Below are 56,103 nucleotides of genomic sequence, written 5' to 3'. Positions count from 1 at the left end.
GGCCACGAGGCGCTCTTCGCCGAGCCAGGTGTTGATCAGCGTCGACTTGCCCACGTTGGGCCGTCCGGCCACGGCCAGCTTGATCGGCTTGTTGACCTCGTCCTCGTCCGTCTCGTCGTCGGGATCGGGCAGGTTCAGCGGTTCCAGGGCGAGTTCGACGAGGTCGCGCATGCCCTGCCCGTGCGCAGCAGATACGCCATGCACATCGCCGAAGCCGAGTTCGTAGAAGTCGACCAGCTTGGTGCCGTCGTGCATGCCTTCGGCCTTGTTGGCCGCCAGCACGCAAGGCTTGCCGAGGCGGCGCAGTTCGTTGGCGATGTCATGGTCTTGCGCCGACAGGCCCTCGCGGGCGTCGACGACGAAGATCACCACATCGGCCTCGGCCACGGCCTGCCGCGTCTGCTTGGCCATTTCCTTGTAGATGCCGCTGCCCGCGTCGGGTTCGAAGCCACCGGTGTCGATGACGATGAACTCGTGCTTGCCCAGGCGGCCATTGCCGTAGTGGCGGTCGCGCGTGAGGCCGGCAAAGTCGGCGACGATGGCGTCGCGCGTCTGGGTCAGGCGGTTGAAGAGGGTCGACTTGCCAACGTTGGGCCGCCCGACCAGGGCCACGACCGGCTTCATGGCCGGCCTTTCGATGGCGCGGATTTCATGGTCGGGCCTTGGAAAGAGAAAGGGGAAAAGAAAGAGTTATTCAGGGCGATAACCAAACACGCCACCCTTGGCAGTCACGACCACGACCGTGTTGCCAGCCAGCACCGGCGTGACGGTGATGGCCGAGCCATCGGGCGTGACGCGATTGAGCAGCGCGCCATCTTCACGCGACACGAAGTGCAGCGTGCCGGTGTCTTCGCCGATGATCAGCGAGCGGCCCACGGCCAGCGGCGCGGTGAGGTTGCGGTTCTTCAAGCGGCTCATCTGCCAGGCGCGCTCGCCATCGGCACGGCGCCACGCGACGACGCTGCCGTCGGACTCGGTACCGTAGACAAAACCGCTGTCGCCGCTGACGCCGTCGGCGCCCGAGGCGGGCTTGCTCCAGACCAGCGAGCCGCGCACGGTCTCGACGCAGCCGACGCTGGCGTAGTACGCGCGGGCGCAGATGGTGTCGCCGAAGCGGCTCACGCTGCCGGTCAGATCGACCAGGCGCTCCACGTCGTTGGTGCCGCGCGGTGCCGCAATGGGCGATTCCCAGCGCGAAGTGCCATTGGCGGGGTTGATGCCCACCAGGCGGCCGCCGATGCCTGCGACCAGCGTGTCGCCCACGGCGATCAGCACGCCCGACTTGCGCAGCACGAGGTTTTCACCCGTGCGCTGCTGGATCCAGAGGCGGCGGCCGCTCTGGCCGTCCCAGGCGCTGATGCTGCGGTCGGCGGTCTGCACGAACACGCGGCGTCCCGCCACCAGCGGTGCGGTGAAGGCCTGGGCCGAGAGCTTCTGCTTCCACAGGACCTTGCCGTTCTCGATGGCGACGAGTTCGTTGCCGGTGGTCACGACCGCGGCCATCGACCCGTCGCTGCCTACACCGGCTGCCAGCGGCGCACCGGCGCTGGCGCGCCAGGTTTCACGGCCGGCGCGGGCGTCGATGGCAACCACCGTGCCGTCGCTGCCGGCCACGGTGACGGTGTCGCCGCTGATGTCGGTGGTGAGAGGGAACTTGACCTCGGGGATGCGCACCGTCCAGGCCTGGCGCACGCCCATCAGGGCCGGATTGGCGGGAAGTTCTGCCGGCTTCGGCTTGCCGCTGCCCGAACAGGCGGCGAGGAGCGCCACCAAAACAAGAGCTGATCCCGCGCGCAGGGCGGTCGATTCAGGCATGAAACGCTTGAAATTCATATGCGGTCAGGGAGTTTTGGGGGCTGCAGGTGTAACGGTGACGACTGGCGCCAGGCTCTTCGGATCGACACCGACCGCGTTGAGCTTGATTTCGACCAGGCGGCGATAGTCGGAGGTGGCGCCAAGGCCGGTCCAGGCCTTGCGGTATTCGGCCTGCGCCTCGGCGCGCTTGCCCTGGGCCAGGTAGATGTCGCCCTTGCGGTCGGCCACCAGCGGTTCGAATTCCTTGGGTACGCTGCCGTCGAGCTGCTTGATCGCATCGTCGTAGGACTTGCTGTCGAGCAGTTCGGCCGCCAGCCGCAGCCTGGCAATAGCCTTGTAGCCCGGATCGACGGCATTCTGCGCAACCCATTCGAGTTCGGCACGCGAGCCCGCGGCATTGCCCTTTTCGTACAGCGTCTTGGCGACCAGCAGGCCGGCCTGCTGCGCATAGGTAGTGCCCGAGAAGCGCTTCTTCATGTCGTCGAGCACGAGCGCGATGCGCGCCGGATCGCCGGCCTGCGCGGTCTTCTCGATTTCGTCGTAGAGCGACGAGGCCTGCGCCGCCTTGTTGCGTCCATACCATTGCCAGCCGTTCCAGGCCACGAAGGCGCCAGCGACGAGCAGCACGGCCCACGTGATCAGGGTGCCGTAGGTGTTCCAGAAATGCTTGAGCTGGTCGAGCTGTTCCTGTTCTTCGAGGTCGAGATGGGTTGCCATGCGCTGTCAGGTGTTGGGAGCCGGCGATTGTAGGGTGGCGGCCCAGGCGGCCACTTCGGCGAGTGGCCGGAAGGTCTGCGCACCGCTTCCGTCGCGCAGCGCCTTGAGAGTCACTTCGCCGCGTGCAAGTTCATCGGCGCCGAAGATCAGGGCGTAGGTGGCCCCGCTGTTGTCGGCCCGCTTGAACTGCGACTTGAAGCTGCCAAGACCGTCGGCCGTGGCGGCGTGCATCTGCACGCGAACACCGGCATCGCGCAATTGCTGCAGCGTGCGCAGCACCACCGGCATGGCGGCGGCATCGGGCACGACGGCATAGACGTCGGGCGCTCGGGCCGGGATCTGGGTGCCCTGCTCTTTCATCAGGTCGAGCACGCGCTCCACGCCGATCGCCCAGCCCACCGCGGGAGCCGGCTTGCCGCCCAGCTGCTCGAACAGGCCGTCGTAGCGGCCGCCGGCACACACCGTGCCCTGCGAGCCGAGCCGGTCGGTCACGAACTCGAACACGCTGAGGTTGTAGTAGTCGAGACCGCGCACCAACCGGGGGTTGATGGTGTAGGCCACGCCGTTGGCGTCCAGGATGGCCTTGAGGCCCTCGAAGTGCGCCAGCGATTCGGCGCCGAGGAAATCCATCAGCCGCGGCGCCGACTCGACCACGTCCTTCATCGCCGGATTCTTGGTGTCGAGGATGCGCAGCGGATTGCTGTGCAGGCGGCGCTTGCCGTCCTCGTCGAGCTTGTCGGCGTGCGCCTCGAAGTGTGCGATGAGCTGTGCGCGGTGCTGCGCGCGCTCGGCCGGCTGGCCAAGGCTGTTGAGCTCCAGCCGAACGTCGGTCAGGCCGATCGCCTTCCACAGCGCGCTCGCGAGCAGGATCAGCTCGGCGTCGATGTCGGGTCCGGCAAAGCCCAGCGCCTCAACGTCGATCTGGTGAAACTGCCGGAAGCGCCCGCGCTGCGGCTTCTCGCGCCGGAACATCGGGCCAATGGCCCACAGGCGCTTGCCGCCGTCGTAGAGCATGTTGTGCTCGATCGCGGCGCGCACGATGCCGGCGGTGTTCTCGGGTCGCAGCGTCAGGTGGTCGTTGTCGCCGTACTTGTCCGAGCGATCGTGGAAGGAGTACATCTCCTTCTCCACGATGTCGGTCACTTCGCCGATGCCGCGTACGAAGAGCGCGGTGTGCTCCAGTATCGGCGTGCGGACGTTGCGGTACGCATAGCGCCCCATCAGGTCGCGCACGGTGGCCTCGAGCCACTCCCAGCGCGCCGATTCGGGCGGCAATATGTCGTTCATGCCTTTGACGGCATTCAGTTTTTCAGCCATGAGTCTGCGGAGGTGTCAGGCCAGGGCAGCGTGTTCGCCGCCAAAGCGCTTTTCGATGTAGTTTTCGACGAGCTGATGGAACTCGTTGGCGATATTGTCGCCGCGCAGCGTGAGAGCCTTTTCGCCGTCGATGAAGACCGGCGCGGCAGGCGCCTCGCCGGTGCCGGGCAGGCTGATGCCGATGTCGGCGTGCTTGCTCTCGCCGGGGCCGTTGACGATGCAGCCCATGACGGCCACCTTCAGCGTCTCGACGCCCGGATATTTCTTGCGCCAGACCGGCATCTGCAGGCGCAGGTAGTCGTCGATCTGCTTAGCCAATTCCTGGAACGTGGTGCTGGTGGTGCGGCCGCAGCCCGGGCAGGCCGTGACGCTCGGCACGAACACGCGCAGGCCCAGGGCTTGCAGGATCTCGTTGGCAATCAGCACCTCTTGCGTGCGCGACTCGCCCGGCTGCGGCGTGAGCGACACGCGAATCGTGTCACCAATGCCCTCCTGCAGCAGGATCGACAGCGCCGTGGCCGAGGCCACCGTGCCCTTGGTGCCCATGCCGGCCTCGGTCAGGCCCAGGTGCAGCGGATAGTCGCAGCGCCTGGCCAGTTCGCGATAGACCGAGATCAGGTCCTGCACGCCGCTCACCTTGCACGACAGGATGACCTGGTTGCCGCTCATGCCCATCGACTCGGCCAGCCTGGCGGACTCGATCGCCGAAGTGATCAGCGCCTCGTACATCACCTGCTTGGCATCCCAGGGCTCGGCGCGCTGGCTGTTGGTGTCCATCAGGCTGGCGAGCAGTTCCTGGTCGAGGCTGCCCCAGTTGACGCCGATGCGCACAGGCTTGTTCCAGCGCATGGCCGCGTCGATCATCTGGCCGAACTGCCTGTCCTTCTTGTCGCCCTTGCCCACGTTGCCGGGGTTGATGCGGTATTTGCTCAGCGCCTCGGCGCAGGCCGGATAGTCGGTCAGCAGGCGGTGGCCGTTGTAGTGGAAGTCGCCGATCAGCGGCACGTCGATGCCCATGCGGTCTAGTTGCTCGCGGATGTAGGGCACCTGCGCGGCAGCCTCGGGCGTGTTGACCGTGATGCGGACCATCTCGGAGCCGGCAATCGCCAGTTCCTTCACCTGGATCGCGGTGCCGATGGCATCGACGGTGTCGGTGTTGGTCATGGACTGCACGCGCACCGGAGCATCGCCGCCCACCGTGACCACGCGCGGCCCCCAGACCACGCTGGCCTGGCGCGAGCGACGCGCCTTTGGCGCGGCCGACTCGATTGGAAGCGGGAGGCAATCGCCGGTCATGATTTCACCTCGAAACGCGCCACGCCACCGCCCTTGGTGACAGGCTTCAGGTCGTACGGCTGGCCGCGCACCTGCACGTCGACGCTCGACGCGCGACCGACCACGACGGACAGCGGCAGCGTGCCCGACAAACCCACCGTTTCACCAGCCTTCAGGCTGCGGCGCAGCAGCTGCTTGCCCCCTGCTTCGGTCACGGTGACCCAGCACTCTTCCCGTGCCACGAAGACAAGTTGCTGGCCACTGGCGGCTGCAGTGGCGGGCGCGGCAGGGGCAACGGGCACAGCGGCGACCGGTGCCACGGCAGCAGCAGGCGCGCCAGGGGTGGCGGCCGCGGGAGCCTCGCCCACTGGACCGCTCGGCGCCACGGCCTGCACGGGCACGTTTTCCGCGACAGCGCCGGTCCCGCTGGACGACACCGGTCCGCCGGCAGGCCCCGAACCCTCACCGGATTCGCCGCGGGCCGTCAGTCGCGACACGGAAGCCCCGATCTGGTCGAACACCGACTGCGGTAACCAGAACAGCGCACCCGCGGCCACCAGCAGGAGCCCCACCACGATCAGCAGCGCACGCGAAGGCAGCCCACTGGAGCGGCCGTTGTTGTTCCAGCGCGGCGTGTTGGAGGCGATGTTCCCTCGCAGCGTGCGATCGGCCTCGGCCAGCGACACCTTTTGCGTGCTGGGCAGCTTCGCGAGCACGGGCGCGGGATCGATGCGCAACGCGCGGCAGACGCTGCTCGCCAGGGCGCGAGCGAAGACCGGATCGGGCAGCGAGGCGATGTCGTCCGCTTCAAGCGCCATGAGCTTCTGCGGCGGCACCTTCAGCGCGGCAGCCACCATCTCGATGTGCAGGCCGTGGGCCTCGCGCGCCTCGCGCAGCAGGTCGCCGGCCGTCTTGTGCGTGATGTCGCCTTCTTCCGGCGGCTGTGCTGCGAAAGTGCCGAACTCCGAAACCCGATCAGTCATTGAAATTCCCGCGCTCGTACGCTGTTGCCTCCCGCGACTGGGGGAAGCGTCGTTGCAGTTGACCTCCCAACTGCGCGACTGCCTCGCGGTTGTTCAGCTTTCGTTCGACCCTGATGCCGAGCCAGAGCGTCTCGGCGCTGGCCGAAGGGCTGTTGTTGACGCGGCGAATGTAGAACTGCGCACGCGACCATTCTTCGCGCTGCGCCAGCAACGAAGCCAGGTTGAAGCCGACCACCGGATTGCCGGCGTCGATCTCGTAGGCCTGCATGAGGCTGCGCTCCGCCTGGACCCGCTGGCCGGCCTTGAGTTCGCACACGCCCTGCGTCATGAGCGTCTTGGCGCGGTCCGCATAGCTCGGCACGGCCAGGGCTTCCGTGAACTGCGCAGCCGCATCGCCGTAGCGGTTCTGCTGGCACAGCAGCCAGCCGTAGTTTTGCCGCGCGTTGGGGTCGCGCGGATTGATGGCGATGGCGCGGCGGAAGCTGTCTTCGGCCAGCGCGGCGTCGTCGAGCCGCATGTAGACCAGGCCGCGCAGGTTGTAGGCGTCGGCGTTGTTGGGATCGGCGGCCAGCGCTTGCTTGATTTCGTCGAGCGCGACGGTGGTCTGCCCATGCTCGAAATAGCCGGAGGCCAGTTCCATGCGCAGGCGCGCGCGGCGCTGCCGGCTGGTTTCGTCGGACTCGGTGACGATCTCGGCGCCCTTGCCCGAGCTGGTGTCGGCCAGGCTGGTGGTGGTTGTGCGCGTGTTCACGCAGCCCCCAAGCAGCAACGCCATGGCAACGCCCGCGAAACCCACAGTCAGCATTCGCTGCACGCTCGCGGTCGTCATCGGAATGGCCATGCTCATCGGTTCAGTGCTCCTGGGGGACGGTCTTGCGGACCGGATGCAAAACAATGGGGCGCTCCGCCGCGCGTCGCTGGGCCATGCGCTCGGCCGCACGGGTGCGGTCCTTGACGTCGCCGGCGAGCTGGCCGCAGGCGGCGTCGATGTCGTCGCCGCGCGTCTTGCGCACGGTGGTCACGAGGCCGGCTTCGCTCAGCGTCCTGGCGAATGCCAGTACGCGCGGCTGCGGCGAGCGCAGCAGGCCCGACGCCGGAAATGGGTTGAACGGGATCAGGTTGAACTTGCACGAGATGCCGTGCGTACGCACCAGCTCGATAAGCTGCCGCGCATGCTCGGGCTGATCGTTCACTCCGTCGAGCATGCAGTACTCGAAGGTGATGAAGTCGCGCGGCGCATGCACCAGGTAGCGCTTGCAGGCCTCGAGCAGTTCGGCGATCGGGTACTTGCGATTGAGCGGCACGAGGTCGTCGCGCAGCGCATCGTTGGGCGCGTGCAGCGAGACGGCCATGGCCACGGGGCAATCGGCGCCGAGGCGGTCGATCATGGGCACCACGCCGGAGGTCGACACCGTCACGCGACGGCGCGACAGCCCGTAGGCGTTGTCGTCGAGCATGGTGCGCAACGCGGGCACGAGCGCCGAGTAGTTCTGCAGCGGCTCGCCCATGCCCATCATCACCACGTTGGAGATGACGCGTTCGTCGCGCTTCAGGTGCTTGCGCAGGAAGTGTTCGGCAAACCAGAGCTGGGCGACGATTTCGCCCGTGCTCAGGTTGCGGCTGAAGCCCTGATGCCCTGTCGAGCAAAAGCGGCATCCGACCGCACAGCCGGCTTGGGACGACACGCACAGGGTGCCGCGGTCGTCCTCGGGAATGAATACGGCTTCGACGGCATTGCCGTCACCGACGTCGAACAGCCACTTGATCGTGCCGTCCTTGGATTCGTGCTGCGTGAGGACCTGCAAGGCCTCCACGCGCGCGGTGGTCGCGAGTTTCTCGCGCAGCGACTTCGCCAGATCGGTCATCTGGGTGAAGTCGCTGGCGCCACGCTGGTGGATCCAGCGGAACAGTTGCGTGGCGCGGAATTTCTTCTCGCCGAGTTTTTCGCAGAACGCAGCCAACCCCTCGAGATCGAATTCGAGCAGATTGGCCGTGGTCATGGAATCGATCGGCAGACAGCTTCAGCGTGCGTAGACGTTGAGGCCGGCGAAGAAGAAAGCGACTTCGTTCGCTGCGGTTTCGGCAGCGTCCGAACCGTGCACGGCGTTGGCGTCGATGCTGTCGGCGAAATCGGCGCGAATGGTGCCGGCAGCGGCCTTCTTCGGGTCGGTGGCGCCCATCAGGTCGCGGTTCTTGGCGATGGCGTTGTCGCCTTCGAGCACTTGCACGAACACGGGGCCCGAGATCATGAACTCGACCAGGTCCTTGAAGAAGGGACGTTCCTTGTGCACGGCGTAGAACTGTTCGGCTTCGTTGCGCGACAGGTGCACCAGCTTGGCGGCGACGACCTTGAGGCCGGCAGCTTCAAAACGGGAAACGATCTTGCCGATGACGTTCTTGGCAACTGCGTCGGGCTTGATGATGGAAAGGGTACGTTCGATAGCCATTGAAATGCTTCCTGGAGCTTTGATTTTGAAGTGTTTTGTCACAACTGCAACGCGCTTGTTGCATCACATGTCGACAAAGCCTCTGATTTTAACCGGCGCAGCCTTTCGGATTGGTGAAAACCCCGCGAAAGGCCGCGCGCCGACGGCTGGCTTTCAGCGCCCGCGGCGGCGCCCGCCACCTTGGCCGCCCTGGCCGCCGAAGCCGCCACCACCGCCGCCACCACGACGCGGGCCTCCGCGCTGCTCCTTGCGCTGGCGCGAGAAGCTGTCGGCGCCGATGTAGCCCAGCGAGGTCTTCATCGGATCGGGCTGGTTGGCGCCGCTCGGTTGACGGTCGTCGCCCTGCTGCGATTGCCGCCGCCCTGGCGGTTGCCGCTGTTGCCGCGGCGTCCCTGCCCTTGAGGCGGGCCGCCGTTGCCACCGCCACGATTGGGACGGCCACCCCGGTCGCCGCGCGGCGGACGTCCGTCGCCCAGCGGACTCGGGATCGGCGCTTCGCGGCTGCCGTCGTCGCGAGCATCGCGCATGTCGCGCGGCTGCTGGCCGCCACCACCATTGCGATTGCCTCGGCGCTTCTTGTTGCGCCCGTTTCGGCCATTGCCGCCACCGCCCTCCTGCCCCGGGCCACGCTGCTGCGGGCCGGGCCGGGCAACCGCGCCGCCGGAGGCCTGGAACAGCGCGCGGATATCGCGCTCGTCGAGTTCCATCCAGGCGCCACGCTTCAGGCCGCGCGGCAGCACCATGGCGCCGTAGCGGATGCGGATCAGCCGGCTGACCGCATGGCCCACCGACTCGAACAGGCGGCGCACCTCGCGATTGCGGCCTTCGGAAATGGTCACGCGATACCAGCAGTTCGAGCCTTCGCCGCCGCCGTCCTCGATGGTGCCGAACTGCGCCATGCCGTCGTCGAGGCGCACCCCGTCGAGCAGCTTCTGCTTTTCTTCGCTGGTGAGCGCGCCCAGCACACGGACCGCGTACTCGCGCTCCAGGCCGAAGCGCGGATGCATCAGTTGGTTGGCCAGGTCGCCGGAGCTGCTGAACAGCAGCAGCCCTTCGGTGTTCAGGTCGAGCCGGCCGACCGACTGCCACTTGCCCTGCTGCAGGCGCGGCAGCTTGCGGAACACGGTCGGGCGGTTCTGCGGATCGTCATGCGTGACCACTTCGCCCACAGGCTTGTGGTACGCGATCACGCGCGGCGGCGGGGGTGCGATGCGGTAGCGGATCGGCTTGCCGTTGATCTTGACCTGGTCGCCGTACTGAATGCGCTGGCCGATGTGGGCCGGCTCGTTGTTGACGGAAATGCGGCCCTGGAGAATCAGCTGCTCCATCTCGAGCCGCGAGCCCAGGCCGGCCTGGGCCAGCACCTTGTGCAGCTTGGGCGAATCCGCCTCGGGCAGCAGCACGCGCTTGAGCGGCGGGACTTCGGGGCTTTCTTCGTCGGCGTCGAACTGGCCGGAGATGACGTCCGAGAAACGGATCGGCTCAGGCGGCGGCGCGTTGCGCTGTTCGCGCTCGGCGGCGCGGCGGGCGCGGTCGAGGTCGTCTTCTTCCTCGTCGGGTTCTTCTTCGTCTTCGTCTTCGTCCCGCTCTTCTTCGCCGTCATCGCTGCTGCGGCGATCGGCTTCGACCGGTGCGGGATCGCGGGTCTCTTCAGCGGCGACGGCGACAACCGGAGCTTCCTCGGCGGCAACGACCGCCGGCGCGATCGCCTCGGGCGGCTGCGCAACAGGCAAAGCCACCGCCTCATCCGCCACGGACGGCTCGACCGGCTTCTTCTTGCGGGGCGCTCTCGGTTTCTTGGGCGCCTCGGCCTCCACCGGTGCAGCGACTTCCCGCGCCGCTGCCTCCGGCGCTACCGATTCAATAGCATCACCTGCAGCCTTCCTGGACGGAGCCGCCCTTTTCTTCTTTTTGACTTCGGGCTCGGCCGGCAGCATCGCCGCGTCTTCGGTGTCGGTTGTGCTCATGAGGTTTTTCCGGGAGAGGGAGCGTGAGGGTCGGCCTCGTCCTGGGACGGGGCATCGGGTTCTGGCGACGGTGCCTGAGCGGGCTCGGGCTCGGGTATGGATTCGGGTTCTGGCGCGGGTTCGGGTTCGGGCTCGACGGGAGATTCGGCGCCTGCGGCGTTCTCGGCAAACTGCGCCTCGGCGGCTTCGGCGGCGGAAGACTCCAGCTCTGCCATCCCCGATGCATCCGCATCGCCCTCTGCCAGCGCTTCGATCTCGGGCGCGGCATCGATGGGCAACCCCTGCTGCTCACCGGACGCCTGCTCGAGTGCATCGACCAGCGCTGCCTGCTGCGCGGGCGTTTCGATCAGTGGCAACTGGTCGAGCGAGGCCAGGCCCAGGTCGTCGAGGAACTGGCGCGTGGTTGCGTACAGCGCCGGACGGCCGACCGTTTCGCGATGGCCGATGACCTCGACCCAGCCGCGGTCTTCCAGCTGCTTGAGGATCAGCGAGTTGATCGTCACGCCACGGATGTCTTCCATGTCGCCGCGCGTGGCCGGCTGCCGGTAGGCAATGATGGCCAACGTCTCGAGTGCGGCGCGGGTGTAGCGCGGCGGCTTCTCGGGGTGCAGGCGATCGAGGTGGTCGCGCATCTCGGGCCGGCTCTGGAAACGCCAGCCGCTGCCGACGCTCACCAGCTCCAGGCCGCGCTGCGCCCAGTCTTCCTGCAATTCAAGCAACAGCACCTTGATGGTGTCCACGCCCAGCTCGTCGTCGAACAGCACGCGCATATCGCGCACCGGCAACGGCTGGCTCGAACAGATCAAGGCGGTTTCGAGAATGCGCTTGGCATCCGCCGTATTCATGGTTCGCGTTATCCGGGAAAAGGCGCCTCGGGGCGCTAGTTCAGAAGGATGAAAGGAGTAGGCGCTGCAGGCACGCGGCAAATGCAAACGCAAGGCCGGCCTCGGGTGACCGGCGCGGCCCTCGGGCCGTCAGGCGCGATTGTAATCCAGCCCCCAGGACTGCAAAGCCTGGACGAGGTCGGCGGGCGGCGGCGAGCGGAACTCGAGCGCCGCTTGTGTGACGGGATGCACGAAGGTCAGCCTGAATGCATGCAGCGCCTGGCGCGACAGCCCGGCAGCCGGCGCGCCGCCGTAGAGCGCATCGCCCACCAGCGGATGGCCGATCGACGCCATGTGCACGCGGATCTGGTGGGTGCGCCCGGTTTCGAGGGTGCAGCGTACGGCGCAGCCTTCGGTGTTGCTGTCGAGCCGCTCGATCAGCGTGCGCGCCGTCTTGCCCGCATGCCGCTCGAGATCGACCACGGCCATGCGCAGCCGGTTGCGCGGATCGCGCCCGATGGGGGCGTCGACCTGCCGGCCCGCGGCGCCCTCCCACGGCTTGTGGCCGATGGCAAGGTACTGCCGCTTGACCTCGCGGGCAGCGATCAGCGCCACCATCGCATCCATGGCGGCCCGGGTGCGCGCCACCACCATCAGGCCGCTGGTGTCGCGGTCGAGCCGGTGCACGATGCCGGCACGCGGCAGCAGCACGGCCTTCGGGTCCAGCGCCAGCAAGCCATTGAGCAGCGTGCCGCTCCAGTGTCCCGGCGCCGGGTGCACGACCAGGCCGGCGGGCTTGTCGACGATGCGCAGGTGTTCGTCCTCGTACACGGTGACGATGTCCATCGGCTCGGGCCGGAAGGCCTGGCTCTGGGGTGTGGGACGAAGCTCGATGCGGCCGGTCTGCCCCGCCTTGACGGTGGCCGAGACCTTGGTCAGCGTGCGGCCCTGCAGTTCGACAGCGCCAGCCTCGATCAGCTGCTGCAGGTAACTGCGGGAAAACTCGGGCACCAGCGCGGCGAGCGCGCGGTCGAGCCGCTGGCCGTGCTGGGCCGGGTCGATGACGAAGGGCCGCTGCTCGCTGGGTTCGATTGGATCGGCCCCCTCCTCGAACTCGGGAACCTCCAGCGCCTCAGGGGTATTGCCCAAAGGGTCGGTCGATATAATTGAGGGCAACTGTTTCACGAAAGCCGTATGTGATGTTTCGCGCCAAATTATCGGTCCCCGCCTGGATCGCGCTCAGCGCCGCGGCTGTGCTGGCTGCTGGCTGCTCGTCGACCTCCGTCGACAAGACCGCCAACTGGAGCCCCAACCGTATCTATTCGGAAGCCAAGGACGAGGCCGGATCGGGCGCCTACGACAAGGCCGTGCCGCTGTACGAGAAGCTCGAAGGCCGCGCCGCCGGCACGCCGCTCGCGCAGCAGGCGCAGCTCGAAAAGGCCTACGCCCAGTACAAGTCGGGCGAAAAGGCGAACGCCATCGCCACCGTCGACCGCTTCATGAAGCTGCACCCGGCGAGCCCCGCCATCGACTATGCGCTCTACCTCAAGGGCGTGATCAACTTCAACGACGACCTCGGCATGTTCGCGTTCATGACGCGCCAGGACCTGTCCGAGCGCGACCAGAAGGCCGCCAAGGAATCTTTCGAGTCGTTCAAGGACCTCGTCACGCGCTTCCCCGAGTCGCGTTACACCCCTGACGCGCGCCAGCGCATGAACTACATCGTGAACTCGCTCGCGCAGTACGAAGTTCACGTGGCGCGCTACTACTATTCGCGCGGCGCCTACCTGGCGGCCATCAACCGCGCCCAGGTCGCGCTGTCCGACTACCGCGAAGTACCGGCGCTCGAAGAAGCCCTGTACATCATGGTGAAGTCGTACGACGCCCTCGGCATGAAGGACCTGCGCGACGACACCCAACGCGTGCTGACCACCAACTATCCGAAGAGCACCTACCTCGCGAACGGCTTCAAGGGCAAGGACGATCCCTGGTGGAAGGTCTGGTAGCCCCTAACTAAGTCTTGAGTGCGGCCAGCGCGGCCTCGAAATCCGATTCGTTTTCGAGCCGCCGCATCGGTGGCAGCGCCGCCAGCAACCGGCGGCCGTAGCCCATGGCCACCAGCCGCGTATCGCAGATCGCCAGTACGCCACTGTCGGTTTCGCGCCGGATCAGGCGCCCCGCCCCCTGCTTGAGCGCCACGGCCGCCTCGGGCAGCGAATAGTCGGCAAACGAACTGCGCCCCTGCGCTTCAAGGCGCTGTGAGCGCGCCTCGACCAGCGGATCGTTCGGCGGCGGGAACGGCAGCTTGTCGATCACCACCAGTTGCAGCACATCGCCTGGTGCGTCGAAGCCCTCCCAGAACGAGGCCGATGCCACCAGCACGCAGCCTACGCGTCCGGCGCTCGCGCCTTCGCGGAAGCGATCCATCAGCACGCGCTTGGGCAGTTCGCCCTGCACCAGCACCTCAGGCCGCGCCTCTGCGTCGAGCAGTTCGAATTGCTGCCTCATCGCGTCGCCGATGGTGCGCAGCGCGCGAAGCGTGGTCGTCAGCACCAGCGTGCGGCCGCCCAGCTCGGTCGCGCCGCGCGCGGCCAGTTGCGCGACGCGCTGGCTGTGCGACGGATCGTTGGGCTTGGGAAACGCACGCGGCACATAGAGCGCTGCCTGCGAGGCATAGTCGAACGGGCTTTGCACGCGCAGCACTTCCGCGTCCTGCAGGCCGCAGGGCTCGGTGAACCAGCGCAGCGTGGGCTCGTCGCCCAGCGTTGCGGAGGTGAAGACCCAGGCGCGGCCGCCATCGTGCTGCTCCGCCGTCTCGCGCGCCGGCCGCTCGCCATAGCCGTCGAGATCCTCGTCGTCGCCATCGGCCGCATCGGGGTCTGCCTCGGCGATCTTGAGCACCCGCTTGCGCATGGCGTCGGCGATGTCCAGCGGCGATTCGATGAGCCGCAGCTGCGAGCCCACATCGACCCAGCGCACCGAATCGATCTCGCATGGCAGGGCGAAGCGCGCGATGCGCTTCGCGAGTTGGCGGGCCCGCTCGTGCAGCCGCACGAAGTCGAGCGAGATTTCGCTGACGGTGGCGAGCCCCTCGGCCGACAGCTCGAACGCTTGCAGCAGGTCGTCCAGCGCGCGCTGCCACGCATCGGGATCGACGCCCTCGGGCGAGGCCCCCAGCCAGCGCAGCTTGGCGCCGGGCCATTGCTTGCCGACCACGAGCCGCAGTTCGCGCGCGGCGCGCTCGACCGCCGCGACCAGCTGCTGCCAGTCGACCAGGCCGCGCGCATGCTGCAGGCCGGCACCCAGCATGTCGCGCGCGAAGTCGAGCGCCTGCCCGCTGCCGAGCTGCGCGCCGAGAAACTGCACGCCGGTTTCGTTGAGCTGGTGCGCTTCGTCGAACACCACCACGCTCACGGTCGGCAGAAGCTCCGCCATGCCGGTCTCGCGCACCGCGAGGTCGGCAAAGAACAGATGGTGGTTGATGACCACGATGTCGGCCGCCAGCGCCTCGCGCCGTGCCAGGTTGACATGGCAGGGCTTGAACTGCGGGCATTGCGCGCCCAGGCAGTTCTCTCGCGTGGAGGTGATCAGCGGGATCAGCGGCGAGCGCTCGTCCAGCCCCGGTAGCTCGGCCAGGTCGCCGGTGCGCGTGGCCTTCGACCACTGCTCGATCTTGGCGAGCGTGCGCAAGCTGCCGCGTTCAGGCAACGAAGCATCGTGGCGCGCCAGGTCGAGCCGGTGCAGGCACAGATAGCTGCCGCGCCCCTTGAGCAGCGCGGTGCGCACCGGCAGGCCGAAGGCTTCGACGAGACGCGGCAGGTCGCGGCCGAACAGTTGGTCCTGCAGCGTCTTGGTGGCGGTCGAGAGCAGTACGCGCTCGCCGCTCAGCAGGGCCGGCACGAGGTACGAAAAAGTCTTGCCCACCCCGGTGCCCGCCTCGACCACCAGCACGCCGCCCTGGTCGATGGTGCGGGCCACGGCTATCGCCATCTCGGTCTGTCCCGAGCGCTCGCGGAACTGCTCGGCGGCACGCGACAGCGCGCCGTCCTGCGCGAAGGCGTCGCGCACCTGGTCTTCGAGCGCCCCCGTCACGCCGGCTCTTTCGGGTCGAGGTCGTTTTCGAGGCGCGCGATCTGGTCGCGCAGTGCGAGGCGGCGCTTTTTCAGGCGCCGCAGCAGCAGCTCGTCTTGCGGCGAGCCCTCGGCCAGCCGATCGATGGTGGCGTCGAGATCGGCATGCTCGATGCGCAATTCGATCAGCTGGCGGGAAAGGGAGTGAAGATTGGAGTCCAACGGTGGGGAGCGGCCGCGAGGTTTTCGCGGCGCGTGTTCATTCGATAATACGTCCTGACACGAATCTCCGAGAAGACAGAAACACGCGCTTCGGCGCATATGCCTCATGACCCAAGGCTTTCGACTCGCCGCGGCCACCGGACTCCACAAGGGAGACCGCCCGTACCAACAAGACCAGGTGCTGATGATGAGCCATCCGCGCGTGCCTGGCTGCGTGCTGGGCATCGTGGCCGACGGCATGGGCGGGCGCAGCGGCGGGCGCAAGGCCTCCGATCAGGTGCTGATGACGGCACGCCAGCTCTTCGCCCGCTACCAGCCCAGCCGCGACGACCCCGAAGCCGTGCTGAAGCAGATCCTCGAAGACTCGCACACGGTCATCAAGCTCACCGCCGTTTCCAGCGAACAGGAGCCGCACAGCACGCTCGCGGCCTTCCTCATGACTCCCAAGGGCGACTGCGCCTGGATCCATGCCGGCGACTCGCGCATCTATCACTTCCACGACGGGCAGCTCATCAAGCGCACGCGCGACCATTCGTACGTGCAGGTGCTGATCGACCGCGGCCAGATCACCGAAGCCCAGGCCAACGTCCATCCGCAAGGCAACATCCTGCTCGGCTGCCTGGGCATGACGACCACGCCGCCGCCCATCGACCCCTACTACATTCCGAAGATGGAACCGGGCGACCTGCTGATGGCCTGCAGTGACGGGCTGTGGCATTACTTCAGCCCCGAAGAGCTGGCGAGCGTGCTGTACGCGCAGCCGCCGCGCGATGCGGTTGAAATCCTGGTGGGTGAAGCGCGCCGCCGAGCCCGGGGCACGGGCGACAACATCTCGATTGTTGTACTGAAGTTCGATCCGCTGCCGGCTGCTGCCGCCTGAGCGGCGCCCTGCCTTCTTGCCCCGCTCAGGGGGCGGCCGGCGGCGGCAGCGGCGCCGCGCGCGGCTTGCTGCGATTGGCGTTCTGCCGCTCGCGGCTGGCCCTGTGCTCTTCGGCCCGCTTCTGTTTGTCTTCGAAACGCTTGACGGCAGCTGGCGCCTCGGCCTGACGCTGGGCGGCCTTGGCCTGCTCGTCGGAATGGGCCTGCTGCTTGGACCGAAACTGGCGTTCGCGCTCGGCCGCATCGGCGGCCGTGGCGGCGCGGCTGGCCGCATGGTCGGCCGCGCGCTGCTCGCGGTCTTTCTGGCCCTGGATCGACTCCTCCTGCTTCTCGCGGGTGTCTTGCGGGCGCTGGGTGCCGGCCTTCTGGTCGAGCTTTTGCAGCTCGGCCGCGCCGCTGCGCTGGCGCTGGATGTCGTTGATCGCTGTTTCCTGCCGCTTGATGTTGTCGGTTTCCTTGCGACGCCGGCCCCGGCTCTCGCGCAGGCAGTCTTCCACCGCGAACTTCTTGTAGCAGGCGGCCCGCTCTTCGACAAAACGCTTCTCGATAACCTCACGCTCGCTGGAGAGCCGACGCTTCTCGGCCTCGAGGTCGGCACTGCCCGTGGCGGCATTGGACTGTGCCCACAGCGGAAGGCTGGCCAACGTCATCAGCAGGGCAAGAGCGATTTTTTTCATGTGAGTCGGGTGTCGACGATGCGGCGTTCAAGGGCGAGAAACTCGCTCGATTGCATTTCGGTGAGCCGGGAAACCGTGCGCGGGAACTCATGCGACAGCGGCCCTTCCGTGTACAACGCCTCGGGCGGAACCTCAGCCGACATGATGAGCTTGCAGCGCCGGTCGTACAAGACGTCGACCAGCCATGTGAAACGGCGTGCTTCCGAGGCCATGCGCACCGGCATGTGCGGCACGTCGGACAGCAGCACGGTATGGAACTGGCTGGCGATCTCGAGGTAGTCGTTCTGCGAGCGCGGACCGCCGCACAGCGTCTTGAAATCGAACCAGACCACGCCGCCGGCCTTGCGCAGTGCGCGGATCTCGCGCTGCTCAATGTGCAGGATCGGGTTTTCGTCGGCCGTCTCGGCCAGCTTGTCGAAGGCCTTGCGCATCTCCTTCTCGGCGGCGCCATCGTTCGGCGTGAGGTACATGCGCAGCTGTTCGAGCGTGCGGCGCCGGTAGTCCGTACCGTTGTCGACGCTCAGCACTTCGAGCTTCTCGTTCAGCAGCGCAATGGCCGGCAGGATGCGGTCGCGGTGCAAGCCACCGGGATACAGATCGTCGGGCTTGAAGTTCGAGGTGGTGACAAAGCCCACGCCGTTCTCGAACAGCGACACCAGCAGCCGATGAAGAATCATCGCGTCGGTGATGTCCGCCACATGGAATTCATCGAAGCAGATCAGCTTGTAGCGCTTCGATATGCGCAGCCCGAGCTCGTCGAGCGGGTTCACCGTGCCCTGCAACTCGCGCAGCTCGCGGTGCACCTCGCGCATGAACTCGTGAAAGTGCAGGCGCGTCTTGCGCCGCAGCGGCACCGCATTGAAGAACAGGTCCATCAGGAAGCTCTTGCCCCGCCCGACGCCACCGTACATGTAGACGCCGCGCGGAAGCTCCGGCCGGTTGATGAACTTCTTCAGCGCGTTGGAACGCTGGGCCTTGTAGTCGGCCCATTCCCTGGCGCAGCGATCCAGTGCCTCCACGGCACGCAGCTGCGCTGGATCGCTGTGGAACCCGCGCGCGGCGAGTTCCGCCTCATAGGCCTCTTTGACGCTGGTCAATGGATCAGAAATTCAGCGTGCGCTTGTCCACGGCGAGTGCCGCTTCCTTCGTGGCTTCCGACAGCGACGGGTGCGCATGGCAGATGCGCGCGATGTCTTCGGCACTGGCCTTGAACTCCATCGCCACCACGGCTTCGGAGATCAGCTCGCTGGCCTGCGGGCCGACGATGTGAACGCCCAGGATCTCGTCGGTCGCTGCGTCGGCCAGGAACTTGACCATGCCGGTCGTGTCGCCCAGCGCGCGCGCGCGGCCGTTCGCGAGGAACGGGAAGGTGCCGGCCTTGTAGGCGCGGCCCGCGGCCTTGAGCTGCTGCTCGGTCTGGCCGACCCATGCGATCTCGGGGCTGGTGTAGATCACCCACGGAACCGTATTGAAGTTCACGTGGCCATGCTGGCCCGCGATGCGCTCCGCCACGGCAACGCCCTCTTCCTCGGCCTTGTGCGCCAGCATCGGGCCGCGCACCACGTCGCCGATGGCCCAGACGTTGGGCAGGTTGGTCTTGCAGTCGTCATCGACGTTGATGGCGCCACGCTCGTCGAGCTTCAGGCCCACGGCTTCGGCGTTCAGGCCGATGGTGTTGGGCACGCGGCCGATCGACACGATCAGCTTATCGACTTCCAGCGTCTGGGCTTCGCCCTTGGCGTTGGTCCAGGCGACGCTCACGCCCTTCTTCGACGACTTGATCTCGCCGACCTTGACGCCGAGCTCGATCTTGAGCTTCTGCTTGTCGAAAGCCTTCTTGGCTTCCTTGGCGATCTGCTCGTCCACCGCGCCGAGGAAGGTCGGCAGCGCTTCGAGCACCGTGACTTCGGCACCGAGGCGGCGCCACACCGAGCCCATTTCGAGGCCGATGACGCCCGACCCAATCAGGCCCAGCTTCTTCGGCACCGCGCCGATGCGCAGCGCGCCGTCGTTCGAGAGGATGTTCTCCTCGTCGAACGGCGTGCCCGGCAGCGCGCGGGCGTTGGAGCCCGTGGCCACGATGATGTGCTTGCCGCTGATCGACTCCTCGGCGGCGCCCGCCACCTTGATCTCATAGCCGGTTTCATCGGTCTTCACGAACGAGCCGCGGCCATGGAAGAAGCTGATCTTGTTCTTCTTGAACAGGTACAGGATGCCGTCGTTGTTCTGCTTCACGACCTGGTCCTTGCGGGCCAGCATCTTGTCGATGTCGAGGCCCAGGCCTTCGACCTTGATGCCATGGTCCGCGAAGTGGTGGCCGGCCTGCTCGAAGTGCTCCGACGATTGCAGCAGCGCCTTCGAGGGGATGCAGCCGACGTTGGTGCAGGTGCCGCCCGGTGCGGGGCCGCCCTTGCCGTTCTTCCATTCGTCGATACAGGCCACGTTGAAGCCGAGCTGCGCGGCGCGGATCGCCGCGATGTAGCCGCCGGGGCCGCCGCCGATGACGACGACGTCGAATTGCTTGTTTGCCATCTGGTTCTTTCTCCCGGATCAGATGTCGAACAAGAGGCGCGACGGGTCTTCCAGCGCTTCCTTCATGGCGACCAGGCCCAGCACGGCTTCACGGCCGTCGATGATGCGGTGGTCGTAGCTCATGGCGAGGTAGTTCATCGGGCGAACGACGATCTGGCCGTTCTCGACCACGGCGCGGTCCTTGGTGGCGTGCACGCCGAGGATGGCCGACTGGGGCGGGTTGATGATCGGGGTCGAGAGCATCGAGCCGAAGGTGCCGCCATTCGAGATGGAGAACGTGCCGCCGGTCATGTCTTCGATGCCCAGCTTGCCGTCTTGTGCCTTCTTGCCGAACTCGGCGATCTTCTTCTCGATGTCGGCAAAGCTCATCTGGTCGGCATTGCGCAGGATCGGCACCACCAGGCCGCGCGGCGAACCGACGGCGATACCGATGTCGAAGTAGCCGTGGTACAGGATGTCGTTGCCGTCGACCGAGGCGTTGATCACCGGGTACTTCTTCAGTGCGTGCACTGCGGCCTTCACGAAGAAGCTCATGAAGCCGAGCTTCACGCCGTGTTCCTTGGTGAAGCTGTCCTGGAAGCGCTTGCGCAGCTCCATGACGGGCGCCATGTTCACTTCATTGAAGGTCGTCAGGATGGCGTTGGTCGATTGCGACTGCAGCAGGCGCTCGGCGATGCGGGCGCGCAGGCGGCTCATCGGCACGCGCTGCTCGGGGCGCTCGCCCAGGTCGGGCGCGCTGGTGGGCGCGGCGACTTGCGGCAGTGCGGGCTTGGCGGCCGGTGCGGGGATGGTAGCCGCGGGCTTGGCGCCCGAAGCGACCGCGCCGAGCACGTCGCCCTTGGTGACACGGCCGTCCTTGCCGGTGCCGGCCACGTCGCTGGTCTTCAGGTTGTTGTCGGCCAGCAGCTTGGCGGCGGCAGGCATGGCCACGTCGGCCTTCGAACCGCCGGTGGCGGCGGCAGCAGCTGCTGGTGCAGGCGCGGCGGCAGCCGGCGCTGCAGCAGGCGCAGCCGCCGGTGCGGCGGCCGAAGCCTTGCCATCGGTGTCGATCTTGGCGATCAGCTGATCGGCCACCACGGTGGCGCCATCAGGCTGCACGATTTCGGCCAGCACGCCAGCCGAGGGCGCGGGCACTTCGAGCACGACCTTGTCGGTCTCGATCTCGATCAGGATTTCATCGATGGCGACGGCTTCGCCGGCCTTCTTCTTCCAGGTGAGCATGGTGGCTTCGGCCACCGATTCGGAAAGCTGGGGGACTTTGACTTCTACGATAGACATTTGGAGTGAGCTCCGATTTTTTCTTCAGGGTGTTCGTGTGAAAAGAGGCTTTTGATTACTTGGTCAGCACGAAGCCCTTGAGCTTGCCAAACGCGCCATCGACGAGCGCCTTCTGCTGTTCCTGGTGCAGGTGCGAGTAGCCCACCGCCGGCGATGCCGAGGCGGCACGGCCGGAGTAGCCGAGCTTCTGGCCGTCCTGCATGTTTTCGTGGATGTAGTGCTGCACGAAGAACCAGGCGCCCTGGTTCTGCGGCTCGTCCTGGCACCACACCACGTCGACGAGGTTCGGGTACTTCTTGATCTCGGCAGCGAAAGCCTTGTGCGGGAAGGGGTAGAGCTGCTCGACGCGGATGATCGCCACGTCTTCGGTGCCCTGCTCTTCGCGCTTCTTGGCCAGGTCGTAGTAGACCTTGCCGGAGCAGGCGATCAGGCGCTTGACCTTCTCGGCCTTCAGGCCCTTGCTGTCGGGAATGACGGTCTGGAAGCTGCCCTTGGTGAACTCGGACAGCGGCGAGGTCGCGTCCTTGTTGCGCAGCAGCGACTTGGGCGTCAGGATGATCAGCGGCTTGCGCAGGTTGCGCACCATCTGGCGGCGCAGCACGTGGAAGATCTGGCTGGCCGTGGTCGGCTGCACCACCTGCATGTTGGTGTCCGCGCTCAGCTGCATGAAGCGCTCCAGGCGAGCCGAGCTGTGCTCGGGGCCCTGGCCTTCGTAGCCGTGCGGCAGCATCATCGTGAGGCCGTTGACGCGGCCCCACTTCACTTCGCCGGAGGCGATGAACTGGTCGATCACCACCTGCGCGCCGTTCACGAAGTCGCCGAACTGGGCTTCCCAGATCACGAGCGTGTTCGGGTCGTTCGAGGCGTAGCCGTATTCGAACGCGAGCACGGCCTCTTCCGACAGGATCGAGTCGATCACGACGAACGGTGCCTGGTTGTCGGCCACGTTCTGCAGCGGCGTGTAGGTGCCGGTGTCGAACTTCTCGCGGTTCTGGTCGTGCAGCACGGCGTGGCGGTGCGTGAACGTGCCGCGGCCCGAGTCTTCACCCGACAGGCGGATCGGGTAGCCGCTGGCCACCAGCGATGCGAAGGCCATGTGCTCGCCCATGCCCCAGTCGACGTTCACGTCGCCGCGGCCCATGGCGGCGCGGTCGTCCAGCACCTTCTTCACGAGCGGGTGCACGGTGAAGCCCTCGGGCACGAAGGTGATCTTCTCGGCCAGGCGCTTCCATTCGCTCGAGGGAATGGCGGTATCGCCGGCGTCGGTCCACTTCTTGTTGAGGTACGGGCTCCAGTCGACGGCGTACTTGCTCTTGAAGTTGGTCAGCACCGGGTCGACCGTGTTCTTGCCTTCGTCGAAGGCGGCACGCTGCGCCTTGACCATGTCGTCGCCGAGCGTGTCGCCCAGGCCTTGCGCGGCCAGCTTGTCGGCGTACAGCTTGCGCGTGCCGGGGTGGACTGCGATCTTCTTGTACATGAGCGGCTGGGTGAGCGAGGGGGTGTCCTGCTCGTTGTGGCCCAGCTTGCGGAAGCAGATGATGTCCACGACCACGTCCTTCTGGAATTCCATGCGGAAGTCCAGCGCGATCTGGGTGGCGAGCACCACGGCTTCGGGGTCGTCGCCGTTCACGTGCAGCACCGGCGCTTCGATCATCTTGACGATGTCCGAGCAGTACAGCGTCGAGCGGCTGTCGCGCGGGTCGCTGGTGGTGAAGCCGATCTGGTTGTTGATGACGATGTGCACCGTGCCGCCGGTGGAGTAGCCGCGGGTCTCGGCCAGCGCCAGCGTTTCCATCACGACGCCCTGGCCCGCGAAGGCGGCGTCGCCGTGCACGATCACGGGCAGCACCTGCTTGCCCAGTGGGTCGCCGCGGCGGTCCATACGGGCGCGCACCGAGCCTTCGACCACGGGGTTCACGATCTCGAGGTGCGAGGGATTGAACGCCAGGCTCAGGTGCACCGGGCCGCCGGGGGTGGTCACGTCCGAGCTGAAGCCCTGGTGGTACTTGACGTCACCGCTGGGCAGGTCTTCGGGGGCGGTGTGGTCGAACTCGGCGAACAGGTCGGCCGGCATCTTGCCGAGCGAGTTGACCAGCACGTTCAGGCGGCCGCGGTGGGCCATGCCGATCACGATTTCCTGCACGCCCTTGGCGCCGGCCTGGTTGATCAGTTCGTCCATCGCGACGATGAAGCTCTCGCCGCCTTCGAGCGAGAAGCGCTTCTGGCCGACGTACTTGGTGTGCAGGAAGCGCTCCAAGCCCTCGGCCGCGGTCAGGCGGTTCAGCACGTGCTTCTTCTGCTCGGCACTCAACTTGGGGTTGGTGCGGGCGCTTTCGAGCCGCTGCTGCCACCAGCGCTTGTGGTTCTGGTCGGTGGTGTACATGTACTCGGCGCCCATCGTGCCGCAGTACGTTTCGCGCAAGGCGTTGAGCAGGTCGCGCAGCGACATGGTCTCCTTGCCGAAGAAGGTGTTGCTGGTGTTGAACACCGTCTCGAGGTCGGCGTCGGTGAAGCCGTAGAACGAGGGTTCGAGTTCCGGGATCGAGGGACGCTCGGCGCGCTTGAGCGGGTCGAGGTCGGCCCAGCGGGCACCGACGTTGCGGTAGGCGGCGATCAGCTGCTGGACCGAGGTACGCTTGCGGCCGAGCTCGGAGTCGGCACCGCTGGCCTGCACGACCTTGGTCGTGCCCTGCTTCGCACGTTCGGCGAAAGCATTGATGACCGGCAGGTGCGGAACGTCGCGGGTGTTGGTGCCATCGGCGGCGGGAACGTTCTGCAACGCGTCGAAATACGAACGCCAGTTGTCGGGCACGCTGCCGGGGTTGGCGAGGTAGTTCTCGTACATCTCTTCGACATAGGGCGCATTGCCACCGAAGAGGTAGGTGTTGCCTTGATAGGCTGTGTACGCCGTGGGCGTAGAAGAATCGCTCATGATCCGCTGACCTTCGCTTCCCTGAAGGAAGCACTAGCTGGTTAAGAAACCTTCCGCGACACGGCTGAACCGATTGGCGGATGCGACTGTGGCTGGGGAAGGGCCTGAGTACCTTGGCATTGTGCCACGTCAACCATATGACGGCCCAAAGGAGCTTCGCAACCCCTCTCCTGCTCATTCAGGCGGAAGAGAGTAACTGTTTGATTTGCTGCAGCGTGGCGGGGTCGTCGATGGTGGTCAGGTCGCCCGGGTCGCGCTGCTCGCACACGGCCTGGATGGCACGGCGCAGCAGCTTGCCGCTGCGCGTCTTGGGCAGGCCGCTCACGAAACGCACGCGCGCTGGCCGCGCCAGTGCGCCGAGCTGGTCGGCCACCATCTTCATGATCTCGCCTTCGAGCTTGAGTGCCGCATCGGCGTCGCCCACGGCCTTGCCGCCCTTGGGAACGACGAAGGCCATCGCGACCTGGCCCTTGAGCGCGTCGGCCACGCCCACCACGGCGACCTCGGCCACGTTGGCGTGGCCCGAGATGCTCTCCTCGATCTCGCGCGTGCCGAGGCGGTGGCCCGCCACATTGATCACGTCGTCGGTGCGCCCGAGGATGTAGAAATAGCCGTCTTCGTCGCGAATGCCCCAGTCGAAGGTCGAATAGACCATCTTGCCGGGCACGCTCTTCCAGTACGTGTTGACGAAGCGCGCATCGTCCTTCCATACGGTCTGCATGAAGCCGGGCGGCGTCGGGCCTTCGACCACCACCACGCCCTTCTCGTTCGGGGCGGTCAGTTCCTCGCCGGTCGATTCATGCAGGATCTTGATGCGGTAGCCGTACATCGGCACGCCCGGGCTACCGAACTTGCTGGGCTTGGCCTCGACGCCGTTGGCGATGGTGATCATCGGCCAGCCCGATTCGGTCTGCCAGTAGTTGTCGATGATCGGCACGCCCAGGCCTTCGCTGATCCAGCGTGCGGTGGGCTCGTCGAGCGGCTCGCCCGCCAAAAACAGCGCGCGCAGGCTCGACAGGTCGTACTTCTTCAACAGCGACGGGTCCTGCTTCTTGAGCACGCGCACCGCGGTGGGGGCGCTGAACATCACCGTCACCTTGTATTTCTCGACCAGGCGCCACCAGATGCCGCCGTCGGGCTGCCGGTCGATGCCTTGCGTGGGCAGGCCCTCGTACATGATCGTCGCCATGCCCGCGATGAGCGGGCCGTAGACGATGTAGCTGTGGCCCACCACCCAGCCGATGTCGCTGGTGGAGAAGTAGGTTTCGCCGGGCCGGCCGTCGAAGATGTGCTTCATGCTGGCGGCCAGCGCGACCGCGTAGCCGCCCACATCGCGCTGCACGCCCTTGGGCTTGCCGGTCGTGCCGCTGGTGTAGATGGTGTAGCTGATGTCGGTGGAGGCAAGCCATGTGCAGGGCACCCTGGCGTCGAGGTGCTTGCGCCTGAGTTCGGCGGCCAGATGGTCACGGCCGGCAGTCAGGTCCATGGATGCAAGGCCGCGGTCCGTGAGCAGCACCGCCGAAGGCTTGTGTTTCGACAGGCGGATCGCCTCGTCGAGCAAGGGCTTGTACGCAATGACCTTGCCGCCGCGCGAGCCCGCGTCGGCGCTCACGATCACCTTGGGCTCGGCGTCCTCGATGCGCGTGGCCAGCGAGCCGCTGGCGAATCCGCCGAACACCACGCAGTGGATGGCGCCGATGCGCGCGCAGGCCAGCATCGCGAAGGCGGCCTCGGGAATCATCGGCATGTAGATGAGCACACGATCGCCCTTGCCCACGCCAAGTTCGATCAGGCTGGCGGCGGTGCGCTGCACCTCGGCATGCAACTCGTTGAAGCTGTAGCTCTTCTCGACGCCGGTTTCGGTGGAGACGAAGACCAGCGCGGGCTGATCGCCCCGCGCGGCCAGATGCCGGTCGACCGCGTTGTGGCACAGGTTGGTCGTGCCGCCGACGAACCAGCGCGCAAAAGGCGGCTGGCTGGCGTCCAGGATCTGTTGCGCGGGGTTTTGCCAGTCGATCAGCTTCGCCTGCTCGGACCAGAAGGCCTCGGGCGTGTCGACGGATTGGCGATAGAACTCTTCGTAGCGGCTCATCTGGGTATGTCTCCTGTCATTCATTCGGGTCTGGTGGCACCACCAAAACTGAATTCATAATTATGGAGACCGATCTTGCAGCAAGCTGACGGCCGGAACAATCCGGCCGAGCCCTGCCTCCCGCCGCAGATGCGCTACCGGACGAGCGAAAGCAACTCAGGAAATGCGGGGTGTTCCGCCGTGCGCAGCCACTCGAAGCCGACCATCTCGGTCGTCACGAGTTCGGCACCGGCACCGGCCAGCCGGTCGAAGGCCGCGTCGCGGTTGCGCTCGGTGCGCGAACTGCAGGCGTCCGTCACGACCCAGACCTCGAACTCGTCTTCGAGCAGGTCGAGCGCGGTCTGCAGCAGGCAGACGTGGGCTTCGCAGCCGGCGATCACGATGCTGTTGCGCTCCTCGGCCGCGGCGGCGGGCTTTTGCAGATGCTTGGGCAGGCTGCGCGCATTGCCCTGCGGTGCCTTGGCCGGCACGCGCAGCCACTCGCCCAGGCCTTCCTCCACGCCGCTGAAATGCATCTTCGACAGGGTGCGCTGGCACAGCGCGCGGATGTCGGGCAGGTTTTCGCCAAGGCTGGACGGGTTGTGCTCGGTGCCGAACACCGGCACCTGGAACAGGTGCGCCATCTTGCCGAGGCGCACCGCGTTCTGCGCAACGGCCTCGCCCTCGAAGATCGCCGGCATCAGCCGCGCCTGGTAGTCGACCAGAACGAGTTGGGAGAGCGAGGCGTCGAGCAGCATGAGCGGTGTCTTTCAGGTATCGGTTGAATTGGGCTGAACCGTACCACCGAAAGGACCGCCTCGGGCTCTCTCGACGTACGCCCGCCGGCACGCGCGTCTGCCGGCATCGCGGCACGCCTAAACTGCGGCGCATGAAGCTGTTCTCCAAGCGGGCGTGCCTCGCGGCGCTGGGCCTCGGCGCCGCGCTGCTCGCCGTGGCCTGCGGCGGCGTGCGCAAGGCCGCGGTGCCGATGGCGACTTCGCTCGAAAAAGCAGCTGCGCACGCGGCGAGGTCGACACGCTGCTGGTGATGCTTCCCGGCGCCTACTCGGCGCCCGGCGAGTTCGAGCGCGAGGGCTTCGTGCGCGCGGTCCGCGAGAACCGCATCGCGGCGGACGTGATGCTGGTCGACGCTCATCTCGGCTACTTCAACGACAAGAGCATCCTCGACCGCCTGAGCGCCGACGTGGTCGCGCCGGCGCGCGGCCAGGGCTACCGCCACATCTGGATCGTCGGCATTTCCCTCGGCGGTTTCGGCGGAATGCTCTATGCGCAGACGCACCCCGGCGAACTCGCGGGGCTGGTGACGCTCGCGCCCTATCTCGGCGAGCGCTCGCTCGGCACGGACATCGCCAACGCGGGCGGCCTCGCCAGGTGGAACGGGCCGCTGGTCGACCCGGCCGCGAGCCCCCGCGAACGCCCAACGAGACGCAGCTCTGGCAATGGCTGCGCGGTTACGCGGGCTTCACGAACACGACAGGCGCGCGGCCGCCGCTCTATCTGGGCTACGGCGTGGACGACCGCTTTGCCTTCAGCAACCGGCTACTGGCGAACGTGCTGCCGCCCGAGCGCGTCTTCACGACAGAAGGCGGCCATGACTGGCCTGAGTGGAACCACCTCTGGCGCCGGATGCTGCCGACCTTGCCGCTGCCAGGTTGCCCCGGCTGAAAATCCGCTCCGAACTCAGTTCAGCCGCAGGCGCAGCAGCTTGCCGTCGGCTTCGTCGGTGAGCACGTAGAGCAATCCATCCGGCCCCTGCTTCACGTCGCGGATGCGGGCGCGGCCCTCGGCCAGCAGCTTGTGCTCGGCGACCACCTTGCCGCCTTTCAGCTCGATGCGGTCGAGATAGCCGAACTTGAGCGAGCCCACGAACAGGTTGCCCTTGCAGCCCGCGCCATAGCGGTCGCTGGTCAGGAACGCCATGCCGGACGGCGCGATCGACGGCACCCAATAGTGCAGCGGCTGCTCCATGCCCTCCTTGGCCGTAATGCCGTCGCCGATCTTGCCGCCGCCGTAGTTCTCGCCGTAGGTGATGACGGGCCAGCCGTAGTTGCGGCCGGCCTGCGGAATGTTGATTTCGTCGCCGCCCTGCGGCCCGTGCTCGGTCATCCAGAGGCGGCCGTCGGGCGCGAGCGTGGCGCCCTGCCCGTTGCGGTGGCCGGAGCTCCAGATCTCCGGCAGCGCGCCCGCCTTGCCGACGAAGGGGTTGTCCTTGGGCACCGTGCCGTCCTTGCCGATGCGCACGATCTTGCCCAGGTGGTTGTCGAGCTTCTGCGCGTCTTCCTTGCGGCTGAAGCGCTCGCCCAGCGTAAGGAACAGCGTGCCATCGCGCGCCTCTACGATGCGGCAGCCGAAGTGGTTGCGGCTCGCGACCTTGGGCTGCTGGCTGAAGATGATCTTCAGCTCCTCGAGCTTCGTGCCGTCGGCCGACAGATTGGCGCGGGCCAGCGCGGTGCTGTTGGCCGAACCGCCGGCATCGGGTTCGGAGAAGCAGAAGTACAGCGTGCGGTTTTTCTCGAAGTCGGAGTCGGCCAGCACGTCGAGCAAGCCGCCCTGCCCGCCCGCCGCGATGGAAGGCAAGCCCGCGATGGGCGCCGCGATCTTCCCGTCGGCACCGATCAGCCGGAGACGGCCGGGCCGCTCCGTCACCACGAAACGGCCGCCCGGAAGGAAGGCGACGCCCCACGGGTTTTCAAGACCGGTAGCCACCGTTTCAGGCCTCATCTGCGCCGCGGCGGTAGCGCAGAAACCGATTACCGTGACAAATGCCCAGAGACGAAGGGAAGCCAAAAGTGATAAGCACGGCAAATTCATGGCTTTTCCGTGAAGTTGATGCGATCTTGACGGGAAATAACGACTGAATCCAGCAAGAGCACCGATCAACCCGAGGTCCGAGGGCCCTTTCGCGGTCAACCGCTTATGGGCCATAAACGTTCGCCGTTACATTTTTTCTTTGACCGGATTGAAATTTTTTATGTAAATCAATGACTTACAGATGGATTCGCTAATTCTGTTTAAATTGACATAACCACGCGTCATCAATATCCTACGCGCCATGCGTTTTTTCGTCCTTCCCGCGTCCCTTCTATTTGCCGTCGCTGTTCATGCGGCCCCCCAACAAGACAAGACCGATGACGAGTTGGCACGAATGCTCGCCGACAAGGGCATCATCGGACAGCTCAAGCAGGTTCGCCAGACCGTCACCGAACGCACTTCAGATCTGGTGGTGACCGCCATCGGCTTCCTCGGCGTTCCATACCGCCGCGGCGGCAACACCGCCGAATCGGGTTTCGATTGCAGCGGCTTCGTTCGCGCCATGTACAACCAGACCGTGGGCCACATGCTCCCGCGCCGCGCCGAAGAGCAAGCCGCCGCCACCGAGAAGATCGATCGCAGCCAGCTCAAGCCCGGCGATCTCGTGTTCTTCAACACCATGCGCCGCGCCTTCAGCCATGTCGGCATCTACGTCGGCGAAGGCAAGTTCATCCACTCGCCCCGCTCCGGCGCCCAGGTTCGCGTGGAAGACATGAACGGAAGCTATTGGCAACACCGCTTCGACGGCGCCCGCCGCGTACCCGGCGCACCGACGGACGAAGTAAAGGCTGCGGCTCTCGCCAACACCGGCAACTGAGCCCTCCGCAAGTCAGGACGAAAAAATCCCGCTTCAGCGGGATTTTTTTATGGGCGCTCGATTGCGCCCTGGGTCATGCTGCCTTCTTCGCGGGCGGCAGGTCCGTGCAGGTGCCATGCGCCACTTCCGCCGCCATGCCGATGCTTTCGCCGAGCGTCGGGTGCGGGTGGATGGTCTTGCCGATATCGATCTCGTCCGCGCCCATCTCGATGGCCAGCGCGATCTCGCCGATCATGTCGCCGGCATGCGTGCCGACGATGCCGCCGCCGAGGATGCGGTGCGTTTCGGCATCGAACAGCAGCTTGGTGAAGCCCTCGTCGCGGCCGTTGGCAATGGCGCGGCCCGAGGCCGTCCAGGGGAAGTGCCCCTTCTTGACCTTGATGCCTTCGGCCTTCGCCTGGTCCTCGGTGAGGCCGACCCACGCCACTTCGGGGTCGGTGTAGGCGACGCTGGGGATCACGCGGGCATTGAAGGCGGCGCTGGACAACTCCTTGTCACCCTTCTGCTCGCCGGCAATGACTTCGGCCGCCACGTGCGCCTCGTGCACCGCCTTGTGCGCCAGCATGGGCTGGCCCACGATGTCGCCGATGGCGAAGATGTGTGGCACGTTGGTGCGCATCTGGATGTCGACGTTGATGAAACCGCGATCGGTCACAGCGACGCCGGCCTTCTCGGCGCCGATCTTCTTGCCGTTCGGGCTGCGGCCCACGGCCTGCAGCACGAGGTCGTAGACCTGCGGTTCCTTCGGCGCGTTCTCGCCCTCGAAGGTGATCTTGATGCCCTCCTTCGTGGCTTCGGCACCGACCGTCTTGGTCTTGAGCATGATGTTGTCGAAGCGCGGCGTGTTCATCTTCTGCCAGACCTTCACGAGGTCGCGGTCGGCGCCCTGCATCAGGCCGTCGAGCATCTCGACCACGTCCAGGCGCGCGCCGAGCGTGGAATACACCGTGCCCATTTCGAGGCCGATGATGCCGCCGCCCAGGATCAGCATGCGCTTGGGGTCGGTGGCCATCTCGAGCGCGCCGGTCGAATCGACCACGCGCGGATCCTTCGGCATGAACGGCAGGCTCACCGACTGCGAACCGGCCGCGATGATCGCGTTGCGGAACTTGACGGTCTGCTTCTTGCCGGTGGTGTCCCAGCTCGTGCCGGAGGTTTCTTCCACCTCGAGATGGTACGAATCGATGAAGTTGCCGACGCCGCGCAGCACCGTCACCTTGCGCATCTTGGCCATGGCCGTGAGGCCGCCGGTGAGCTTGCCCACCACCTTGTTCTTGTGGCCGAGCAGCTTGGCGCGGTCGACCGTGGGCGCAGCGAAGCTCACGCCGAGGTCGGCGAAATGCTTGACCTCGTCCATCACGGAAGCCACGTGCAGCAGCGCCTTCGACGGGATGCAGCCGACGTTCAGGCACACGCCGCCGAGGGTGGCGTAGCGCTCGATCAGCACGACCTTCAGGCCGAGGTCGGCGGCACGGAAGGCGGCCGAGTAACCGCCGGGGCCGGCGCCGAGCACGATCACGTCGCATTCGACATCAACCTTGCCGCCATAGCTCGACACCGCCACCGCAGCCGCTGCGGGGGCCTGCGCGGGAGCAGCAGCCTTCGCCGCAGGAGCGGCAGCTGCCGGGGCAGGAGCCGCCGCTGCGGGTGCGGGCGCCGCGGCACCGTCGACTTCCAGCGTCAGCACGACCGAGCCTTCCTTGACCTTGTCGCCCACCTTCACGGCCAGCGACTTCACCACGCCGGCAGCGGACGACGGAATCTCCATCGAGGCCTTGTCCGATTCGACCGTGATCAGCGACTGCTCGGCCTTGACCGTGTCTCCTACATTGACCAGCACCTCGATCACTGCCACTTCGTCGAAGTCGCCGATGTCGGGCACCTTGATTTGTTGTTCGCTCATTTGGACACTTTCAGTTTGAGTGTGAGAACGTCGACCGGTGGGGCCGAATTGCGATCGAATTCGCAGGCGGCGGCAATGCCTGCCTCCGCCACGTCGCGCGAGTTGCGCGACTTGATGTCATAGGCCGCGTGCATGGCGCCGAGCGCAAAGCTGCGTCCCGAGCCGATGGCCCAGAACTCCTTGAACTCGAACACCTCGCGGTAGCTGTAGATGCCGTAGATGCCGCTCTGGTTGGCCATCAGCATCGTGAACTGGCTCGACTCGTAGGGCTCGTGCTCGTCTTCCTTGGTCTGCATGAAGAACGTGTCCTTCAGCACCGGATGCAGCATCGTGAAGGTGCGGAAGATCTCGTGCTTGCTGCCGAACAGCAACTGCTCGCGCGGCTGCGCGGCCAGCGCGTGCTGCAGCACCAGGAAGTGCGCGGCGGCGCCAGCCACCGCGAACAGGCTCTGCCCCGCCGCATCCTCGACGGTGAAGATCTTCTGATTCGCTTCGGCGCGGTGCGAAAGCCGCGTGTCGCCGAAGGTCACCAGAGAATCCGCTGCCATCGTGACCTGGCCGCCTTTGCGGACGGCCACTACGGTGGTCATAGCAGGATTCGACGGTAGTCCGCGAGCACTTGCCCCAGGTAGGCGTTGAAACGCGCAGCCAGGGCGCCGTCGATCACGCGGTGGTCGTACGACAGCGACATCGGCAGCGTCAGGCGCGGCACGAATTGCTTGCCGTCCCACACCGGCTTCATCTGGCCCTTCGAGAGGCCGAGGATGGCCACTTCGGGAGCGTTGATGATCGGCGTGAAGTGCGTGCCGCCGATGCCGCCCAGCGAGCTGATCGAGAAGCAGCCGCCCTGCATGTCGGCCGAGCCGAGCTTGCCGTCGCGCGCCTTCTTGGCGAGTTCACCCATCTCGGCGCTGATCTGCAGGATGCCCTTCTTGTCGGCATCCTTGAGCACCGGCACCACGAGGCCGTTGGGCGTGTCCGCCGCGAAGCCGATGTTGTAGTACTGCTTGTAGACGAGCTGATCGCCGTCCAGGCTGGTGTTGAACTCGGGGAATTTCTTCAGCGCCGCGACCACCGCCTTGATGACGAAGGCCAGCATCGTGACCTTCACGCCCGACTTCTCGTTCTCCTTGTTGGTGGAGACGCGGAAGGCCTCGAGCTCGGTGATGTCGGCTTCGTCGTTGTTGGTGACGTGCGGAATCATTACCCAGTTGCGATGCAGGTTCGCGCCGCTGAGCTTCTTGATGCGCGACAGGTCCTTGCGCTCGACCGTGCCGAACTTCGTGAAGTCGACCTTGGGCCATGGGATCAGGCCCAGCGCAGCGCCGTCGCCACCACCGGCCGGCGCCTTGGCCGCCGAGGCCTTGGTGCTGGCCTGACCGCTCATCACGGCCTTGGTGAAGCCCTGGATGTCTTCCTGCGTGATGCGGCCCTTGGGCCCGGAGCCCTTGACCTCTTCAAGCGGCACGCCGAGTTCGCGCGCGAACTTGCGCACCGAGGGCGAGGCATGCGGCAGGCTGGCGCTGGGGGCGACCGTCGGCTGATGAGCCGGAGCGGCGGCGGCTGCAGGCGCCGATGCGGCAGCCGGTGCGGGTGCACTGGCGGTTGCGGTTGCCGGTGCGGCAGCCGCTGCCTGGGTCGGCGCCGGAGCAGCAGCCCCTGCAGCGCCTTCGAGCACCGCGATCAGGTCACCGATGTTGACCGTGTCGCCCACCTTGACCTTGAGCTCCTTGAGCACCCCCGCAGCCGACGACGGAATTTCCATCGAGGCCTTGTCCGACTCCACCGTGATGAGCGACTGCTCGGCTTTGACCGAGTCGCCCACCTTCACGAGCACTTCGATGACGGCGACGTCCTTGAAGTCGCCGATGTCGGGCACCTTGACCTCGACCGGGCCGGAGGCCGCCGGGGCTGCCGCGGGAGCAGCCGGCGCGGGGGCCGCTGCGGCCGGCGCAGGAGCCGGTGCCGGAGCAGCCGCGGGCGCCGGGGCTGCTGCAGCACCCGCTCCCTCGGCTTCAAGCACGAGCACCACCGAGCCTTCCTTGACCTTGCTGCCGACCTCGACCTTCAGCTCCTTGACCACGCCGGCGGTCGACGACGGAATTTCCATCGATGCCTTGTCCGACTCCACCGTGATGAGCGATTGCTCGGCCTTGACCGTGTCGCCCACCTTCACGAGCACCTCGATCACCGCGACTTCATCGAAATCGCCGATGTCCGGCACCTTGACTTCCACTGCTGCCATATCGTTTGTCTCCCGCCCTGAGGCGCCGTTTCGTTCGTTGATTGTTGAGGGTCAGGCGTAGAGCGGGTTGACCTTGTCGACATTGATGCCGTACTTCTTGATCGCTTCCACCACCTTGGCCACCGGCACGGTGCCATCTTCGCTCAGCGCCTTGAGCGCAGCCACCACGATGTAGTGGCGGTTGATCTCGAAGTGCTCGCGCAGCTTGTTGCGGAAGTCGCTGCGGCCGAAGCCGTCGGTGCCCAGCACCTTGTAGTTGCGGCCCTTCGGGATGAAGGGGCGGATCTGCTCGGCGTAGGCCTTCATGTAGTCGGTCGAGGCGACCACCGGGCCGGTGGTGGGCGCAAGCTGCTCGGCCACGAAGGGCACGCGCGGCGTCTGGTCCGGGTGCAGCAGGTTCCAGCGGTCGGCGTCCTGGCCGTCACGCGTGAGCTCGTTGAAGCTCGGGCAGCTCCACACGGAAGCCGACACGCCCCAGTCCTTTTCGAGCAGCTCTTGCGCGGCAAAGCTTTCGCGCAGGATGGTGCCGCTGCCCAGCAGTTGCACGGTCGGTGCCTTGGCCTTGAGCGCGGGGCCCTGCTTCGACAGGTACATGCCCTTGATGATCTGCTCTTCGGTACCGGGCTGGAGGCCGGGCATCGCGTAGTTCTCGTTGAGCAGCGTCAGGTAGTAGTAGACGTTGTCCTGCTTCTCGACCATGCGCTTCAGGCCGTGATGCAGGATCACGCCGACTTCGTGCGCGAAAGTCGGGTCGTAGCTCACGCAGTTCGGGATGGTGTTGGCCAGGATGTGGCTGTGGCCGTCTTCGTGCTGCAGGCCTTCGCCGTTCAGCGTGGTGCGTCCCGAGGTGCCGCCCAGCAGGAAGCCGCGGGCCTGCATGTCGCCGGCCGCCCAGGCCAGGTCGCCAATGCGCTGGAAGCCGAACATCGAGTAGTACACGTAGAACGGCACCATGATGCGGTTGTTCGTGCTGTACGACGTGGCCGCCGCGATCCAGCTCGACATGCCGCCAGCTTCGTTGATGCCTTCCTGCAGGATCTGGCCGGCCTTGTCTTCCTTGTAGTACATGACCTGGTCTTTATCGACCGGGGTGTACTGCTGACCGTGCGGGTTGTAGATGCCGATCTGGCGGAACAGGCCTTCCATGCCGAAGGTGCGCGCCTCGTCCACCAGGATGGGCACGACGCGCGGGCCGAGCGCCTTGTCGCGCAGCAGCTGCGTGAGGAAGCGCACGTAGGCCTGCGTGGTCGAGATCTCGCGGCCTTCGGCCGTGGGCTCGATCACCGACTTGAAGGTGTCGAGCGAGGGCACCGTGAAGCTCTCGTCGGCCTTGGCGCGGCGATGCGGCAGGTAGCCGCCGAGCGCCTTGCGGCGCTCGTGCAGGTAGCGCATTTCCGGCGTGTCGTCGGCCGGCTTGTAGAACGGCAGCTCGGCGATCTGGCTGTCAGGAATCGGAATGTTGAAGCGGTCGCGGAAGGCCTTGATGTCTTCGTCGCCGAGCTTCTTGGTCTGGTGGACCGTGTTCTTTCCTTCGCCGATCTTGCCCATGCCGAAGCCCTTGACGGTCTTGACGAGCAGCACCGTGGGCTGGCCCTTGTGGTTCTGGGCGGCATGGAAGGCGGCGTACACCTTCTGCGAGTCGTGGCCGCCGCGCTGCAGGCTCCAGACCTCGTCGTCGGTCATGTGCTCGACCATCTTCAGCGTGCGCGGGTCGCGGCCGAAGAAGTTCTTGCGCACGTAGGCGCCGTCGTTGGCCTTCATGGCCTGGTAGTCGCCGTCGTTGCACTCCATCATGATCTTGCGCAGCGCGCCGTCATGGTCCTTTTCGAGCAGGGCGTCCCAGCCCTTGCCCCAGATCAGCTTGACGACGTTCCAGTTGGCACCGCGGAATTCGCCTTCGAGCTCCTGGATGATCTTGCCGTTGCCGCGCACCGGGCCGTCCAGGCGCTGCAGGTTGCAGTTGATGACGAAGATCAGGTTGTCGAGGTTCTCGCGCGCCGCCAGGCCGATGGCGCCCAGCGATTCCACCTCGTCCATTTCACCGTCGCCACAGAACACCCAGACCTTGCGGTTCTCGGTGTTGGCGATGCCGCGTGCATGCAGGTACTTGAGGAAGCGCGCCTGGTAGATCGCCATCAGCGGCCCCAGGCCCATCGAGACGGTCGGGAACTGCCAGAACTCCGGCATCAGCTTGGGGTGCGGGTAGCTCGACAGGCCCTTGCCGTCCACTTCCTGTCGGAAGTTGAGCAGTTGCTCTTCGGAGAGGCGGCCTTCGAGGTAGGCGCGGGCATAGATGCCGGGCGAGACGTGGCCCTGGATGTAGAGCAGGTCGCCGCCATGGCTCTCGCTCTCGGCGTGCCAGAAGTGGTTGAAACCGGCACCGAACATGCTGGCCAGCGAGGCGAAGGATCCGATGTGGCCGCCGAGGTCGCCGCCTTCGGGCGGGTGGATGCGGTTGGCCTTGACCACCATCGCCATGGCATTCCAGCGCATGTAGGCGCGCAGGCGTTGTTCGATCTCGAGGTTGCCGGGGCTGCGGGCCTCCTGCGAGGGCTCGATGGTGTTGACATAGCCGGTGTTGGCCGAGAACGGCATGTCGACCGTGTTCTGGCGGGCATGTTCGAGCAGTTGCTCGAGAAGGAAGTGGGCCCGCTCCGGACCCTCGCTCTGGATGACGGAGGACAGTGCATCCATCCATTCACGGGTCTCCTGGGCGTCCGCATCGTTTGCGGCCGAGCCGAACAGGTTCTCGGGATTTGCCGACATGCTTGTCTCTCCTTTTAGGGCTGTGGCTGTAATTTAAGTGCGCTGTGCAGCGAACGCGGCGGAGTTTCGCATAGAAACATCGAGATTTCAAATAGTGCGTTGCAATTTCTTAATGTGATATTTTCAGTTCGCGTTTGCCCTGCGCAAAACCGCGCAAGCCCAGGCCGACGCTGCTTTGCCGTCGTTTCCGAAGGGCTTCACCTAAACTCGGACCATGCCCTTTTCCTCTCCGCTGGCAGCTGCCCGCAGTGCCGTGAATGCCTCGCTCCTGTCCTGGTGGCGCAGGTGGTGGCGCCGGCAGACGCCGGTGCTGCAGGACGCGGTCGCCATGCTCGCGCCGATGGCGGCCGTGCTGTTGTTTCTTGCCGCCATCGTGTCCGCCTTCTGGTACCTGCGCACCGAAGAAGTCGAGCGCGAGCAGGAGTCGGTGCGCCGCGACGTCGAATACGCGCAGCAGCGCATGCGCCTGCGGCTTTTGGAACGGCAGGAGCAGTTGATGCGCATCGCGCGCGACGCTTCCAACCGCGAGATCGACCCGGTCGAATTCACCAGCCGCGCCGAGTCGCTGGTGAGCCAGTTCCCCGAGCTGCAGACCATCACCTGGATCGACGACCGCCGCCGCTTCAAGGCCGGCTATGCGGCGCCCAGCGTGCATCCGGCCCAGCAGCACCTGATCGGCGACGTGCTGCGTCCCGGCGACATCGAGAGCAACTATGCGCTGGCCCGCGAGCTGCGCCAGCCGGTGTATTCGCAGCCCGTGGCCGGGGGCGACCCCCCTGCGATGCTGCAGCTGCATATCCCCCTTTTCGATCAAGGCCTGTTCGCGGGCGTGGTGCTCGGCGAGTTCTCGGTCGACGGCCTGCTGCGCTACGGCATGCCGTCCGAAGTGCAGGCGCGCTATGCGGTGTCGCTGCTCGACGCCAAGGGCCGCGCGATCGCGGGCAACACCACCACCCTGAAGGAAGGCGGCACGCGCCTGCTGCCCTGGGGCGAGCGGACCAACGAATACGAAGTGCCGGTGTCCCCGGTGGGCAATGCGCTGGTGCTGCGGGCGCAGGCCTACCGCACCTCGCAGGGCGTGGTCGGCAACGGGCTGTTCTGGCTGGTCTGCGCGCTCAGCGTGCTCACGAGCTGGATGCTGATCGGCACGTGGCGGCACACGCGGCGGCGTCTGCAGGCGCAGCAGCGGCTGGTCGCGGAAACCAATTTCCGCCGCGCCATGGAAAACTCCATGCTGACCGGCATGCGCGTGCTCGACCTGCAAGGCCGCATCACCTACGTGAACGCCGCCTTCTGCGCGATGACCGGATGGAGCGAGGCCGAGCTCGTCGGCCAGTCGCCACCCTTCCCCTACTGGCTCGAATCCGACCGCGAAGTGATGAACGAGCGCCTGGAAGAAGAGCTGCATGGCCGCGCCCTGCCCGGCGGCTTCCAGGTGCGCGTCAAGCGCAAGAACGGCAGCGTGTTCAACGCCCGGCTCTACGTGTCGCCGCTGATCGACGCGCGCGGCCACCAGACCGGCTGGATGACGTCGATGACCGACATCACCGAGCCAACGCGCATCCGCGAGCAGTTGTCGGCTTCGTACGAACGATTCACCACCGTGCTGGAAGCGCTCGATGCGGCCGTGTCCGTCGCGCCCATCGGCAGCGAGGAGCTGCTGTTCGCCAACAAGCTGTACCGGCTCTGGTTCGGCTCCGACACCGTGGGCCACCTGGGCATGGTCGCGCAGGCAGGTGTGCCAGCCTCGAATGCGCACGACGAAGGCCTCGACGACGTCGATCCGTACGCGGGCCTGCCGATCGACACGCTCACCGCGGCGCAGGCGGCCAACAACGAAATCTTCGTGCCTCACCTCGGCAAATGGCTCGAAGTGCGTTCGCGCTACCTGACATGGGTCGACGGCCGCCTCGCGCAGCTGGTGATCGCCACCGACATCACGCCGCGCCGCGACGCCGAGGAGCAGGCCGCCGCGCAGGCCGACAAGGCCCAGGCCGCCAGCCGCCTCATCACGATGGGCGAGATGGCCTCCAGCGTGGCCCACGAGCTCAACCAGCCGCTGACCGCCATCACCAACTACTGCAACGGGATGATGTCGCGCATCAAGGGCCAATCGATCGACAACGACGCGCTGCTCGCCGCGCTCGAGAAGACGTCGAAGCAGGCCCAGCGCGCGGGCCAGATCATCCAGCGCATCCGCTCCTTCGTGAAGCGCAGCGAACCCAACCGCACCCCGGCCGACGTGGCCACCATGGTGAGCGAGGCGGTCGAGCTGGCGGGCATCGAGCTGCGCCGGCGCAACGTGCGCCTGAACCACTACGTGGCCGCACGGCTGCCGGTGGTGCGCGTCGACCCGATCCTCATCGAGCAGGTGATGGTCAACCTGCTGAAAAACGCGGCCGAATCCATCGACATCGCCGAACGCCCGCTGGCGCGCCGCAGCGTCGAGCTGCGCGTGCTGCCCAAGGTCATCGAAGGCCACAACGCCATCGAGTTCTCGGTGCAGGACACGGGCAAGGGCCTCGCACCGGAAGTGATGGACCGGCTCTACGAAGCCTTCTTCTCCACCAAGCCCGAGGGCATGGGCATCGGCCTCAATCTGTGCCGCACCATCGTCGAGTCGCACCGCGGCCGGATGCAGGCGGAGAACATCTACAATGGCCCGGATGTGATCGGATGCCGTTTTTCCTTCTGGATTCCGGTGTTGGACGCTATCAGTTCCGTAGCTAGCGACGAGGCAAAGGTACCTGCATGAGTTTGATTCCGAAGAAGGGCACGGTCTATGTCGTCGACGACGACGAAGCCGTACGCGATTCGCTGCAATGGCTGCTCGAGGGCAAGGACTACAGAGTCCGCTGCTTCGATTCCGCCGAATCCTTTCTCTCCCGATACGACCCGCGCGAAGTCGCCTGTTTGATCGTCGACATCCGCATGGCCGGCATGACCGGCCTCGAACTGCAGGATCGCCTGATCGAACGCCGCTCCCCGCTGCCGATCGTGGTCATCACCGGCCACGGCGACGTGCCGATGGCGGTCGACAGCATGAAGAAGGGCGCAATGGATTTCATCCAGAAGCCCTTCAACGACGAAGAGCTCGTCACGCTGGTCGAGCGCATGCTCGAACATGCGCGCGGCGCCTTCACCCAGCACCAGCAATCGGCCAGCCGCGATGCGCTGCTGTCCAAGCTCACGGGCCGCGAGGCGCAGGTGCTCGAACGCATCGTCGCCGGCCGCCTGAACAAGCAGATCGCCGACGACCTCGGCATCAGCATCAAGACGGTCGAGGCGCATCGCGCCAACATCATGGAAAAGCTCAACGCCAACACCGTGGCTGATCTGCTCAAGATAGCGCTCGGGCAAGCGGCCCCCACGGCCAAGGCCTCCTGAGCCGCAGCTATCCCGCCGATAGCCACACACCTTCCCCACGCCTGCGCAAGCGGGCGTTTTTACTTGGAAAATCAAAACCGATGACCGCCCAACTGATCGACGGCAACGCCCTCGCCAAAACCATTCGTGCCGAGGTGTCCGGCCGCACCGCCGCGCTGAAGGCGCGCGGCGTGAACCCGGCACTGTCCATCATCCTGGTGGGCAGCGATCCCGCGAGCCAGGTCTACACGAAGCACAAGGTCAACGACAGCACCGAGACCGGCCTGCAGGCCACGCTCGAAACCTACCCCGCCGACCTGAGCGAAGCTGACTTGCTGGCCCGCATCCGCGCCCTCAACGACGACCCGAAGGTGCACGGCATCCTGGTTCAGCTGCCGCTGCCCAAGCACATGGACAGCCAGAAAGTCATCGAGACCATCTCGCCGGCCAAGGACGTCGACGGCTTCCACGTCGCCAGCGCCGGCGCACTGATGACCGGCGCTCCCGGCTTCTGGCCCTGCACGCCGCACGGCTGCATGAAGATGCTCGAATCCATCGGCTACGACCTGCGCGGCAAGCACGCGGTGGTCATCGGCCGCAGCAACATCGTCGGCAAGCCGATGGCCATGATGCTGCTGGCCAAGAGCGCCACCGTGACCATCTGCCACAGCGCCACGCAAGACCTCGGCGCCATCACGCGGCAGGCCGACGTGATCGTGGCTGCCGTGGGCAAGCTCGACCTCCTGACGGCTGACATGGTGAAGCCCGGTGCGGTGGTCATCGACGTCGGCATGAACCGCAAGGCCGACGGCAAGCTGGCCGGCGACGTCGATTTCGACAGCGTGAAGGAAGTGGCTGGCTGGATCACCCCCGTGCCGGGCGGCGTCGGCCCGATGACCCGCGCCATGCTCCTCGTCAACACCCTTGAAGCTGCGGAACGCGCCGCCAAGTGATTTCCATGGCCACCACGAACAACCCCCTCCTCGACTTCACCGATCTCCCGCTGTTCGATCGCATCAGGCCCGAGCATGTGTCGCCCGCGGTCGACACCCTGCTGGCCGATGCCGAGACCGCGCTGCAGACGGTGACGGCGTCCGAATTCCCAGCCGACTGGAACGCGATATCCAGGGTGCTCGACGTGGCCTCCGAACGCTTCAGCCGCGCCTGGGGCGCCGTCGGCCACCTCAACGCCGTGGCCGACACGCCGGAGCTGCGCGCCGCCTACAACGAGGCCATGCCGCGCGTCACCGCGTTCTGGACCCGCCTGGGTTCCGACGAGCGCCTGTATGCCAAGTACAAGGCAATCGATCCGGCCACGCTCAACCCCGAGCAGCGCCAGGCGCACAAGAACGCCGTGCGCAACTTCGTGCTCGGCGGCGCTGAACTGCAGGGCGACGCCAAGAAGCGCTTCGCCGACATCCAGGAACGCCAGGCCGAGCTGAGCCAGAAGTTCAGCGAGAACGCACTCGATGCGACCGATGCCTTCGCCTACTACGCCGCGCTGGGCGAGCTCGCGGGCGTGCCCGAGGACGTCGTGAGCGCCGCTCGCGCAGCCGCCGAAGCCGAGGGCAAGGAAGGCTACAAGCTCACGCTCAAGATGCCGAGCTACCTGCCGGTGATGCAATTCGCCAGGAGCAGCGCACTGCGCGAGAAGCTCTACCGCGCCTACGTCACGCGCGCCAGCGAATTCGGCGATGCCGCCTTCGACAACACCGCGCTCATCACAGAGATCCTCGCGCTGCGCGAGGAAGAAGCGAAGCTGCTGGGCTACAGGAACTACGGCGAGCTTTCCGTCGTGCCGAAGATGGCCGAATCGCCCGAGCAGGTCGTCAAGTTCCTGCGCGATCTCGCCACCAAGGCCAAGCCCTATGGCGAGCGCGACCTAGCCGACCTACGGGTCTTCGCTTCGGAGCAACTGAGCATCACCGACCCGCAACCCTGGGACTGGAGCTACATCGGCGAAAAGCTCAAGGAAGCGCGCTATGCCTTCAGCGAGCAGGAGGTGAAGCAGTACTTCCCGGCGCCGAAGGTCATGGCCGGTCTGTTCAAGATCGTCGAGACGCTGTTCGAGGTGTCGATCCGTCGCGATTCGGCGCCCACGTGGCATCCGAGCGTCGAGTTCTATCGCATCGAACGCGCCGGCCAGAAGGTGGGCCAGTTCTACCTCGATCCCTCAGCCCGCGCCGCCAAGCGCGGCGGCGCCTGGATGGACGATGTGCGGGCCCGCTGGCTGCGCCCCGACAACGGCGTGCTGCAGACGCCGGTCGCACAGCTGGTGTGCAACTTCGCCAGCGGCGTCGACGGCAAGCCGCCGCTGCTCACGCACGACGACGTGACCACCCTCTTCCACGAGTTCGGCCACGGCCTGCACCACATGCTCACGCAGGTGAACGAGCGCGACGTCTCGGGCATCAGCGGTGTCGAGTGGGACGCGGTCGAGCTGCCGAGCCAGTTCATGGAAAACTTCTGCTGGGAGTGGGACGTGCTCAAGCACATGACCGCCCACGTCGACACCGGCGAGCCGCTGCCGCGCGCCCTCTTCGACAAGATGACGGCCGCCAAGAACTTCCAGAGCGGCCTGCAGACGCTGCGCCAGATCGAGTTCTCGCTGTTCGACATGCTGCTGCACACCGAGTACCACGCGGCCACGGCCAAGCCCGGCGACGTGATGGCGCTGCTCGGCAAGGTGCGCGCCGAGGTGGCCGTGATGCCCTCGCCGCCGTTCAGCCGCACGCCGAATACCTTCAGCCACATCTTCTCGGGCGGCTACGCGGCCGGCTACTACAGCTACAAGTGGGCCGAGGTGCTCAGTGCCGACGCCTACGCGGCCTTCGAGGAAACCGTGGGCGCCGATGGCGAGCCGAACATCGAGACCGGCCGCAAGTACCGCCAGGCCATCCTGGAGGCCGGCGGCAGCCGCAGCGCCATGGATTCGTTCAAGGCCTTCCGCGGCCGCGAGCCTCAGCTTGATGCGCTGCTGCGACACCAAGGCATGGCGGAGCCCCGGCCCGCTTGATGCGGCGCTGAAGCTTGCGATACTCGGGCGATGCATCCGATTTACAAATTCTCACTGCATCGCCTGAGCGGCCTCGCCCTTGTGCTCGTTGCCGCGGGCGCGATGGCACAGCCTATCTACCGCCAGGTCGACAAGAACGGCAAGGTCACCTTTTCAGATCGCGCCCCGACCGCCAGCACCGAAGCGGCTTCGGCGCCGCAAGGCGGCGTCACCGCGCCCGCCAATGCCGGGCTACCCTACGAACTGCGGCAGGTGGCGCAGCGCTACCCCGTCACCCTGTACAGCAGCGACGAATGCGGACCCTGCAGCACGGCACGCTCGCTGCTTGTCACGCGCGGCATCCCGTTCGAAGAGCGAACTGTCAAGAGCAACGAGGAAGTCCAGGCGCTGCAGCGCCTGAGCAGCCAGAGTTCGCTGCCGCTGCTGACCATCGGGTCGCAGCAGCTCAAGGGCTTTTCGGATGCCGAGTGGTCGCAGTACCTCGACGCGGCCGGCTATCCCAAGAGCAACAGCCTGCCCGCGGGCTACCGCAACGGCCTGGTGCGGCCGTTGATCGCGCAACAGGCAGCGCCCGCAACCCGGGCCCCTGCGGCACCGGCTGCGCAGCCCGCGTCGCCGCCTCCCGCCTCGAGCGAACCGACCCCGAGCAACCCGGCCGGCATCAAGTTCTGACCCTGGCTGCGCTGGCGGCCTTGGATCATCGGGCGAACTGCATCGTCTTCACGCCCGTCGGGGTGCCCAGCAGGCACACGTCGGCTTTCTGGTGTGCAAAGACGCCCACCGTCACCACGCCCGGCCATTGACTCACCTCGGACTCGAAGGCCAGGGGATCGGTGATCCGCAGGCCGGTCACGTCCACGATGTGCTGGCCGTTGTCGGTAACCAGCGGCAGGCCATCCTTCTCGCGCACCTGGGCGATGCCGCCCATGCTCGCGAACTGGCGCATCACCCGGCGCGCGGCCATCGGGATCACCTCCACCGGCAGCGGAAACGCACCCAGCGCATCGACCAGCTTGGACTCATCGGCGATGCAGATGAACTTGCGCGACTGCGCCGCCACGATCTTTTCGCGCGTGAGCGCGGCGCCGCCGCCCTTCACCATGAAGCCGCGGTGGTCGATTTCGTCGGCGCCGTCGATATAGACAGCCAGTTCTTCCACCTCGTTGCTGTCGAACACCGGGATGCCCAGTGCCCGCAGGCGCTCGGTCGAGGCTACCGAACTGGAGACGGCGCCCTTGATCTCGTCCTTGATGGTGGCCAGCGCATCGATGAACTTGTTCACCGTAGAGCCGGTGCCGACGCCGACGATCTCGCCCTTGACCACGTAGGCCAGCGCGGCAAGGCCGACCTGGGCCTTGAGTTCGTCCTGAGAAAGAGGGGTTGGGGTGGCGGGTGCGGTCATCGCGGAGAATCCTTGGCTCATAGAAGTTCAGAATTATCCGATGCCCCTGCTGATGCCCTCTTCGCTCTACGGCCTGGCCCGCCCTTTCCTGTTCGGTTTCGACCCCGAGCACGCCCACGAACTCACGCTGGACGGCCTGGCGCGCACCCAGAACACGCCGCTGGCCTGCGCCTATTCGGCACCGCGCGTAAACGACCCGGTCCAGCTCGCCGGCCTGAGCTTTCCGAACCGCGTGGGCCTGGCGGCCGGGCTCGACAAGAACGCCCGCTGCATCGACGCCTTCGCCGCCATGGGCTTCGGATTCGTCGAGGTCGGCACGGTGACGCCGAAGGCCCAGCCGGGCAACCCCAAGCCGCGCATGTTCCGGCTGCCGCAGCGCGATGCGCTGATCAACCGGCTCGGCTTCAACAACGAAGGGCTCGACGCCTTCCTGGCCAATGTGCAGAAGGCGCGTTTCCGCAAGGCCGGCAGAGGCACCACGTCGCCGATGCTGCTGGGCCTGAACATCGGCAAGAACGCCGCCACGCCGATCGAGCGCGCGGTGGACGACTACTTGCTCTGCCTCGACGGCGTGTACCCGCACGCCGACTACGTGACGATCAACATCTCGAGCCCCAACACCGCCAACCTGCGTACGCTACAGAGTGACGAGGCGCTCGATGCGCTGCTCGGCGCAGTCGCCGAACGGCGCGAGGCGCTGGCCGCGCGCCACAACAAGCGCTCCCCGCTGTTCGTGAAGATCGCCCCCGATCTCGACGAGGCCCAGGTCGCGGTGATCGCCGCCACGCTGAAGCGTCACGGCATGGACGGCGTGATCGCCACCAACACCACGCTCGCGCGCGATGCGGTCAAGGGCCTGCCGCATGCGGATGAAGCGGGCGGGCTGTCGGGTGCGCCGGTGCGCGAGGCCAGCAACCGCGTTGTCACCCAATTGCGCGCGGCACTCGGGTCGGGTTTTCCGATCATCGGGGTCGGCGGCATCCTGAGCGCGGCCGATGCCGAGGCCAAGATCGCCGCGGGTGCGGATGTGGTGCAGATCTACACCGGCCTGATCTATCGCGGCCCCGCGCTGGTGCGCGAAGCCGCCCAGGCGCTGCTGCGGGATCGCAGCCAGGCCTGAGCTTCTTTCTTCGTCTCTTTCAGCGCATGCGCCAAAGTATTGGCGCGATGACCGCGGCCCAACGCAGCAGGCGCCTCGGCCGGATCACCACCACGGCGGCCGCGGCAACGACGCCGGTGGCCACCGGATGCGCACGCGCGATGCGCAGTGCCGCGGCAGCCGCCGATTCGTTGGGCGGAGGCGCTTCGCCCTCGCCCGAACCGCCGGCCGGCTGCGCCTGCTCGCGTCCACCCTGCAACGTCGCGATGCGCTCGCGCTGACGCTCCATGCGCGCCAGCAGTTCCTCGCGCGTGGCAGGCCGCGGGGGCGCGGCGCCTCTTCGTCCTGCTCAGGATCCTTGCCGAGGCCGAAACGGTCCTGGACCCAGGCCCAGTCGCGTTCGAACTCGCGGCGTGCCGGCACGAAGCTGTTGGATGCGTTGCGCAGCGTCAGCAGCAAGCCGACGGCGGCCGCCAGCCAAAGCACGATCCACACCCCTGCCACCGACCATGCAGCCGCGATGCGGTGGGGCGTTTCCCAGAAATGAACCACCACCGCCACGGACAGCAGAGCCACCGTGACCGTGGTCAGCCCCAGCACGGCCAGACTGAAGACAAGCAACAGCTTGAGGCGCTGCTTCTCGTCCTCCCAGGCCATGCGCAGCAGCTGCACCCGGTCTTCGGCCGCCAGCGCGCCTTCGGCGGCGGCGATACGCAGCCGGCGAATCCGGGCGTTCAGCCCGAACAGGGACGACAGCCTCATGGGCTGGCTCCGGCCATGTCCGGGCGAACGATGCTGCGGCGGCGAATGCTCAGGTCAGCGGCGGCCAAGCAGCAGGCCCACCAGCACGCCGACAGCCAGTGCAGCACCGGCGATCTGCCATGGTTCGTCATGGGCGTAGGCGTTGGCGGAGTTGGCCGCTTCACGGGCCTTCTTGGCGGCGAGCTTGCTCTTCTCGGCCGCTAGTTCGCGTGCGATGGCCAGCTTGGTGTCGATGCGCTGGCGCAGCGCCTTGATGTGGGGAACCGAATCCAGGTCCTTGCTTGCCAGCACGCCGCGCACGTCGCTTGCGATGTCTTCGGCCGCTGCTTCAAGATTTTGGGATGCACTCATTGGAATCTTTCCTCCATTGATGACACCGGCACCGCGCCGGCGGCTTTCACGCCAGCGATGGCGTCCTGTCATGTTACAGGCACAAAAGGCCCTCGGGCGCGACAGATGTGCAGACTTTGGTGCAAGATGCCACTTCATTGCGCACGAGCGCGCTTCATTCATCCGCCAGCAGGCGCGCGACGTGCCGCCCGATGGCCAGGCTGCTCGTGAGGCCCGGCGATTCGATGCCGAAGAGATTGACCAGCCCTTGTACGCCATGCGAGTCGGGTCCGTCGATCATGAAGTCCGCAGCCGGCTCGCCCGGGCCCGAGATCTTCGGCCGCATCCCTGCGTAGCCCGGGATCAAGGCACCGTCGGGTAGCGCGGGCCAGTACTTGCGCACCTCGGCATAGAAACCGTCGCCGCGCGTGGGGTCCACCACCAGGTCGTCAGGCGAGGACACCCACTGCACGTCGGGCCCGAACTTGGCTTGGCCGCCCAGGTCGATCGTAAGGTGCACGCCCAATCCGCCCGGCTCGGGCACGGGATAGACGAGGCGCCCGAACGGCGCACGCCCCGACAGAGTGAAGTAATTGCCCTTGGCAAAGTGCTCCACGGGCACCGCCGAAGGCGGCAGGCCCTCGAAGCACCGCGCCAACGCAGGGGCACCGAGACCTGCCGCATTGACCACGCTACGGCAGCGCAACGCCGTGCCGTCCTCCGCGATCAGGACAACAGCCCCAGCACCACATTCGGCGCGAGTGATGGCCGATTTCAGCGCCAGCATGCCGCCTGCGTTCTCCAGATCGCCGAGCAGGCTCAGCATGAGGGCATGGCTGTCGACAATGCCGGTGCTTGGCGAATGCAGCGCCGCGACGCAATGCAGCTGCGGCTCCAGCGCGACGGCCTGCTGCGCGGTCAGCATCGCCAGGTCGCCGACACCGTTCGCCGCAGCCTTGACCCGAATGGCTTCGAGCTGGTCCGCCTGCCCCGGCGATGTCGCCACGATGAGCTTGCCGCAGCGCCGATGCGGCACGCCGCGCTCCGCCGCATAGGCGTACAGCAACTCCTTCCCTTCAACGCAAAGCTTCGCCTTCAGCGAGCCCTGCGGGTAGTAGATGCCGGCATGAATGACCTCGCTGTTGCGCGAACTCGTGCCCGTCCCGATCGCCCCTTCGGATTCGAGCACCAGCACCTCCCGGCCGGCGAGCGCCATGGCGCGCGCCACTGCCAGCCCCACCACACCGGCGCCGATGACGGCGCAATCAATTTCTTCCATCGCGCGAGCTTAGCGCGGCCCGCGCGTGGAATCACTTTACGGAGGGCGGCGGCTCGGGATCGGTGGGTTCGTCGGGCGGCGTGCTCGGCCCTTCGTCGGGCTCGACGGGCAGATCCGGTGTGACAGGTGTCGGAAGGTCGGGATGGGTGGCCATGGTGGCGCTCCTTTCCCATTGGTTCTAGAACTCCGACATGGAAAGTTCAAACGGCCCTTGGCTGCACTTGTCGTCGGTGCGGACCGACAGCGCATGTGCCGCACGCCGCAGAACCGCGACCCGTTCGGCGCGCAGTGGATCCACAAGAAAACGCGCAACAAAAAAGCGACCTGGAAATCCAGGTCGCTTTTTGATTTGGTGGGCGGTGGAGGTTTCGAACCTCCGACCCCAGCAGTGTGAATGCTGTGCTCTACCCCTGAGCTAACCGCCCGAAACGCTGCTGTTTGACTTCAGCGTCTTGAAAACGTATCGCGTTGTGCGAAGCCTCAGATTATGCCATAGCTTTTCAGCTGTTTTCCCGAAACAGCGTGCGACCGCCACTCGATTTGTCGAGTTGCACCAACACCGCCTCGTGCGCGGTCAGTTCGTGCTCGGCCGCCATGATCACCGGCAGCTCGAACTGGCTCAGGTCGATGGCCACCACGGCGGTGCCTTGCGCGGGCTCGTTCGAGGCCACGTCGATCAGCAGCGCATCCTGGCCGCGCGTGAGGTTGATGTAGACGTCCGCCAGCAGCTGCGCGTCGAGCTTGGCGCCGTGGAAGGTGCGGTTGGAGCGGTCGACGCCGAAGCGGTCGCACAGCGCATCCAGCGAATTGCGCTTGCCCGGGTAGACCTGCTTGGCCATGGCCAGCGTGTCGGTCACTTCGCTGACGAAGGTGCGCAGCGGCGGCAATCCGGCACGCTCGAACTCCTTGTTGAGAAAGCCGACGTCGAAGGCCGCGTTGTGGATGATCAGCTCGGCATCGCGCAGGTATTCCACGATGTCGTTGGCCAGCGTCGCGAACTTCGGCTTGTCGCGCAGGAAGTCGGTCGTCAGGCCGTGAACCTTCAACGCGTCTTCATGGCTCTCGCGCTCCGGGTTGAAGTAGATGTGCAGGTCGTTGCCGGTGAGCTTGCGGGCGAAGAGCTCCACGCAGCCGAGTTCGATGATGCGGTCGCCGTTCTCGGCGGACAGGCCGGTGGTTTCGGTGTCGAGGACGATCTGGCGCGACATGCGGTGGCTCTTTCAGTGATTCTCTTTGGCGTGGTTGATCGAGTACTTGGGAATCTCGATCGTCACATTTTCCTGCGCCAGGATCGACTGGCAACTCAGGCGCGACTGCGGTTCCAGGCCCCAGGCACGGTCCAGCAGGTCTTCCTCGCCCTCTTCTGCCTCATTGAGCGAATTGAAGCCCTCCCGCACGATCACGTGGCAGGTGGTGCACGCGCAGCTCATCTCGCACGCGTGCTCGATGTTGATGTCGTTGTCGAGCAGGGCCTCGCAGATCGAGGTGCCGGCCGGCGCGGTGATCTCAGCGCCTTGCGGGCAGTATTCGGGATGCGGATAGATCTTGATCGTGGGCATGTTGTTGTTCTAGAGAGATTCGACCTTGCGCCCGGCAAGTGCGCGCGCAATGCCCGCGTTCATGCGCTGGGCGGCGAAGGCCTCGGTGTCGTCGGCCAGCTTCTTGGTGGCCGCGTCGATGGCGGCGGCCTCGTTGCTGCCCTTTGCGGTCTCGCGCAACTGCGCCATCGATGCGTCGATGACCGCGCGCTCTTCAACGCTCAGCAGGTCGCCGTCGGCATCGAGCGCGCTCTGCGTGGCGAGCAGCATGCGGTCGGCATCGACGCGTGCTTCCACGAGTGCGCGAGCCTGCATGTCCTGCTGCGCGGTGGAGAAGCTCTCCTGCAGCATGGTCGCGATCTGGTCGTCCGACAGGCCGTACGACGGCTTGACCGCCACGCTGGCTTCGACGCCGCTGCCCTGCTCCTTCGCGCTCACGCTGAGCAGGCCGTCGGCATCGACCGTGAACGTCACGCGGATGCGTGCCGCGCCGGCCACCATCGGCGGAATGCCGCGCAGCGTGAAGCGCGCGAGACTGCGGCAGTCGGACACGAGGTCGCGCTCGCCCTGCACCACGTGCAGTGCCAACGCGGTCTGGCCATCCTGATACGTCGTGAAGTCCTGCGCCATCGCGGTCGGAATGGTCTGGTTGCGCGGCACGATGCGCTCGACCAGCCCACCCATGGTCTCGATGCCGAGCGACAGCGGGATCACGTCGAGCAGCAGCAGCTCGCCCGCACCGTTGTTGCCGGCCAGCTGGTTGGCCTGGATGGCGGCGCCGAGAGCCACGACCTCGTCGGGATTCAGGTTGACCAGCGGTTCGCGGCCGAAGAAATCGGCAACGGCGCGCCGGACCTGCGGCATGCGGGTGGACCCGCCGACCAGCACGATGCCTTTGAGGTCGTCGGACTTGAGCTTCGCATCGCGCAACGCCTTGCGCACGGCGGCGATGGTGCGGTCGGTGAGCGACTGGGTGGCGGTGTAGAACTGCTCGCGCGTCAGCTCGAGGCTGGCGGCTTCGCCTGCCACTTCCGCACGGAATACGGTGGATTCCGAATCGGTCAGCGCCTCTTTCGCGGCCCGCGCGGCAACCAGCAACGCCGCCTTGTCGGCATCGCTGCCGGCGTGCAGGCCCGTCTGGGCAAGCACCAAGCCGGCCAGCGCATGGTCATAGTCGTCACCGCCGAGGGCGGAATCGCCACCCGTGGCAATCACCTCGAATACGCCCTGAGTGAGCCGCAGGATCGAAATATCGAATGTGCCGCCGCCCAGGTCGTAAACCGCGTAGACGCCTTCGCTCGCGTTGTCCAGTCCATACGCGATCGCCGCGGCGGTAGGCTCGCTGATCAGCCGCAGCACGTTGATGCCGGCCAACTGCGCGGCGTCCTTGGTCGCTTGGCGCTGGCCTTCGTCGAAATACGCCGGCACGGTGATGACGGCGCCGTAGAGCTCGTCGTCGAAGGTGTCTTCGGCGCGGAAGCGCAGCGTGGCCAGGATCTCGGCGCTGATTTCGACGGGCGACTTCTCGCCGGCCGAGGTCTGCACCTTGACCATGCCGCCATCGTCGCCGCCGATGCGGTACGACATGGCATCGCGGTTCGCGATGTCGGCGAGGCCGCGGCCCATGAGCCGCTTGACCGAGGTGATGGTGTTGGCGGGGTCCTGCGCGCGCGCGGCCGCTGCGTCGAAGCCGATCTGGCGGCGATCGCCTTCAAGGTAGCGCACCGCTGAAGGCAGCAGCACGCGGCCCTGGTCGTCGGGCAGGCACTCGGCCACGCCGTTGCGCACCGCGGCCACCAGCGAATGGGTGGTGCCAAGGTCGATGCCCACGGCGATGCGGCGCTGATGCGGGTCAGGCGCCTGGCCGGGTTCGGAAATCTGAAGAAGAGCCATGCCCTTATTGTCCCAATTGATCGAATTTGGCTTCGACGTCCTGTCCGAAGCGCTCAATGAACATGAGGGCTCTCACCTGCTGCGCGGCGGCGGGATAGTCGCCTTTTTCGTCGATCAGCCAGTCGAGGGACGAGAGTGCGCGTGCGCGAGCGGCTTCGACCTCTGCCAGCAACTTGTCGAGCGCGGCGGTGCTGTCGATGTCGTCCAGCGCCTCGCGCCACTCCATCTGCTGCATCAGGAATTCCGCCGGCATCGCCGTGTTGTTCTCGGTGTTCAGCGGCGCATCGTGCAATTCGCAGATGTAGCTGGCGCGGCGGATCGGGTCCTTGAGCCGCTGGTAGGCCTCGTTGATGCGCACCGACCATTGCATGGCCACGCGCTGCGCCGCGGCACCCTGCGCGGCAAAGCGGTCCGGGTGAACCTCGCGCTGCAGCTCTTTCCAGCGCGCGTCGAGCGCGGCGCGGTCCTGCGCGAAAGTCGCCGGGACGGCAAACAGTTGAAAGTCGGTGTCGTTCAGGTTCATGGCAAGAAAAAACCGCCAGCACATGACATGGTGGCGGCTGTGGTCGCGCTCAGCGACGACGCATCAAATGCGAAAGCTTTCCCCGCAACCGCAGCGATCACGCTCGTTCGGGTTGATGAACTTGAAGCCTTCGTTCAGGCCTTCGCGCACGAAGTCGAGCTGCGTACCGTCGATGTAGGCCAGGCTCTTCGGGTCGACCAGCACCTTCACGCCGTGGTCTTCGAACACCACGTCTTCAGGCGTGAACTCGTCCACGTACTCGAGCTTGTAGGCCAGGCCCGAGCAGCCCGTGGTCTTCACGCCCAGCCGCACGCCCACGCCCTTGCCTCGCTTGCCGAGGTAGCGGGTGACGTGTCGCGCAGCGGCTTCGGTCAGCGTAACGGCCATGTCAGTGGACGGCTTCGGCAGCGGACTCGGCGGTCTTGACGCCGTGCTTGGCCTTGTAGTCGCTCACGGCGGCCTTGATCGCGTCTTCGGCCAGGATGGAGCAGTGGATCTTCACGGGCGGCAGCGCCAGCTCTTCGGCGATCTGCGCGTTCTTGAGCGCAGCCGCTTCGTCGAGCGTCTTGCCCTTGACCCATTCGGTCACGAGCGACGACGAGGCAATGGCCGAGCCGCAGCCGTAGGTCTTGAAGCGTGCGTCTTCGATCACACCGGTTTCGGGGTTGACCTTGATCTGCAGCTTCATCACGTCGCCGCAGGCCGGTGCGCCGACCATGCCGGTGCCGACCGAATCGTCGCCCTTTTCGAAGGAGCCGACGTTGCGGGGATTTTCGTAGTGGTCGATGACCTTGGAAGAATATGCCATGGTGTACCTCTCAAACTTTGTTCAATCGTGGAGCCTAGGGCTGCCCTGTATCAGTGGGCCGACCACTGGATCGTGCTGATGTCGACGCCGTCCTGGAACATCTCCCACAGGGGGCTCAGCTCACGCAGCTTGGCAACGTTGTGCTTGATGGTCGAAATGGCGTAGTCGATTTCTTCTTCGGTCGTAAAACGGCCGATGGTCATGCGCAGGCTGCTGTGGGCCAGTTCGTCGCTGCGGCCCAGGGCGCGCAGCACGTAGCTCGGCTCAAGGCTGGCCGAAGTGCAGGCCGAACCCGACGACACCGCCAGGCCCTTGATGCCCATGATCAGCGACTCGCCTTCGACGTAGTTGAAGCTCATGTTCAGGTTGTGCGGCACGCGGTGCTCGAGGTCGCCGTTGATGAACACCTGTTCGACGTCCTTCAGGCCGTCGAGCAGGCGCTTCTGCAGGCGCGCCGCATGGGCGATGTCGTCCTTCATCTCGAGCTTGGCGATGCGGTAGGCCTCGCCCATGCCGACGATCTGGTGCGTGGGCAGGGTGCCCGAGCGCATGCCGCGCTCGTGGCCGCCGCCGTGCATTTGCGCCTCGAGGCGGATGCGCGGCTTGCGGCGCACGTACAACGCGCCAATACCCTTGGGGCCGTAGGTCTTGTGCGAAGCCAGGCTCATCAGGTCGATGGGCAGCTTGGTGATGTCGATCTCGACCTTGCCGGTGGCCTGGGCCGAATCGACGTGGAAGATCACGCCCTTTTCGCGGCAGGCATTGCCGAGCGCGACCACGTCCTGGATCACGCCGATCTCGTTGTTCACGAACAGCACGCTGGCCAGGATGGTGTCGGGACGAATGGCCGCCTTGAACTTCTCGAGGTCGACGAGGCCGTTTTCCTCGACGTCGAGGTAGGTGACCTCGAAGCCCTGGCGCTCCAGCTCACGCATGGTGTCGAGCACGGCCTTGTGCTCGGTCTTCAGCGTGATCAGGTGCTTGCCCTTGCCCTTGTAGAAGTGGGCCGCGCCCTTGAGTGCGAGGTTGATCGACTCGGTCGCACCCGAGGTCCACACGATTTCGCGGGGATCTGCGTTGATCAGCTCAGCCACCTGGCCGCGCGCCTTCTCGACCGCCTCTTCAGCCTCCCAACCCCAGGCATGGCTGCGCGATGCCGGATTGCCGAAATGTTCGCGCAACCAGGGAATCATGGCGTCGACCACACGCGGGTCGACCGGCGTGGTGGCGCCGTAATCGAGATAGATCGGGAAATGAGGAGTTACGTCCATGGCTGGCTCGTGCTGGCGTGGGGGGTTGTTTTTTGATCTGGGCTGCTCGTGCCGACGCCCGCAGGCGCCGCCGGAAATCAGGTCTCAGGACTTGGCGAAGGCGTTGCCGAGGGCGAATACCGAATTCGGCGCATTCACGCGAATCGGCTTGACCACCGGCTGCGCCGAGATGGCACGCTTGACGACCGGCTTGTTCTCGATCTGCACGCCCTTGGCGATCTGGTCGTCGACCAGCTTCTGCAAGGTGACGGAATCGAGGAACTCGACCATGCGCTGGTTCAGCGAGGCCCAGAGTTCGTGCGTCATGCAGCGGCCGGCTTCGCCCAGGCAGTTTTCCTTGCCGCCGCACTGGGTGGCATCGATGGGCTCATCGACGGAAACAATGATGTCGGCCACGGTGATATCCGCAGCCTTGCGACCGAGGCTGTAGCCGCCGCCGGGGCCGCGGGTCGACTCGACCAGCTCGTGGCGGCGCAGCTTGCCGAACAGCTGCTCGAGGTACGACAGCGAAATCTGCTGCCGCTGGCTGATCGCAGCCAGCGTGACCGGACCGGTGTTCTGACGCAACGCCAGATCGATCATTGCTGTGACCGCAAAACGGCCTTTGGTAGTGAGACGCATCGCAAGCTCCTTCAAGTGCTTACCGTTGAAATGACACCGTGGCCTGGACCGCGGTGACTTCGTCTCCGCCCTGCCCGATCCCTGACGCTGGTGAACCAGCCGGTGGGAGTCGGTCCTTCATCGCGAAGTTCTTTTTTTGTTGTTGAGTATTTCGGTCAAGTATAGCAGAAGGCCCTGAACCCCGCTGGGGTAAACCCCAGCGCGGTTCGCTTGAAGAATGCGAACCTCCGAACTAGCGCGGTCGGCCTACTGCGGCAGGATCGCGATGTTGTCGCCGCCCGAAGCCCCGAATGCCTGCTCCCGCAGCAGCGCCAGCTGGTCGCGCACCCGGGCCGCCTTCTCGAATTCGAGATTGCGGGCGTGTTCCAGCATCTGCTTTTCAAGCCGCTTGATTTCCCGCGCGATGTCTTTCTCGCTCATGTCCTCGACCTTGGCGCGTTCCAGGTCGAGCTTGGCCATTTCCTTGCCGGTCTTCTCGCTGTAGACGCCGTCGATCAGGTCGCGCACCTGCTTGACGATGCTGCGCGGCGTAATGCCATTGGCTTCGTTGTGGGCCATCTGCCGGGCGCGGCGGCGCTCGGTTTCGTCGATGGCCTTCTTCATCGAATCGGTCATCCGGTCGGCGTACAGGATGGCCTTGCCGCTCAGGTTCCGCGCCGCCCGGCCGATGGTCTGGATCAGAGAGCGCTCGGCGCGCAGGAAGCCTTCCTTGTCCGCGTCGAGGATCGCCACCAGCGACACCTCCGGAATGTCCAGCCCCTCGCGCAGCAGGTTGATGCCCACCAGCACGTCGAAGGTGCCCAGGCGCAGATCGCGCAGGATTTCCACCCGCTCGACGGTGTCCACGTCGCTGTGCAGGTAGCGCACCTTCACGCCGTTGTCGCCCAGGTAGTCTGTCAACTGCTCGGCCATGCGCTTGGTCAGCGTGGTGATGAGCACGCGCTCGTTCTTCTCGACGCGGATGCGGATCTCGCCCAGCACGTCGTCGACCTGGTGCGTGGCGGGCCGCACCTCCACTTCGGGGTCGATCAGCCCGGTAGGCCGAACCAGCTGTTCGACCACGTTGCCGGCATGGTCCTTTTCGTATTGCGCCGGCGTGGCCGAGACGAAGATGCACTGGCGCATGCGGGTCTCGAACTCCTCGAGCTTGAGCGGGCGGTTGTCCAGCGCGCTCGGCAGGCGAAAACCATATTCGACCAGCGTGGTCTTGCGCGCCCGGTCGCCGTTGTACATGCCGCCGAGCTGGCCGATCATCTGGTGGCTCTCGTCGAGGAACATCAGCGCGTCCTTCGGCAGATAGTCCGTCAGCGTGGCCGGCGGCTCACCCGGCGCAGCGCCCGAGAGGTGGCGGGTGTAGTTCTCGATGCCCTTGCAGTGGCCGATCTCGGCGAGCATCTCGAGGTCGAAACGGGTGCGCTGCTCCAGCCGCTGCGCCTCGACCAGCTTGCCCGCGCCCACCAGCTCCTTGAGCCGTTCGCCCAGCTCGATCTTGATGGTTTCCACCGCCGCCATGACCTTGTCGCGCGGCGTCACGTAGTGGCTCGACGGATACACGGTGAAGCGCGGCACCTTCTGCCGGATGCGCCCCGTCAGCGGGTCGAAGAGCTGCAGCGACTCGATCTCGTCG

50 protein-coding genes, 1 tRNA gene and 1 pseudogene (2 of these 52 running past the window's edge) are annotated in these 56,103 nt (G+C 66.1%); 11 read left to right on the top strand and 41 right to left on the bottom strand.

From position 1 onward, the window contains the following. The 12 genes and pseudogenes from der to ACEOAB_RS11675 all read right to left on the bottom strand — a co-directional run. On the bottom strand, positions 1–624 hold the start of the coding sequence (gene der, locus ACEOAB_RS11730; RefSeq protein WP_056598124.1) for a ribosome biogenesis GTPase Der. The gene continues 720 nt to the left of window position 1, outside the view; the window shows 624 of its 1,344 coding nt (coding positions 1–624); it begins with the start codon at positions 622–624; the stop codon falls past the left edge of the window. Between the two features lie 66 nt (positions 625–690). Then, positions 691–1,833 (bottom strand): outer membrane protein assembly factor BamB, encoded by a 1,143-nt coding sequence (gene bamB / locus ACEOAB_RS11725; protein ID WP_056598122.1) that lies wholly within the window; start codon positions 1,831–1,833, stop codon positions 691–693. A gap of 6 nt (positions 1,834–1,839) precedes the next feature. Further along, entirely contained in the window at positions 1,840–2,532 is a 693-nt protein-coding gene (locus ACEOAB_RS11720) for a YfgM family protein (RefSeq protein WP_056521702.1), read from the bottom strand. 6 nt (positions 2,533–2,538) lie between these two features. Further along, positions 2,539–3,849, bottom strand: coding sequence for a histidine--tRNA ligase (gene hisS / locus ACEOAB_RS11715; protein ID WP_056598120.1), 1,311 nt, complete (start codon positions 3,847–3,849; stop codon positions 2,539–2,541). A gap of 15 nt (positions 3,850–3,864) precedes the next feature. After that, positions 3,865–5,145 carry a flavodoxin-dependent (E)-4-hydroxy-3-methylbut-2-enyl-diphosphate synthase gene (ispG, locus tag ACEOAB_RS11710; RefSeq protein ID WP_413748610.1) on the bottom strand — a complete coding sequence of 427 codons (1,281 nt, stop codon included), beginning with the start codon at positions 5,143–5,145 and terminating at the stop codon, positions 3,865–3,867. After that, a complete protein-coding gene (locus tag ACEOAB_RS11705; protein ID WP_413748609.1) occupies positions 5,142–6,107 on the bottom strand; it encodes a RodZ domain-containing protein in 966 nt (321 codons plus the stop codon). Before ACEOAB_RS11705 ends, ispG begins: the two co-directional genes overlap by 4 nt. Next, complete coding sequence (gene pilW / locus ACEOAB_RS11700; protein WP_413748608.1) at positions 6,100–6,954, bottom strand: type IV pilus biogenesis/stability protein PilW; 855 nt, start codon at positions 6,952–6,954, stop codon at positions 6,100–6,102. The genes ACEOAB_RS11705 and pilW overlap by 8 nt, the downstream gene beginning before the upstream one ends. Before the next feature lie 4 nt (positions 6,955–6,958). Beyond that, positions 6,959–8,107, bottom strand: a complete 1,149-nt coding sequence (gene rlmN / locus ACEOAB_RS11695; RefSeq protein ID WP_056598110.1) for a dual-specificity RNA methyltransferase RlmN — start codon at positions 8,105–8,107, stop codon at positions 6,959–6,961. Between the two features lie 21 nt (positions 8,108–8,128). Next, positions 8,129–8,554 carry a nucleoside-diphosphate kinase gene (gene ndk / locus ACEOAB_RS11690; RefSeq protein ID WP_007828277.1) on the bottom strand — a complete coding sequence of 142 codons (426 nt, stop codon included), beginning with the start codon at positions 8,552–8,554 and terminating at the stop codon, positions 8,129–8,131. 153 nt (positions 8,555–8,707) lie between these two features. Next, positions 8,708–10,521 (bottom strand): annotated as a pseudogene (locus ACEOAB_RS11685) (pseudouridine synthase). Next, positions 10,518–11,366 carry an SMC-Scp complex subunit ScpB gene (scpB, locus tag ACEOAB_RS11680; RefSeq protein ID WP_413750516.1) on the bottom strand — a complete coding sequence of 283 codons (849 nt, stop codon included), beginning with the start codon at positions 11,364–11,366 and terminating at the stop codon, positions 10,518–10,520. The pseudogene ACEOAB_RS11685 and the gene scpB overlap by 4 nt, the downstream one beginning before the upstream one ends. 129 nt (positions 11,367–11,495) lie before the next feature. After that, entirely contained in the window at positions 11,496–12,494 is a 999-nt protein-coding gene (locus ACEOAB_RS11675; RefSeq protein WP_413750517.1) for an RluA family pseudouridine synthase, read from the bottom strand. A gap of 50 nt (positions 12,495–12,544) precedes the next feature. On the opposite strand from ACEOAB_RS11675, the gene ACEOAB_RS11670 reads away from it, so the two are divergent. Next, entirely contained in the window at positions 12,545–13,351 is an 807-nt protein-coding gene (locus ACEOAB_RS11670; protein ID WP_056598095.1) for an outer membrane protein assembly factor BamD, read from the top strand. A 7-nt stretch (positions 13,352–13,358) separates the two neighbouring features. Here the strand turns inward: ACEOAB_RS11670 and yoaA are convergent, their stop codons facing one another. Together yoaA and ACEOAB_RS11660 are read right to left on the bottom strand one after the other, a co-directional pair. After that, the gene (yoaA, locus tag ACEOAB_RS11665) at positions 13,359–15,437 is read right to left on the bottom strand and encodes a DNA repair helicase YoaA (protein ID WP_413750518.1); all 2,079 of its coding nucleotides are present in this window, start codon (positions 15,435–15,437) and stop codon (positions 13,359–13,361) included. Further along, positions 15,434–15,637 carry a YdcH family protein gene (locus ACEOAB_RS11660; protein WP_007828249.1) on the bottom strand — a complete coding sequence of 68 codons (204 nt, stop codon included), beginning with the start codon at positions 15,635–15,637 and terminating at the stop codon, positions 15,434–15,436. The genes yoaA and ACEOAB_RS11660 overlap by 4 nt, the downstream gene beginning before the upstream one ends. A gap of 106 nt (positions 15,638–15,743) precedes the next feature. On the opposite strand from ACEOAB_RS11660, the gene ACEOAB_RS11655 reads away from it, so the two are divergent. Further along, complete coding sequence (locus tag ACEOAB_RS11655) at positions 15,744–16,517, top strand: PP2C family protein-serine/threonine phosphatase (protein WP_413750519.1); 774 nt, start codon at positions 15,744–15,746, stop codon at positions 16,515–16,517. Positions 16,518–16,542: 25 nt separating this feature from the next. On the opposite strand, the gene ACEOAB_RS11650 is transcribed toward ACEOAB_RS11655, so the two are convergent. The 7 genes from ACEOAB_RS11650 to ACEOAB_RS11620 all read right to left on the bottom strand — a co-directional run bounded on the left by ACEOAB_RS11650 (position 16,543) and on the right by ACEOAB_RS11620 (position 26,764). After that, positions 16,543–17,193, bottom strand: coding sequence for a hypothetical protein (locus ACEOAB_RS11650; RefSeq protein ID WP_495653746.1), 651 nt, complete (start codon positions 17,191–17,193; stop codon positions 16,543–16,545). Further along, on the bottom strand, positions 17,190–18,290 hold the full coding sequence (zapE, locus tag ACEOAB_RS11645; protein ID WP_413751081.1) for a cell division protein ZapE: 1,101 nt from the start codon (positions 18,288–18,290) through the stop codon (positions 17,190–17,192). Before zapE ends, ACEOAB_RS11650 begins: the two co-directional genes overlap by 4 nt. Positions 18,291–18,294: 4 nt before the next feature. Continuing rightward, positions 18,295–19,725, bottom strand: a complete 1,431-nt coding sequence (lpdA, locus tag ACEOAB_RS11640) for a dihydrolipoyl dehydrogenase (protein ID WP_413751080.1) — start codon at positions 19,723–19,725, stop codon at positions 18,295–18,297. Between the two features lie 18 nt (positions 19,726–19,743). Then, a complete protein-coding gene (gene odhB / locus ACEOAB_RS11635) occupies positions 19,744–21,003 on the bottom strand; it encodes a 2-oxoglutarate dehydrogenase complex dihydrolipoyllysine-residue succinyltransferase (RefSeq protein WP_495653745.1) in 1,260 nt (419 codons plus the stop codon). 55 nt (positions 21,004–21,058) lie between these two features. Beyond that, on the bottom strand, positions 21,059–23,935 hold the full coding sequence (locus ACEOAB_RS11630; protein WP_007828239.1) for a 2-oxoglutarate dehydrogenase E1 component: 2,877 nt from the start codon (positions 23,933–23,935) through the stop codon (positions 21,059–21,061). 178 nt (positions 23,936–24,113) lie between these two features. Beyond that, positions 24,114–26,051, bottom strand: coding sequence for a propionate--CoA ligase (locus ACEOAB_RS11625; protein ID WP_413750715.1), 1,938 nt, complete (start codon positions 26,049–26,051; stop codon positions 24,114–24,116). A 110-nt stretch (positions 26,052–26,161) separates the two neighbouring features. Further along, positions 26,162–26,764, bottom strand: coding sequence for an isochorismatase family protein (locus ACEOAB_RS11620; RefSeq protein WP_413750714.1), 603 nt, complete (start codon positions 26,762–26,764; stop codon positions 26,162–26,164). Positions 26,765–26,895: 131 nt separating this feature from the next. Here ACEOAB_RS11620 and ACEOAB_RS11615 point away from each other — a divergent pair, with 131 nt between their 5' ends. Together ACEOAB_RS11615 and ACEOAB_RS11610 are read left to right on the top strand one after the other, a co-directional pair. Beyond that, positions 26,896–27,054 carry a hypothetical protein gene (locus ACEOAB_RS11615; RefSeq protein ID WP_495653744.1) on the top strand — a complete coding sequence of 53 codons (159 nt, stop codon included), beginning with the start codon at positions 26,896–26,898 and terminating at the stop codon, positions 27,052–27,054. Further along, the gene (locus ACEOAB_RS11610) at positions 27,054–27,761 is read left to right on the top strand and encodes a hypothetical protein (RefSeq protein ID WP_495653743.1); all 708 of its coding nucleotides are present in this window, start codon (positions 27,054–27,056) and stop codon (positions 27,759–27,761) included. Before ACEOAB_RS11615 ends, ACEOAB_RS11610 begins: the two co-directional genes overlap by 1 nt. On the opposite strand, the gene ACEOAB_RS11605 is transcribed toward ACEOAB_RS11610, so the two are convergent. After that, entirely contained in the window at positions 27,707–28,837 is a 1,131-nt protein-coding gene (locus ACEOAB_RS11605; protein WP_495653742.1) for a PQQ-dependent sugar dehydrogenase, read from the bottom strand. The genes ACEOAB_RS11610 and ACEOAB_RS11605 overlap by 55 nt on opposite strands. Before the next feature lie 241 nt (positions 28,838–29,078). Here ACEOAB_RS11605 and ACEOAB_RS11600 point away from each other — a divergent pair, with 241 nt between their 5' ends. After that, positions 29,079–29,654 carry a C40 family peptidase gene (locus ACEOAB_RS11600; RefSeq protein WP_413750720.1) on the top strand — a complete coding sequence of 192 codons (576 nt, stop codon included), beginning with the start codon at positions 29,079–29,081 and terminating at the stop codon, positions 29,652–29,654. Between the two features lie 73 nt (positions 29,655–29,727). On the opposite strand, the gene lpdA (ACEOAB_RS11595) is transcribed toward ACEOAB_RS11600, so the two are convergent. From lpdA (ACEOAB_RS11595) to aceE, 4 genes are read right to left on the bottom strand one after another with little or no spacing between them, the layout of a single operon-like run. Beyond that, positions 29,728–31,557: a dihydrolipoyl dehydrogenase gene (gene lpdA, locus ACEOAB_RS11595; RefSeq protein WP_495653741.1), complete on the bottom strand. Its 1,830-nt coding sequence runs from the start codon at positions 31,555–31,557 to the stop codon at positions 29,728–29,730. Further along, complete coding sequence (locus tag ACEOAB_RS11590) at positions 31,554–32,147, bottom strand: Ntn hydrolase family protein (RefSeq protein WP_413750718.1); 594 nt, start codon at positions 32,145–32,147, stop codon at positions 31,554–31,556. Before ACEOAB_RS11590 ends, lpdA (ACEOAB_RS11595) begins: the two co-directional genes overlap by 4 nt. Beyond that, positions 32,144–33,802 carry a dihydrolipoyllysine-residue acetyltransferase gene (gene aceF, locus ACEOAB_RS11585; protein WP_495653740.1) on the bottom strand — a complete coding sequence of 553 codons (1,659 nt, stop codon included), beginning with the start codon at positions 33,800–33,802 and terminating at the stop codon, positions 32,144–32,146. Before aceF ends, ACEOAB_RS11590 begins: the two co-directional genes overlap by 4 nt. A gap of 51 nt (positions 33,803–33,853) precedes the next feature. Then, on the bottom strand, positions 33,854–36,568 hold the full coding sequence (aceE, locus tag ACEOAB_RS11580; RefSeq protein WP_056598068.1) for a pyruvate dehydrogenase (acetyl-transferring), homodimeric type: 2,715 nt from the start codon (positions 36,566–36,568) through the stop codon (positions 33,854–33,856). Between the two features lie 214 nt (positions 36,569–36,782). On the opposite strand from aceE, the gene ACEOAB_RS11575 reads away from it, so the two are divergent. The 5 genes from ACEOAB_RS11575 (at position 36,783) to ACEOAB_RS11555 (ending at position 43,622) form a co-directional block, all read left to right on the top strand. Then, positions 36,783–39,323: a PAS domain-containing sensor histidine kinase gene (locus ACEOAB_RS11575; protein WP_413749980.1), complete on the top strand. Its 2,541-nt coding sequence runs from the start codon at positions 36,783–36,785 to the stop codon at positions 39,321–39,323. Next, positions 39,320–39,955, top strand: coding sequence for a response regulator transcription factor (locus ACEOAB_RS11570; protein WP_007828214.1), 636 nt, complete (start codon positions 39,320–39,322; stop codon positions 39,953–39,955). The genes ACEOAB_RS11575 and ACEOAB_RS11570 overlap by 4 nt, the downstream gene beginning before the upstream one ends. Before the next feature lie 80 nt (positions 39,956–40,035). Then, positions 40,036–40,887: a bifunctional methylenetetrahydrofolate dehydrogenase/methenyltetrahydrofolate cyclohydrolase FolD gene (gene folD, locus ACEOAB_RS11565; protein ID WP_007828211.1), complete on the top strand. Its 852-nt coding sequence runs from the start codon at positions 40,036–40,038 to the stop codon at positions 40,885–40,887. Positions 40,888–40,892: 5 nt separating this feature from the next. Beyond that, complete coding sequence (locus ACEOAB_RS11560; protein WP_413749979.1) at positions 40,893–42,950, top strand: M3 family metallopeptidase; 2,058 nt, start codon at positions 40,893–40,895, stop codon at positions 42,948–42,950. A gap of 30 nt (positions 42,951–42,980) precedes the next feature. After that, a complete protein-coding gene (locus ACEOAB_RS11555; RefSeq protein ID WP_413749978.1) occupies positions 42,981–43,622 on the top strand; it encodes a glutaredoxin family protein in 642 nt (213 codons plus the stop codon). 25 nt (positions 43,623–43,647) lie between these two features. Here ACEOAB_RS11555 and rpiA read toward each other — a convergent pair whose 3' ends face one another. Further along, entirely contained in the window at positions 43,648–44,352 is a 705-nt protein-coding gene (rpiA, locus tag ACEOAB_RS11550; protein ID WP_413749977.1) for a ribose-5-phosphate isomerase RpiA, read from the bottom strand. 40 nt (positions 44,353–44,392) lie between these two features. Here rpiA and ACEOAB_RS11545 point away from each other — a divergent pair, with 40 nt between their 5' ends. Beyond that, positions 44,393–45,472, top strand: coding sequence for a quinone-dependent dihydroorotate dehydrogenase (locus tag ACEOAB_RS11545; protein WP_413749976.1), 1,080 nt, complete (start codon positions 44,393–44,395; stop codon positions 45,470–45,472). Positions 45,473–45,556: 84 nt separating this feature from the next. On the opposite strand, the gene ACEOAB_RS11540 is transcribed toward ACEOAB_RS11545, so the two are convergent. The 14 genes from ACEOAB_RS11540 to uvrB all read right to left on the bottom strand — a co-directional run. Further along, positions 45,557–46,213 carry a phage holin family protein gene (locus tag ACEOAB_RS11540; protein WP_495653739.1) on the bottom strand — a complete coding sequence of 219 codons (657 nt, stop codon included), beginning with the start codon at positions 46,211–46,213 and terminating at the stop codon, positions 45,557–45,559. Positions 46,214–46,267: 54 nt separating this feature from the next. Next, a complete protein-coding gene (locus ACEOAB_RS11535) occupies positions 46,268–46,564 on the bottom strand; it encodes a glycine zipper domain-containing protein (protein WP_007828200.1) in 297 nt (98 codons plus the stop codon). Positions 46,565–46,718: 154 nt separating this feature from the next. Next, on the bottom strand, positions 46,719–47,822 hold the full coding sequence (locus tag ACEOAB_RS11530) for an NAD(P)/FAD-dependent oxidoreductase (RefSeq protein WP_495653738.1): 1,104 nt from the start codon (positions 47,820–47,822) through the stop codon (positions 46,719–46,721). A gap of 31 nt (positions 47,823–47,853) precedes the next feature. Next, positions 47,854–47,976, bottom strand: a complete 123-nt coding sequence (locus ACEOAB_RS11525; protein ID WP_007828195.1) for a hypothetical protein — start codon at positions 47,974–47,976, stop codon at positions 47,854–47,856. 196 nt (positions 47,977–48,172) lie between these two features. Continuing rightward, positions 48,173–48,247 (bottom strand) — tRNA-Val (locus ACEOAB_RS11520). A 75-nt stretch (positions 48,248–48,322) separates the two neighbouring features. Continuing rightward, a complete protein-coding gene (gene dnaQ / locus ACEOAB_RS11515) occupies positions 48,323–49,030 on the bottom strand; it encodes a DNA polymerase III subunit epsilon (protein ID WP_413748485.1) in 708 nt (235 codons plus the stop codon). A gap of 12 nt (positions 49,031–49,042) precedes the next feature. Continuing rightward, positions 49,043–49,381, bottom strand: coding sequence for an ISC system 2Fe-2S type ferredoxin (gene fdx / locus ACEOAB_RS11510; RefSeq protein ID WP_007828193.1), 339 nt, complete (start codon positions 49,379–49,381; stop codon positions 49,043–49,045). A 9-nt stretch (positions 49,382–49,390) separates the two neighbouring features. Continuing rightward, the gene (gene hscA, locus ACEOAB_RS11505) at positions 49,391–51,253 is read right to left on the bottom strand and encodes a Fe-S protein assembly chaperone HscA (RefSeq protein ID WP_413748486.1); all 1,863 of its coding nucleotides are present in this window, start codon (positions 51,251–51,253) and stop codon (positions 49,391–49,393) included. 4 nt (positions 51,254–51,257) lie between these two features. Next, positions 51,258–51,776 (bottom strand): Fe-S protein assembly co-chaperone HscB, encoded by a 519-nt coding sequence (gene hscB / locus ACEOAB_RS11500; protein WP_007828191.1) that lies wholly within the window; start codon positions 51,774–51,776, stop codon positions 51,258–51,260. A 63-nt stretch (positions 51,777–51,839) separates the two neighbouring features. Continuing rightward, a complete protein-coding gene (iscA, locus tag ACEOAB_RS11495; RefSeq protein WP_007828190.1) occupies positions 51,840–52,163 on the bottom strand; it encodes an iron-sulfur cluster assembly protein IscA in 324 nt (107 codons plus the stop codon). A 1-nt stretch (position 52,164) separates the two neighbouring features. Further along, positions 52,165–52,584: a Fe-S cluster assembly scaffold IscU gene (gene iscU, locus ACEOAB_RS11490; RefSeq protein ID WP_007828189.1), complete on the bottom strand. Its 420-nt coding sequence runs from the start codon at positions 52,582–52,584 to the stop codon at positions 52,165–52,167. Positions 52,585–52,634: 50 nt separating this feature from the next. Beyond that, entirely contained in the window at positions 52,635–53,855 is a 1,221-nt protein-coding gene (locus ACEOAB_RS11485; protein ID WP_413748487.1) for an IscS subfamily cysteine desulfurase, read from the bottom strand. Between the two features lie 84 nt (positions 53,856–53,939). Then, positions 53,940–54,476: a Fe-S cluster assembly transcriptional regulator IscR gene (gene iscR, locus ACEOAB_RS11480; protein WP_007828186.1), complete on the bottom strand. Its 537-nt coding sequence runs from the start codon at positions 54,474–54,476 to the stop codon at positions 53,940–53,942. Positions 54,477–54,722: 246 nt separating this feature from the next. Further along, on the bottom strand, positions 54,723–56,103 hold the 3' portion of the coding sequence (gene uvrB / locus ACEOAB_RS11475; protein WP_413748488.1) for an excinuclease ABC subunit UvrB. It continues 737 nt past the right edge of the window; only the last 1,381 of its 2,118 coding nucleotides appear in the window; the start codon falls outside the window, past its right edge; its stop codon occupies positions 54,723–54,725.

The organism is Variovorax sp. Varisp53 (assembly GCF_059491555.1).
The sequence above is the reverse complement of the archived record's forward strand: the minus strand, read 5'-3'. Positions and strand labels throughout refer to the sequence as shown.

What these genes read in the sequence shown, in the direction of transcription:
- pilW (WP_413748608.1), bottom strand. Translation starts at nt 6,954, where the DNA reads ATGAGCATGGCCATTCCGATGACGACCGCGAGCGTGCAGCGAATGCTG.
- aceF (WP_495653740.1), bottom strand. Translation starts at nt 33,802, where the DNA reads ATGGCAGCAGTGGAAGTCAAGGTGCCGGACATCGGCGATTTCGATGAA.
- ACEOAB_RS11620 (WP_413750714.1), bottom strand. Translation starts at nt 26,764, where the DNA reads ATGCTGCTCGACGCCTCGCTCTCCCAACTCGTTCTGGTCGACTACCAG.
- iscA (WP_007828190.1), bottom strand. Translation starts at nt 52,163, where the DNA reads ATGGCCGTTACGCTGACCGAAGCCGCTGCGCGACACGTCACCCGCTAC.
- aceE (WP_056598068.1), bottom strand. Translation starts at nt 36,568, where the DNA reads ATGTCGGCAAATCCCGAGAACCTGTTCGGCTCGGCCGCAAACGATGCG.
- ACEOAB_RS11615 (WP_495653744.1), top strand. Translation starts at nt 26,896, where the DNA reads ATGAAGCTGTTCTCCAAGCGGGCGTGCCTCGCGGCGCTGGGCCTCGGC.
- ACEOAB_RS11655 (WP_413750519.1), top strand. Translation starts at nt 15,744, where the DNA reads ATGACCCAAGGCTTTCGACTCGCCGCGGCCACCGGACTCCACAAGGGA.
- ACEOAB_RS11530 (WP_495653738.1), bottom strand. Translation starts at nt 47,822, where the DNA reads ATGGAAGAAATTGATTGCGCCGTCATCGGCGCCGGTGTGGTGGGGCTG.
- ACEOAB_RS11605 (WP_495653742.1), bottom strand. Translation starts at nt 28,837, where the DNA reads ATGAATTTGCCGTGCTTATCACTTTTGGCTTCCCTTCGTCTCTGGGCA.
- ACEOAB_RS11535 (WP_007828200.1), bottom strand. Translation starts at nt 46,564, where the DNA reads ATGAGTGCATCCCAAAATCTTGAAGCAGCGGCCGAAGACATCGCAAGC.
- dnaQ (WP_413748485.1), bottom strand. Translation starts at nt 49,030, where the DNA reads ATGTCGCGCCAGATCGTCCTCGACACCGAAACCACCGGCCTGTCCGCC.
- ACEOAB_RS11485 (WP_413748487.1), bottom strand. Translation starts at nt 53,855, where the DNA reads ATGGACGTAACTCCTCATTTCCCGATCTATCTCGATTACGGCGCCACC.
- ACEOAB_RS11555 (WP_413749978.1), top strand. Translation starts at nt 42,981, where the DNA reads ATGCATCCGATTTACAAATTCTCACTGCATCGCCTGAGCGGCCTCGCC.
- ACEOAB_RS11705 (WP_413748609.1), bottom strand. Translation starts at nt 6,107, where the DNA reads ATGACTGATCGGGTTTCGGAGTTCGGCACTTTCGCAGCACAGCCGCCG.
- lpdA (WP_413751080.1), bottom strand. Translation starts at nt 19,725, where the DNA reads ATGGCAAACAAGCAATTCGACGTCGTCGTCATCGGCGGCGGCCCCGGC.
- ACEOAB_RS11720 (WP_056521702.1), bottom strand. Translation starts at nt 2,532, where the DNA reads ATGGCAACCCATCTCGACCTCGAAGAACAGGAACAGCTCGACCAGCTC.
- iscR (WP_007828186.1), bottom strand. Translation starts at nt 54,476, where the DNA reads ATGCGTCTCACTACCAAAGGCCGTTTTGCGGTCACAGCAATGATCGAT.
- ndk (WP_007828277.1), bottom strand. Translation starts at nt 8,554, where the DNA reads ATGGCTATCGAACGTACCCTTTCCATCATCAAGCCCGACGCAGTTGCC.
- fdx (WP_007828193.1), bottom strand. Translation starts at nt 49,381, where the DNA reads ATGCCCACGATCAAGATCTATCCGCATCCCGAATACTGCCCGCAAGGC.
- ACEOAB_RS11650 (WP_495653746.1), bottom strand. Translation starts at nt 17,193, where the DNA reads ATGAAAAAAATCGCTCTTGCCCTGCTGATGACGTTGGCCAGCCTTCCG.
- rlmN (WP_056598110.1), bottom strand. Translation starts at nt 8,107, where the DNA reads ATGACCACGGCCAATCTGCTCGAATTCGATCTCGAGGGGTTGGCTGCG.
- hisS (WP_056598120.1), bottom strand. Translation starts at nt 3,849, where the DNA reads ATGGCTGAAAAACTGAATGCCGTCAAAGGCATGAACGACATATTGCCG.
- ACEOAB_RS11575 (WP_413749980.1), top strand. Translation starts at nt 36,783, where the DNA reads ATGCCCTTTTCCTCTCCGCTGGCAGCTGCCCGCAGTGCCGTGAATGCC.
- hscB (WP_007828191.1), bottom strand. Translation starts at nt 51,776, where the DNA reads ATGAACCTGAACGACACCGACTTTCAACTGTTTGCCGTCCCGGCGACT.
- ACEOAB_RS11600 (WP_413750720.1), top strand. Translation starts at nt 29,079, where the DNA reads ATGCGTTTTTTCGTCCTTCCCGCGTCCCTTCTATTTGCCGTCGCTGTT.
- ACEOAB_RS11670 (WP_056598095.1), top strand. Translation starts at nt 12,545, where the DNA reads ATGTTTCGCGCCAAATTATCGGTCCCCGCCTGGATCGCGCTCAGCGCC.
- ACEOAB_RS11630 (WP_007828239.1), bottom strand. Translation starts at nt 23,935, where the DNA reads ATGAGCGATTCTTCTACGCCCACGGCGTACACAGCCTATCAAGGCAAC.
- ACEOAB_RS11610 (WP_495653743.1), top strand. Translation starts at nt 27,054, where the DNA reads ATGCTTCCCGGCGCCTACTCGGCGCCCGGCGAGTTCGAGCGCGAGGGC.
- hscA (WP_413748486.1), bottom strand. Translation starts at nt 51,253, where the DNA reads ATGGCTCTTCTTCAGATTTCCGAACCCGGCCAGGCGCCTGACCCGCAT.
- ispG (WP_413748610.1), bottom strand. Translation starts at nt 5,145, where the DNA reads ATGACCGGCGATTGCCTCCCGCTTCCAATCGAGTCGGCCGCGCCAAAG.
- rpiA (WP_413749977.1), bottom strand. Translation starts at nt 44,352, where the DNA reads ATGACCGCACCCGCCACCCCAACCCCTCTTTCTCAGGACGAACTCAAG.
- ACEOAB_RS11625 (WP_413750715.1), bottom strand. Translation starts at nt 26,051, where the DNA reads ATGAATGACAGGAGACATACCCAGATGAGCCGCTACGAAGAGTTCTAT.
- lpdA (WP_495653741.1), bottom strand. Translation starts at nt 31,557, where the DNA reads ATGAGCGAACAACAAATCAAGGTGCCCGACATCGGCGACTTCGACGAA.
- ACEOAB_RS11545 (WP_413749976.1), top strand. Translation starts at nt 44,393, where the DNA reads ATGCCCCTGCTGATGCCCTCTTCGCTCTACGGCCTGGCCCGCCCTTTC.
- ACEOAB_RS11570 (WP_007828214.1), top strand. Translation starts at nt 39,320, where the DNA reads ATGAGTTTGATTCCGAAGAAGGGCACGGTCTATGTCGTCGACGACGAC.
- folD (WP_007828211.1), top strand. Translation starts at nt 40,036, where the DNA reads ATGACCGCCCAACTGATCGACGGCAACGCCCTCGCCAAAACCATTCGT.
- ACEOAB_RS11560 (WP_413749979.1), top strand. Translation starts at nt 40,893, where the DNA reads ATGGCCACCACGAACAACCCCCTCCTCGACTTCACCGATCTCCCGCTG.
- ACEOAB_RS11525 (WP_007828195.1), bottom strand. Translation starts at nt 47,976, where the DNA reads ATGGCCACCCATCCCGACCTTCCGACACCTGTCACACCGGATCTGCCC.
- ACEOAB_RS11540 (WP_495653739.1), bottom strand. Translation starts at nt 46,213, where the DNA reads ATGAGGCTGTCGTCCCTGTTCGGGCTGAACGCCCGGATTCGCCGGCTG.
- ACEOAB_RS11590 (WP_413750718.1), bottom strand. Translation starts at nt 32,147, where the DNA reads ATGACCACCGTAGTGGCCGTCCGCAAAGGCGGCCAGGTCACGATGGCA.
- bamB (WP_056598122.1), bottom strand. Translation starts at nt 1,833, where the DNA reads ATGAATTTCAAGCGTTTCATGCCTGAATCGACCGCCCTGCGCGCGGGA.
- scpB (WP_413750516.1), bottom strand. Translation starts at nt 11,366, where the DNA reads ATGAATACGGCGGATGCCAAGCGCATTCTCGAAACCGCCTTGATCTGT.
- odhB (WP_495653745.1), bottom strand. Translation starts at nt 21,003, where the DNA reads ATGTCTATCGTAGAAGTCAAAGTCCCCCAGCTTTCCGAATCGGTGGCC.
- iscU (WP_007828189.1), bottom strand. Translation starts at nt 52,584, where the DNA reads ATGGCATATTCTTCCAAGGTCATCGACCACTACGAAAATCCCCGCAAC.